At 67.1% G+C, this 42,450-nt stretch carries 38 protein-coding genes and 1 pseudogene (1 of these 39 only partly in view); 14 read left to right on the top strand and 25 right to left on the bottom strand.

Annotated features, from left to right (window positions below; all coding sequences use genetic code 11):
- From RZR99_RS18660 to RZR99_RS18650, 3 genes are all read left to right on the top strand, one after another.
- Window positions 1-542, top strand: a 542-nt coding sequence (locus RZR99_RS18660; protein ID WP_407655472.1) for a DUF3156 family protein, incomplete at its 5' end; no start/stop codon positions are given.
- 37 nt (window positions 543-579) lie between these two features.
- A complete protein-coding gene (locus tag RZR99_RS18655; RefSeq protein ID WP_323121247.1) occupies window positions 580-1,518 on the top strand; it encodes a helix-turn-helix domain-containing protein in 939 nt (312 codons plus the stop codon).
- A gap of 133 nt (window positions 1,519-1,651) precedes the next feature.
- Window positions 1,652-2,854, top strand: coding sequence for a porin (locus tag RZR99_RS18650; protein WP_323121246.1), 1,203 nt, complete (start codon window positions 1,652-1,654; stop codon window positions 2,852-2,854).
- A 411-nt stretch (window positions 2,855-3,265) separates the two neighbouring features.
- On the opposite strand, the pseudogene RZR99_RS18645 reads toward RZR99_RS18650, so the two are convergent.
- A pseudogene (locus RZR99_RS18645) lies at window positions 3,266-3,433 on the bottom strand (alkene reductase); the annotation flags it as partial.
- 30 nt (window positions 3,434-3,463) lie between these two features.
- On the opposite strand from RZR99_RS18645, the gene RZR99_RS18640 reads away from it, so the two are divergent.
- Window positions 3,464-3,691 (top strand): LysR substrate-binding domain-containing protein, encoded by a 228-nt coding sequence (locus tag RZR99_RS18640; RefSeq protein WP_323121245.1) that lies wholly within the window; start codon window positions 3,464-3,466, stop codon window positions 3,689-3,691.
- 4 nt (window positions 3,692-3,695) lie between these two features.
- Here the strand turns inward: RZR99_RS18640 and RZR99_RS18635 are convergent, their stop codons facing one another.
- The 6 genes from RZR99_RS18635 to RZR99_RS18610 form a co-directional block, all read right to left on the bottom strand.
- Window positions 3,696-4,097 (bottom strand): VOC family protein, encoded by a 402-nt coding sequence (locus RZR99_RS18635; RefSeq protein ID WP_323121244.1) that lies wholly within the window; start codon window positions 4,095-4,097, stop codon window positions 3,696-3,698.
- Between the two features lie 107 nt (window positions 4,098-4,204).
- A complete protein-coding gene (locus RZR99_RS18630; RefSeq protein WP_323121243.1) occupies window positions 4,205-4,939 on the bottom strand; it encodes a TetR/AcrR family transcriptional regulator in 735 nt (244 codons plus the stop codon).
- 163 nt (window positions 4,940-5,102) lie between these two features.
- Window positions 5,103-6,026, bottom strand: coding sequence for a hypothetical protein (locus RZR99_RS18625; protein WP_323121242.1), 924 nt, complete (start codon window positions 6,024-6,026; stop codon window positions 5,103-5,105).
- On the bottom strand, window positions 6,023-6,988 hold the full coding sequence (locus tag RZR99_RS18620) for a hypothetical protein (RefSeq protein WP_323121241.1): 966 nt from the start codon (window positions 6,986-6,988) through the stop codon (window positions 6,023-6,025). Before RZR99_RS18620 ends, RZR99_RS18625 begins: the two co-directional genes overlap by 4 nt.
- Window positions 6,989-6,998: 10 nt before the next feature.
- Window positions 6,999-8,690 carry a hypothetical protein gene (locus RZR99_RS18615; protein ID WP_323121240.1) on the bottom strand — a complete coding sequence of 564 codons (1,692 nt, stop codon included), beginning with the start codon at window positions 8,688-8,690 and terminating at the stop codon, window positions 6,999-7,001.
- Window positions 8,691-8,784: 94 nt separating this feature from the next.
- On the bottom strand, window positions 8,785-11,082 hold the full coding sequence (locus RZR99_RS18610; RefSeq protein WP_323121239.1) for a hypothetical protein: 2,298 nt from the start codon (window positions 11,080-11,082) through the stop codon (window positions 8,785-8,787).
- Window positions 11,083-11,762: 680 nt separating this feature from the next.
- Here RZR99_RS18610 and RZR99_RS18605 point away from each other — a divergent pair.
- Entirely contained in the window at window positions 11,763-12,308 is a 546-nt protein-coding gene (locus RZR99_RS18605) for a hemerythrin domain-containing protein (RefSeq protein WP_323121238.1), read from the top strand.
- Between the two features lie 300 nt (window positions 12,309-12,608).
- Here RZR99_RS18605 and RZR99_RS18600 read toward each other — a convergent pair whose 3' ends face one another.
- Window positions 12,609-13,349, bottom strand: coding sequence for a CbtA family protein (locus tag RZR99_RS18600; protein WP_323121237.1), 741 nt, complete (start codon window positions 13,347-13,349; stop codon window positions 12,609-12,611).
- 13 nt (window positions 13,350-13,362) lie between these two features.
- Window positions 13,363-13,575 carry a CbtB domain-containing protein gene (locus RZR99_RS18595; protein WP_323121236.1) on the bottom strand — a complete coding sequence of 71 codons (213 nt, stop codon included), beginning with the start codon at window positions 13,573-13,575 and terminating at the stop codon, window positions 13,363-13,365.
- A gap of 237 nt (window positions 13,576-13,812) precedes the next feature.
- Here RZR99_RS18595 and RZR99_RS18590 point away from each other — a divergent pair, with 237 nt between their 5' ends.
- A complete protein-coding gene (locus RZR99_RS18590; RefSeq protein ID WP_323121235.1) occupies window positions 13,813-14,376 on the top strand; it encodes a histidine phosphatase family protein in 564 nt (187 codons plus the stop codon).
- Window positions 14,377-14,476: 100 nt separating this feature from the next.
- On the opposite strand, the gene RZR99_RS18585 is transcribed toward RZR99_RS18590, so the two are convergent.
- Window positions 14,477-15,088 carry a LysE family translocator gene (locus tag RZR99_RS18585; protein WP_323121234.1) on the bottom strand — a complete coding sequence of 204 codons (612 nt, stop codon included), beginning with the start codon at window positions 15,086-15,088 and terminating at the stop codon, window positions 14,477-14,479.
- A gap of 169 nt (window positions 15,089-15,257) precedes the next feature.
- On the opposite strand from RZR99_RS18585, the gene RZR99_RS18580 reads away from it, so the two are divergent.
- Window positions 15,258-15,773: a GNAT family N-acetyltransferase gene (locus RZR99_RS18580; protein WP_407655475.1), complete on the top strand. Its 516-nt coding sequence runs from the start codon at window positions 15,258-15,260 to the stop codon at window positions 15,771-15,773.
- Between the two features lie 12 nt (window positions 15,774-15,785).
- Here RZR99_RS18580 and RZR99_RS18575 read toward each other — a convergent pair whose 3' ends face one another.
- The 4 genes from RZR99_RS18575 to RZR99_RS18560 all read right to left on the bottom strand — a co-directional run bounded on the left by RZR99_RS18575 (window position 15,786) and on the right by RZR99_RS18560 (window position 21,081).
- Window positions 15,786-16,847, bottom strand: a complete 1,062-nt coding sequence (locus RZR99_RS18575; RefSeq protein WP_323121232.1) for an alkene reductase — start codon at window positions 16,845-16,847, stop codon at window positions 15,786-15,788.
- 32 nt (window positions 16,848-16,879) lie between these two features.
- Window positions 16,880-17,182, bottom strand: coding sequence for an ArsR/SmtB family transcription factor (locus tag RZR99_RS18570; RefSeq protein WP_323121231.1), 303 nt, complete (start codon window positions 17,180-17,182; stop codon window positions 16,880-16,882).
- A 757-nt stretch (window positions 17,183-17,939) separates the two neighbouring features.
- Window positions 17,940-20,141, bottom strand: coding sequence for a glycoside hydrolase family 3 C-terminal domain-containing protein (locus RZR99_RS18565; protein ID WP_323121230.1), 2,202 nt, complete (start codon window positions 20,139-20,141; stop codon window positions 17,940-17,942).
- A gap of 412 nt (window positions 20,142-20,553) precedes the next feature.
- Complete coding sequence (locus RZR99_RS18560; protein WP_323121229.1) at window positions 20,554-21,081, bottom strand: Lrp/AsnC family transcriptional regulator; 528 nt, start codon at window positions 21,079-21,081, stop codon at window positions 20,554-20,556.
- Window positions 21,082-21,230: 149 nt separating this feature from the next.
- Here RZR99_RS18560 and mdeB point away from each other — a divergent pair, with 149 nt between their 5' ends.
- Window positions 21,231-23,975 carry an alpha-ketoglutarate dehydrogenase gene (mdeB, locus tag RZR99_RS18555; protein WP_323121228.1) on the top strand — a complete coding sequence of 915 codons (2,745 nt, stop codon included), beginning with the start codon at window positions 21,231-21,233 and terminating at the stop codon, window positions 23,973-23,975.
- 203 nt (window positions 23,976-24,178) lie between these two features.
- Window positions 24,179-24,649 (top strand): DUF2867 domain-containing protein, encoded by a 471-nt coding sequence (locus tag RZR99_RS18550; RefSeq protein WP_323121227.1) that lies wholly within the window; start codon window positions 24,179-24,181, stop codon window positions 24,647-24,649.
- Window positions 24,650-24,683: 34 nt separating this feature from the next.
- Here the strand turns inward: RZR99_RS18550 and RZR99_RS18545 are convergent, their stop codons facing one another.
- From RZR99_RS18545 to RZR99_RS18510, 8 genes are all read right to left on the bottom strand, one after another.
- Entirely contained in the window at window positions 24,684-25,916 is a 1,233-nt protein-coding gene (locus RZR99_RS18545) for an NAD(P)/FAD-dependent oxidoreductase (RefSeq protein WP_323121226.1), read from the bottom strand.
- A gap of 81 nt (window positions 25,917-25,997) precedes the next feature.
- The gene (locus RZR99_RS18540) at window positions 25,998-26,858 is read right to left on the bottom strand and encodes an MBL fold metallo-hydrolase (RefSeq protein ID WP_323121225.1); all 861 of its coding nucleotides are present in this window, start codon (window positions 26,856-26,858) and stop codon (window positions 25,998-26,000) included.
- A 145-nt stretch (window positions 26,859-27,003) separates the two neighbouring features.
- Complete coding sequence (locus RZR99_RS18535) at window positions 27,004-28,107, bottom strand: porin (RefSeq protein WP_323121224.1); 1,104 nt, start codon at window positions 28,105-28,107, stop codon at window positions 27,004-27,006.
- Between the two features lie 172 nt (window positions 28,108-28,279).
- The gene (locus tag RZR99_RS18530; RefSeq protein WP_323121223.1) at window positions 28,280-29,914 is read right to left on the bottom strand and encodes an HAL/PAL/TAL family ammonia-lyase; all 1,635 of its coding nucleotides are present in this window, start codon (window positions 29,912-29,914) and stop codon (window positions 28,280-28,282) included.
- A 15-nt stretch (window positions 29,915-29,929) separates the two neighbouring features.
- A complete protein-coding gene (locus RZR99_RS18525) occupies window positions 29,930-31,252 on the bottom strand; it encodes an MFS transporter (protein ID WP_323121222.1) in 1,323 nt (440 codons plus the stop codon).
- Window positions 31,253-31,279: 27 nt separating this feature from the next.
- Entirely contained in the window at window positions 31,280-32,920 is a 1,641-nt protein-coding gene (locus RZR99_RS18520; protein ID WP_323121221.1) for a urocanate hydratase, read from the bottom strand.
- A 14-nt stretch (window positions 32,921-32,934) separates the two neighbouring features.
- On the bottom strand, window positions 32,935-34,026 hold the full coding sequence (locus tag RZR99_RS18515; RefSeq protein ID WP_323121220.1) for a DUF917 domain-containing protein: 1,092 nt from the start codon (window positions 34,024-34,026) through the stop codon (window positions 32,935-32,937).
- 177 nt (window positions 34,027-34,203) lie between these two features.
- On the bottom strand, window positions 34,204-35,094 hold the full coding sequence (locus RZR99_RS18510) for a LysR family transcriptional regulator (protein ID WP_323121219.1): 891 nt from the start codon (window positions 35,092-35,094) through the stop codon (window positions 34,204-34,206).
- 99 nt (window positions 35,095-35,193) lie between these two features.
- Here RZR99_RS18510 and RZR99_RS18505 point away from each other — a divergent pair, with 99 nt between their 5' ends.
- Window positions 35,194-36,567, top strand: coding sequence for a dihydroorotase (locus tag RZR99_RS18505; RefSeq protein ID WP_323121218.1), 1,374 nt, complete (start codon window positions 35,194-35,196; stop codon window positions 36,565-36,567).
- On the top strand, window positions 36,564-37,835 hold the full coding sequence (locus RZR99_RS18500; RefSeq protein WP_323121217.1) for a Zn-dependent hydrolase: 1,272 nt from the start codon (window positions 36,564-36,566) through the stop codon (window positions 37,833-37,835). The genes RZR99_RS18505 and RZR99_RS18500 overlap by 4 nt, the downstream gene beginning before the upstream one ends.
- Window positions 37,836-37,883: 48 nt before the next feature.
- Here RZR99_RS18500 and RZR99_RS18495 read toward each other — a convergent pair whose 3' ends face one another.
- On the bottom strand, window positions 37,884-38,306 hold the full coding sequence (locus RZR99_RS18495; protein WP_323121216.1) for a Tat pathway signal protein: 423 nt from the start codon (window positions 38,304-38,306) through the stop codon (window positions 37,884-37,886).
- A gap of 665 nt (window positions 38,307-38,971) precedes the next feature.
- On the opposite strand from RZR99_RS18495, the gene RZR99_RS18490 reads away from it, so the two are divergent.
- Entirely contained in the window at window positions 38,972-40,078 is a 1,107-nt protein-coding gene (locus RZR99_RS18490; RefSeq protein WP_323121215.1) for a porin, read from the top strand.
- 177 nt (window positions 40,079-40,255) lie between these two features.
- Here RZR99_RS18490 and RZR99_RS18485 read toward each other — a convergent pair whose 3' ends face one another.
- Window positions 40,256-40,654: a GreA/GreB family elongation factor gene (locus RZR99_RS18485; protein WP_323121214.1), complete on the bottom strand. Its 399-nt coding sequence runs from the start codon at window positions 40,652-40,654 to the stop codon at window positions 40,256-40,258.
- A 512-nt stretch (window positions 40,655-41,166) separates the two neighbouring features.
- Here RZR99_RS18485 and RZR99_RS18480 point away from each other — a divergent pair.
- On the top strand, window positions 41,167-41,496 hold the full coding sequence (locus tag RZR99_RS18480; RefSeq protein WP_323121213.1) for a DUF4148 domain-containing protein: 330 nt from the start codon (window positions 41,167-41,169) through the stop codon (window positions 41,494-41,496).
- A 184-nt stretch (window positions 41,497-41,680) separates the two neighbouring features.
- On the opposite strand, the gene RZR99_RS18475 is transcribed toward RZR99_RS18480, so the two are convergent.
- A complete protein-coding gene (locus RZR99_RS18475) occupies window positions 41,681-42,145 on the bottom strand; it encodes a CBS domain-containing protein (protein ID WP_323121212.1) in 465 nt (154 codons plus the stop codon).
- 157 nt (window positions 42,146-42,302) lie between these two features.
- On the opposite strand from RZR99_RS18475, the gene ribA reads away from it, so the two are divergent.
- Window positions 42,303-42,450, top strand: partial view of a GTP cyclohydrolase II gene (gene ribA / locus RZR99_RS18470; protein ID WP_407655471.1) — the 5' portion only. It continues 515 nt past the right edge of the window; the window shows 148 of its 663 coding nt (coding positions 1-148); it begins with the start codon at window positions 42,303-42,305; its stop codon lies off the right edge, out of view.

Raw genomic sequence — 42,450 nt, 5'->3', positions numbered from 1 at the left:
GGGCCGCGACGCTCGCCCGGATCGCGCACGACCTGCGCGCCGACGCGAGCGGCCCGCTCGGCAGCGGGGCGGCCGAGCTGCGCGCGGCGATGGGGCTGCCGGGCGGCATGGCGCTGCACGCGCAGGAAACGGTCGACCGGCAATTCCTGATGCATACGGTGCAGGTCCGGCTGACTGCCACCCTGCCGGGACCGCCAGCGCACGGCGCGGCGACGATCGCGCAGCGCGGCTGGCTGCGCCGCACGGATGTCGCGGCGACGCTCGACACGCGCGCCGACGCGCGCTTTGCCCGGCATCTGGCGGCCCTGCTCGCGTGTCCCGCGTGGCGGGCCGCGTTGATGGAACTCGATCTGACATACTGTGCGATCGAAGCGCGCGGCACCCGCTGGACGCTGCGGGTCGTGCCGTTCGGCGGCAGCGAAGTGGTGAATCGCATGCCGTCGTTCCGGCGCTATATTCGCGTGACGGACGCCCAGCGTCATGCGCTGGCAGCGACGTTCGGCGGCTTCGCGGTCCTGCTCGCGCAGTGCGCGGGCGACTAGGCGGGCGGGCCGTATCGGGATTTCACCGGAGACACTCATGCTGTTCCAGTCACGCTCACTCGAAGACGCGCACGATCACGGACTCGCGGTCGCCGGCTGGCGGCAGGTGTATCGGCAGATGACGCCGGGCCGCTTCGTCGGTACGGTCACGCAGGTTCTGTACGACGATTTCCACTTCTTTCGCGAGACCGTCAACCGGCGCGTCGCGCAGACCGGCATGTCGCCCGAGTCGCGCACGTCGCTCGCGGTGCCGTTGCTGGCGCCGCTCGTCGGCACCTTTCAGGGGCAGCAGATCAACGGTTACGCGCTGCTCGCGCTGCGGGCCGGCGAGGATTTCGAATTCCACACGCCGGAGGGCATGCGGCTCGTCGGCATCAGTGCGGCGTCCGACATGGTCGACGCGCTGTGCGAAGCGGAGCTGGGCGGAGGCGAAACCCGGCGGCTGCGGCACGTGCTGCGTCTGACCGACGCACAGGGCGTCGCGCTCGGCGCGCGCCTGTCGTCGTATATCGACGATGCGCAGCGCAATCCGGAGCGGCTCGAATACGCGGCGACCCGCCGGATGTTCCGCGATGCGATGCTCGGGATCTTTCTCGATTTTCTGGCGGGCGGCGCCGGCAATCAGCGGCACGACATCACGCACGCCACCTACAGCGACATCGTGCGGCGTTGCGAAAAGTATCTGCGCGACCGGCCCGAGGAGCCGGTGACGGTGCTCGAGCTGTGCCGCGCGCTGCGTTGCAGCCGTCGCACCCTGCAGACGAGTTTCCAGCGCGTGGCCGACGTCACGCCGGTCACCTACCTGCGCACGATCCGGCTCAACGCGGTGCGTCGTCTGCTGCGGACCTCGGCGCTGGACGAGCTGTGCGTCGGCGAGGCCGCGGCGCGCTGGGGCTTCACGCATCTCGGTTATTTCGCGCGCGAGTATCGCGACCTGTTCGGCGAACTGCCGTCGCAAACGTTGCGCCTGGTCTGAGCGGCACGGCGTCCGATCCGTTTGCCGATTTGGGATAGAGGTTGGTTTTTTTCGCTGGATAGAGTCCCATCACCGCTTCAAAACATCGCCATTGATTTGCAGTGCAAATCAATGGCCATAACAGGGATGGGACATGAACGTCAGAACACTTCTCGCCGCCGGGGTGGCCGGCGCGCTCGTTTCGCCCGCTTACGCGCAGAGCAGCGTGACGCTGTACGGCACGGTGGACACGGGCATCATCTATTCGACCAACCAGCAGACCACGCATGCCGACGGCTCGACGAGCGGCGGCCACGCATGGCAGATGGGCGGCGGCAATCTGGTGCCGTCGCGTTTCGGCTTGCAGGGCAGCGAGGATCTGGGCGGCGGCTGGAAGGCGGCGTTCGCGCTGGAGCAGCAATTCCTGTCGGCGAACGGGCAGGCGCTGCAGGGCGGCACGGCGTTCAGCCGGCAGGCGTGGGTCGGCCTGCGCAATGACGCGATCGGCACGCTGAGCGCGGGGCGGCAATACGATTCGTATACGGATTTTCTCGGTGCCTATGTGTCGAGCAACAACTGGTCGACGCCATACGGATCGCATCTCGGCGACGTCGACAATCTGAACGCCGCGTTCAACTTCAACAACGCGCTCAAGTTCACCAGCGCCGATTATCACGGGCTGACTTTCGGCGGCACCTTCAGCCTCGGCGGACAAGCCGGCAATTTCGCGACGAAGCGCGGCTATTCGATGGCGGCGGCCTACAACCGTGCGCCGTTCTCGCTGAGCGTCGGCTACCTGAATCTCCGCCAGCCGCTCGACGCCGCGCTCGGCGGCGCGGACGGCTATATCGGCGATTTCTCGTGCGGCAATCCGGACGCGATGTATTGCCAGTTGCAGAACGCGGTGTCGATGAAGGCGTTCGGCGTCGGCGGTTCGGTCACGCTGGGCGACGCGATGGTCGCGCTGACCTACACGCACACCCGGCTCGGCGACAGCCAGTTCTTCGCGAGTACCGCGCAGCCTCGGGGCGCGTCGATTTCTTTCGACATTGCCGAATTGAACGCGACCTATGCGTTCACGCCCGCGTTGCGCGGCGGCGTCGCGTACATCTTCAACAACGCGAAAGCCGACAGCCGCGGCACGACACGCTTTCATCAGGTCAACCTCGGCGCGAACTACAGCCTGTCCAAGCGGACCGCGCTGTATGCGGTCGCGATCGGACAGATCGCGTCGGGCAAGGGGCTCGGTACCGATGCGAGCGGCGAGCCGGCGAACTATGCGCAGATACCGGTGTTGAACAACAGCAACTCGAATCGGCAACTGGCGTTGATGGCGGGGGTAAAGGTCGATTTCTGAGCGTGGCGCCGGGGCGGATCGTGCCGCGCGAGCGGCTCGGGTTCGCGCCGAAGGTATCGTCCGGCGTTCGCGGGAATCGTTGAAGTCGCGGAGGCAAGTGCGGACGCGGCGATCCCGGATGTTCTCGGGAAGCGGATCGATCGACGTGCCGCGGGGATGTCGAACCTTGCCCGGGTGCCGTCGCCGCATTCGGGCACGCTCCGTGCCGGATCGATCCCTGGTCCATGCCGATGCGATTCGAGTCGCGTCGTCGGTGGGGGGCCGGTGAAGGGTGGGGGCCGGCGCCACCCGTCACCAGTCACCCGTCACCAGTCACCAGTCACCAGTCACCAGTCACCAGTCGGTACCGGCCCGGCCGGCCCGGCCGGCGTCATCCGGAGGGCTTCGCGGCCGCGCCATGCCGCGCGCGACTCACCGCGCCTGCTCGAGCACCGGATAGTTGATATAGCCGTTCGGCCCGTCCGAATAGAACGTGTCGCGCTGCGGCGCATTGAGCGGCGCATCGGTCGCGAAGCGTCGTACCAGATCGGGATTGGCGAGATACAGGCCGCCGAAGGCGACCGCATCGGCCTGACCTTCCGCGAGGTTGCGACGTTCGCTCGTTTCGCGATGAACAGCGTCGGCTTGAGCCGCGAACTGGCGACGCTGGGCATCGGTATCGTCGGGCTCGACACCGAACTGGCGCGGCGGGAGGTGGCGGCGGGCCGCCGGGTGCGCGTGCTGCCCGAGTGGCGTCTGCCGCCGGTGCAGGTGCACGCGATCACTAAAAGCCGGCTGCTGCCGGCGCGGACACGGCTGTTCATCGATTTCCTGAAGACGCGGCTGCGCGATGCGTAGGCGCTCAGTTGTCGAAGGTGCCGCGATACGGCGCATCGGCGTCCGAGCGCGTATTGATCTCGACCAGGACGCCGCCCGGCACTTCGCAGAAGAATCGCGAACCGCGTTCATGCTTGAACACATCGGTCTTCATCGAGACGCCCGCTGCCGCCATCCGGCCGTGCAGCGCGCGAACGTCGTCGAGGGTCGGCAGTTCCAGTCCGATGTGGAAGTTGTGCGGCCATTCGACCGGATGGTCGCCCGCATCGTCGATCACGATGTCGAAGCCGGGACGCTTCAGAACCCAGTGCGCGCCTCGCATGGCGACGGTGCAGCCGAGATATCGTTCGAAGAACGTGGCGGTGGCGCTCACGTCGGTTGAGGGGAAGCTCAGATGGTTGAGCTTCATGGGGACGATGCCGGTCATGTCGATCTCCGTTTTTGCGGTCCGCGTATTGCGTTCCATACGGAGCATGTTACGAGTAAAAGCTCGCGTTCAATACTCGCGTCGCCGCGCGTCGCGGCGTTCGGCGCTCAGGTCCGTGTCGGCGGGCGTTTCGGCGTGCGCGGTGCGGCTTGGCCGGCGGGTTGCTCGCGTTTGGGTGCTGGTTTCGGCGGCTTGTCGGCGGGCGGCGCGTCCTTCGAGGCGGCGCCTTGCGCCGACATCATCGTCAGGTAGCCCAGCACGGCGGCCTTCACGCGGCGCGTGAGTCCGCTCGTGTCCGGCTCCCGGCGATCGCCGGCGGCGTCGACCAGTCCGCGGACCATCGCCAGCAGATCCTGCGCGGCGACGGCGCTGTCCGGTTGCGGCGGCAAGCCGTCGCGTTCGACGACCTGGATCAGCAGCGCGCGCATCGATCCGGTGCCCGGCAGCGCATCGCGGAATGGCGGCCGGCTTTCCTCGACGTCGAGCAGCCGCGCGAGCGTCGGCCGCGCGAATTGCTGCCGCACGGAGACCTCGATCAGGTAATCGAGCGCGGCGGGTCCGCCGGGCTGGTCGAGCGCGGCCTGCGCGTCCCGGTGGAATCGCTCGCTTTCACGCTGCATCAGCGCGATGGTCAACGCGTCCTTGCCCGGAAAGTACTGGTACAGCGAGCCGACGCTGACGCCGGCCCGCTCCGCGACCGCGTTGGTATTGAAGCCCTCCAGGCCTTTCGTTTCGAGCACCTGGGCCGCTGCTTCGAGCAGCGTGGCGACCATGCGTTCGGAGCGCGGCTGGCTGGGCGCGCGGCGGGGTTTCAGCGGCGAAGGAGCGGTTTGACGGGGCATGCGCAATGATGGGACGAAGTGGCGGAAGGCGGCGCCGGGGCAAGCTTGCCATAAAACCTGATTGAAGTCCGCTGCCTAGCGGTCTGTGTACATTCGATGAAATGTGTTGACATCGTGCCCTTTGCACGAGCCGGCCAAGATGATTCGAGCCGGCGCGGCGAGGTCATTGCGCCGATCGGGCGGTGCGCGGCGAGGTGACGGGGGATCGAATCGAATCGGCTTCCCGCGCCGCCGCGCGCCGGAGCCGGCGCGCTTGTTGTAGCGCGGGCGCGCGCCAGACGATCCGGCCGTCGTCGGACCCGCAGACGGGCGGGTCGCGCGGCCAGTCGTCGGGCGGGCCGAGGAGCGTGCGCAGGGGGCGGCGGCACGGCAGCAAGCCGGTTACGCCGTGATCGATCGCGCGCTCGACCGCGTGCGCGAGTTCGGCCGGATGAGGGTAGTAGGGCGTCAGCAGGAACGCCCGCTGCGGAGAATCGCCCGCCCACGCGAAAGCGGCGAGCGTCATGTCGACGATGGCTGTCAGGCCCGACTCATGATCCAGGCCGGAGCGGTGCAGCAGGCTGGCGATGTTGATGTTGACGCACAGATCGACAGGGTTCGGAAAGCACAGCTCGTCGATCCAGGTCTGGTACACGCCTTCGCGATACCACGGCCTCGGGTTGCCGGCGAGCCAGCGCAGGCGGAACGGTTCGAGCACCTGGCGCGCCGCCTGCGTCAGCCGCGCCGCCGGCCAGCGGCCGCCGTCGACCAGCGCGAGCGTCATGAGCGCGGTGTCGTCGGCGTCGGGAAGCAGCGGGATCGGCATCCAGTCCGGCTGGCCGTCGAGCGGATAGAACGCGAATGCGCCGCGCCGGTCCGGCCGCTCGCAGCGCGCGAGGAAGTCGAGCGCGCGTGCGCGCGCCGCATCCAGCGCCGGCGTGGCGGGCAGTCTCGACAGTTCATGGATGACGAGCGCGGTCACGAAGCCGTTCTCGTCCGCGACGGGGCCGTTCGGCAACGCAACGAACGAGACGAACGCACCACTCGGCATCTGTTCGGCGAGCACTGCGTCGAGTGCGGAATCGAGGGGGGCGGGTTGGGTGCTCAAGCATGCTCCAAGGGCGGCGCGACGCCGAATGTCGCGCTTGGCACAGCGTCGGTGTGTACGGTAATGCCGAACATGGTGTGATGCGTGACCGGATCGTCAAGCTGGTCGAGCGGTTCGGTCAGCGCCGTGTAATAGCGAAGGTCCCAGTCGTGGCGGCGTCCCAGGTCCAGGATGCGCGCGCGGGCGCGGCTATCGCCGCCGAGCAGTGCGCGCGCGTGGGTATAGAGCGTGAAGGCGGTCGGCTCGCCGCGTGCGGATACCGAATAGCTGAAGCCATACAGGTCGCCGGGCAGTTCGCGCCAGATCGGCACGATGCAGCACTCGCTCAGCAGGTCGAGCAGGTCGCGATAGCGCGAGCCGAGATTCACGCGGGCGAGCAGCGCGATCAGGTCGGGCGCGATCAGGCCGCGGATCCGGGAGTAGAACTCCGTGCGGCCGGCCTCGGGGTCTACCCCGATCATTTCGATGTGCTGGGCCTTGTCCGGCAGCGACCTCGGCCGCCCGATCACCCCGGCGGCGAACGTTTCGGCGTCGGCGGCCGCCGCTTCCGGCACCTCGAAGTACAGCTTGACGCGATGCCGGCCCGCGCGGTGACGGCCGCCGAGATAGGCGCCGAAGCGCAGCGCATGACCCTGCTGGAGCCGCCGGACGGCGTCGAGGGTGTCGGCCGGAACGGGGGCCGCGCCGAGCGCCGCGAGCCGTTCGAGCGCGATCTCGACACGCTCGTCGGCCGCGGCGCCGGGCAAGGCCGGGTCGACGGTATAGCGCAGCGCGCGGTCGGCGGTCGAGAACGCGATTTCCACGGGAAAGCCGTTCATGCTGAGCCGGCTGCCCGTATAGTCGTTGTCGCGCATGCGCTGTTCGAGCATGCATTGCAGCTGGGTCCCGGCCTGTTCCACGTCGTCTCCGTGGCAGGCCTGGGCGACGCGCAGCGCGCGCGCCAGTGCGGGGTGCCAGGACATCGCGTCAGCCCTATGCCGAGCCGCGTATCGGCAGAACCAGCACCGTACCGGACTGATGATCGGCGGAGGCGATGCGCGTGGTTCCGTCCCGCAGGGTGTAACGTGCGACGTAGCTGTAGATTGGTGCGATGTCATCGACCGACATCGTGCCCGCATACCCGTAGCCGCTCGCATTCGTGAACGTGACAGGGTGCGGGTCGCTCGCCGAACTGGCGGTGAAGGTGAGCGTCACATCCACGTGATCGTTTTCGCGCCAGTCGACCAGCGACGGATCGATCCTGACCGCGGCGGGCACGGTCGTGGGCGTGATGCTGACGCTGGCGTCGGCGCTGGAAACATCGAACGGAACTTCCCTGTCGTGGATGATCCGCGTGCCCATGAAGTGCGTGGCGGCGGCGTCCGCGTCGACCGCCCAGTATCGATACGAGATCGACGGATGGGCGCGGGTGAGCGTGTGATTGCCGGAAACTATGCTGGTGACCGTCCATTTCCGCTGCGGAATGCCCAGGTTGCCTGTTTCGGTCGTGTCGATCGCCACCTGGACTTCGTCGTCCGCGCCGAGCTGCTGCGCGGTGAGCGTGAACGTTTTCTCGCTCAGCGGCGAGCGCGCCCGGACCGCGGCGGGCGCGGGTGTCGGACCGGACAGGATGACGGAGCCCTGTTCCCGTCCGGTCGAATCGGGCGATGCACCGGCAAGCGTGTACTCCAGCCAATACGAGAACGACCCCGCGGTGTACTGCTGGCCGGCGACGAGGCGCGTGGGCGGTCCGCCGGCGGTGAGCGCGCAGGTCTTTTTCTCGCTCGCTGATTCATAGTGCGCGGTGATGCGCGTAATGACGGCGGGCATCTTGTCCGCGACGAATTCACGCATGCCGACCTCGTCAAGCGTGAACGAGGTTGAGTCCTTGCCGTCGATCTCGCCGGAGTCGAACGGCAGCAAGCCCGCGCTCGGCTTGTAGCTGACGATGTAGCGGTAGCGGCAGTCGGCTTGCCAGGTGACCAGGGAGGTTGGGGTCTGGAAGATGCGGGTCGACCACGGGCCGGTGTGAGCCGGATCGAACAGGGTCTGGCGCGGAAGGCCGCCGGGATTGAGGACCGTCAGCGCGATCGTCGCGACCGGCAGCGTCTCGAAGTCGTCCTCCACCGGCGTGAAGGTCACCGTCTCGACCGGGGGCAGCGCGGCCAGCACCAGCAGCGGCGAGAAGGCGGTTCCGCTCTGCGTCCAGAACGTGTCGTCCGTGAGCGTGTAGGTGGCGCTCCAGGTGTACGAGCCGTTCTGAACGGCGAACCAGCGTGCGTCGGCTTGCTCGGCGGTGAAGCTGAACGGCTGATCGCCGATGGTGCCGTCGACGCGTGCCACCCGGCTCCAGTCGATCAGTACGGGCGTGACCGTGATGGCGAGGCTGGGCTGAACGTCGGCGCCGACGTCGATCGTCGTGTCTTGCGCGACCTCGAGCGGAATGGGCGTGGGTTCACCCGTGAGCGAGAACTGCTCTCCGCGATAGAGGACCACGCCGGATGAACCCGCCGGCGCATCGAACTGCCAGGTGTCGGTGGGTTGCGCGGCGGTGAGTGCGCACCAGTGGCTCGCGCAGTACGCCTGATCCGGGTCGAGGTAAGTGAGATTCAGCACGATCAGGCTGAGCGACGGCGCCGCGCCGTCCAGGCCGCGGCCGACGATACGGTAGGTAGAAGTCGTCATGGGGGTTCCGGAACAGTGGGCGGAGACGGGAAGCGGCAGCGCCGCTTCCCGTCGATGAGGCCGCCGCCCGGCAAGGACCGGGCGGCGGCTCGCGTTACTTCGCGTTGGCCGTCTCGTCAGCCAGATTGACGCCGGCGAACAGGCGCTGGTGCGCGACTTCAAGCGCATGCGCGTGTTTTTCCGCGTCGACGTAAGGCAGTTCGTTGGCCAGCAGCTGCTTGCTGCTCCACGTTCTCGGCAACACCAGCAGGTGCGAGGTCATCTTCGTCTGCGGGATGTTGACTTGCTGGCTCTCCAGCGGGAAATACGCGCCCGTGTAGTACCAGGTCAGGGTGGGATCCTGGCCGTCCAGCATGAACGAATAGAACTGCTTGCCCATGCCCTTGGTGAACTGGAAGGAATGCAGGCTCTTCTGGTTGCCGGCCTGATCGAGCAGATAGATGTCGAGCGTCACCGTGCTGTACAGATTCCATTGGATCAGTGACGGATCGATCGTCACCATGACCGGCGTCTGTATGGCGCTGAGGTTGAGCGGTTGCCGTTGCGGCACGTACCACGGCGTCGGATAGGTGACGATCCGGCCTTTGTAGTCGAATTCCGCCAACGTTACATTGCAATAGGCATTCGGGTTGTCCGGCGCCAGGAACGTCCAGGGGCTGATCTTATCGCCCTTCTTCTCGATCTGCCAGCTCTTGCCCGGCACCGACACGCGGTTGTTCGGATCGACGTAGTACGCCGACACGACGACGTTTTCCATCTCGGCGATCCAGCGCGGGTTCAGGCGCACCTCTTGCTCGACCAGGCTCGGGTAGATCCACACCGTTCCATCGTTGCTCAACTCGGGGGCGGTGACGACCTGCGAGTTGTCGCCCATCACGTAGCGGACCGAATACTGGTAGAAGGTCGTGTAGGGGAGGGCGGTCAGGAACGCCACGTTCCATTTCTCATCGTTCGAGTAGAACACGTAGCTCAGCGTCTTGTTCTCTGCCGGCAGTCCGGGCGGCGCATTGGTGTTGACGAACACGAAGTCGACCTCCACCTGGCGCACCGATTGCGGCTTGGTCCCGTAGTCGACGCCGCTGGTCTGGAACGTGACGGCAAGCGCGGCGAGCGAGCCCGCAGTGAGCGTCACGGTCGCGCCGCCCTCGTTGCCGGCATTGCCCAGGATGACGCCCGACTGGTACGACGTGCCATTCGTGTAGGAGACCAGGTACTGGTACGAGTAATTCAGGTTGGGCGTGCCGTCCGGGTTGGTGACTGCGGGGCGGCTGAAGGGCCAGCTCGTGACATCCTTGTTCAGGGTCTTGGTATCGTTGCCCGACGGTGACTGAACGGTGATCTGCACCGATGAGATGTGGGCGGCAGTCTGTTCGATGTCTTTAAGGTAGAAGGTGACGGTCAACGGGGTGTAGTCGACAGTCTGATAGAGCTGCGCCCACAGCTCTTTCGAGAAGGGTTGCAGCAGCACCGACGACGTGGCGATCCAGTCGACCACCTGGTTCTGCGAGTAGGTGTAGGAGAACGAGCTGACCTGGCTCATGCTGAACGTGTAGTCATCGCCCGACGGATGGTTCGACTGCATCATCGCGATCGCCGAGTTGACCGCGTTGGTGACCGCATTCTGCAGTGTCTGATTCGCCCAGTTGGTGACCACCTGGCCTTGCGGCGACAGAGGATCGATCTTGCCCCAGACGTAATCGATCGAACCGGCCTGCGACTGGCTCAGGTACTGCTGGACCTGGACGGTGCGGCCGGTTTCGGAGCCCCAGACATTCCGGTCGATGTGAACCTTCTGCTCGTAATCGAAGGCGGTGGTCGAGTTGAACCCGACCGTGACGGATACGCCCGGCAGCGTTCCCGGTACATGCATCTGGTACTGGAGTTCGTAGGTGCCGCCGCCGCTGCCCGACGGGCCGAAGGCGGTGATGAAGGCGGAGACGGCCCCCTGGTCAGGCAGCGAGATCGAGAACGAGGCAAGCGCGCTGGCCTGGCCGATATCGCTGGTCGTCGGCGCGAGCGAGGGCCACGCTAGTGCCGAGTGGCTGCTCAACTGCCCTTTTTCGTCGGGATACTGATAGTTGAACCATGTCATGCCGCTCGTCCAGTCCCAGCCGCCGATGCGGATGTCCTGGCCGAACTTGTTCCGCACTGCTTCGATGGAACCGGGCGGCGTTTGCAGCACGGTCTGGAAATTGCATTGCCCGGACACGGAATTGGAATTCTTGAACTGGCGCAGCGAGAATTCCGGCAGGCCGTTTGCGGCGACCGCGAATTGCGGTTGAGGAACGATGTAGTACTTCTTGTTGTCCTGGTTGTCCCGATAGATCTGAATCGTGTATGCCCGGCCGCCAAAATCATAACGTAAGGTATCCGAAGTAGCGATGTCCAACATATGCCTTCTCCCGTAGCGTGCTGCGACGTAGTGTGAGCGCCATGCTGTGAACGGAAGAGATACCCAAGGTTGCGCGCGGGCGTCGACAGTACGCCGGCGCGCTTGTGTCGCATGCCGACTGGTGTCGCGGAACGGAAATGCGTTCTATTCGGGCGCATCGACAATCCGCGTGGTCTCTCTCGTGTTCTATTTCGTTAGGGCGCGCCATGCCGGAACACTCGACCGAGTGCTCACATTTTTGTGGGCACCGTCGATCATTGTTGATGCGGCCGTGTGTGCGACGACATCATCATTTGTAAATTTGTGAATCTCGGCAACGACCAGAAATGGTAGGTGGGGTGATGAGGGCCAGCGTGGGAGATGTGCTTTGCCAAGCGTGAGTGGCTGATTCGGGATGGTCAATGGCGCGGTCGCGCAGCATGGCGAACAGAACGTTGCAGGGCGAATTCAACCGGTCGCCGCAACGGGTTGTAAGGGACGCGACGATGGATGATCTGCCAGCGCTTTGAGCGACATTCTCAATAAAACGCATTTCATCGAATGAAAACGGACCCTAAAGTTTTTCGGAAAAACGGCCGTCATACACGATTGCCGGACAGGATTGGAGCGAGGCGCGACGCAAGCAGCGCGGCCGGTCCGGTGAATGTTGCGCCGCCCGCGGAATGCCCGGTGCGCGGGCAGTGCTTTCCGCCGTGTCCGGTGTCGCGCATTCGCCGCCGGAACGCCGCCGTCGCGCGCCCGTCGCCCGGCCCGGGCTTGTTCCGCCGTACCCAGGCATGCATTCCCCACGCAGCGCTGGACGAGGAGACAAAGGCATGAATATCGACAAGTTCAAGCATCAGCACCTCGAGATCATGGAAGCCGTGGCCGAACTGCGCAATCTGGTGAAGACGGGAGTGGCCGATCACGCCGCGCAGATCGCCGCGAAACTCGTCTCGATGAGCGCCACCATCAAACTGCATCTGTCGGTCGAGGACAGCGTCCTGTATCCGGCGCTGCGCAAATCCCACGATCCCGCCCAGGTGGCATTGGGAAACCGGTACCAAGCGGAGATGGATGGATTGGCCGCCGCCTATACGAAATTCGCGGGGAAATGGCTGTCAGCCAGGCAGATCGCCGACGATGTCGACGGCTTCAAGGCCGACGCGAACCTCGTGTTCAAGGCGCTTCACGATCGGATCCAGAAAGAGAACGCCGAACTGTACCCGGCGCTCGAACGGATATGAGCGGCGAGGCGCTTGGCAACGTACGTCGCGGGTGCCGGCGTCGGTTCGCGACGCGCTCGGGAAACCGAACGCGACACGTCCCGGCGCGGATGCGGGATTGTCGCGCATGTCCGGGCCGTGAAGCCGGTGCGATGCGCATCGTGTTGCGCCGGCAGCATAACCGCCCGAAGCGGTGCCGCATGACCTCGACGACACGAGCCGCACGCTCGCGACAGGCGCGGCCTTCGCGGAGAGCCGCGAAGGCCGGCGAGGCATTCCGCTGCGGCGGCGCAACCGCTCAGTGCGCGCGCCGCTTCGGCATCACGCGGACTTGCCAACGATCCGCCCCGACGCCGCCGCGCGCTGGCAACGCTCGGCGAGCGCGCCGAACAGCAGGCCGATCGTGGTCCACATGATCACCTGCATGCCGATCGCGGCGACCCGGAATTTCCACAGCAGCACGGCCGGAAATGCCGCGGGCACTTCGTTGATCACCGGCAGGCCCGCCTGCACGGCGGCGATGATCGCAACGAACACGATGCCCGCGACGATCGACGCGTTCCATTGACCGAAGCGCGCGATGGCGTGCTTGCGTACCTTGAGCGAGAACACCATGGCGGCGATCGAAATCGCGATCATCAGAAAGAACAGTCCGGTTCTCATGCCGATCGTTTCGGGGTCGCCGACCGACGGTGGATTGGCGGGGTACTTGATGTTCGGCACGATCACGAGCGTGACGAAGGCGGCGAGCGCGAGCCAGGCGGACAACGGCCGCGCGCCGAGCTTGTTCACCCGGCCGAATGCGTAGGCGAACGTCAGCGCGAACAGGCCGCCGACAGCGGCGCCGAACGTCACCACGCCGGTCAGAAGGCCCACGCCCGCCTGCGTGTGCCGGCTCACGATCTCCGGCTCGGGCGCTTCGCCCTTGGCCGCATCGGCCTTTTCCTCGAACGAGATCGCCTGGTCCACCTGGGGTTCGCCCGCCACCTTGGCGAAGCCGAACGTGAGAAGTCCCGCGGCGATGCCCGCGAGCATGCCGCGCACCAACAATTTGCCGACCATGTTCAGCTCCGCGTCAGTGGCAGGGGAAACCGAGGAGGTGGCGGCCGTCGTGCACGAATTCGTGCACGTACATGCCGGGAATCAGCGATGTCGCGCCTTCTTCCGCGCCGACGAAGTAGATGGCGAGCAGCAGGATCAGGCCGCCGAAGACGACCCACGGCAGCAGTTCGCGAAGCGGAATGGCGGCCGGCTCGGCGGCGGCCGGATTGAATACGGCGTCGGTCATGATGGACTTGCTCCAGGGGTTGCGCGCCCCGATAGTCGATTGGGAAAGGATGGCAAGAAGCGCAGGTCTGGCTTTCGGATCGTGGCGAACCGATTTACAGTGGCGCGACCGCGCCGGGATTGCACCGGCTTCCGCGCTTCGAGCAGCCGTATTCTACGCGCCGGATACCGGGGCAAAGGCAAAATACACACGGATCCGCGCCGCGAGGCGGCACGGCGCTTACCGACAGGAAACGGGATGCGTACTCGATTGATGCTCATCAGCCATGCGGCGACGCCCGCGATGCGCGAGGGCCGGTTCCCGGCGGACGACGCGCTCGACGCGCGCGGCGCGGCGGATGCCGGGGCGTGGCCGCACCGGATGTCGATCGGCGCCGATGCGCCGGTGTTCTGCAGCCCGGCCGCCGCCGCGCTCGACACGGCACGTGCGCTCGGCTTCGCGGTGCGCATCGCGAGCGAACTCGCCGATGCGGACTACGGCGAGTGGCGCGGGCGGCGGCTGGCGGACGTGGCGGGCGACGCTCGCTCCGAAGTGGAGGCGTGGAGCCGCGATCCGCATGCGGCGCCGCCTCGCGGAGAGTCGTTCGAGCAGGTTCGCGCCCGAGTCGGCGGTTGGCTCGAACAGCTGGACGACGCGGGCGATATCGTGGCGCTCACGCATGCCGCCGTCATGCGCGCGGCGGTCGTTCACGCGCTGAATGCGCCATCCTCGTCGTTCGCACGGATCGAAATCGCGCCGCTCTCGGTGCTCGAGTTGCGGCGATCGGCGCGCGGGTGGACATGGTGGCCGGCTCGGCTCTGACGGCGCGCGTTGTCGATGCGGCGAGCCATGTCGCCCGATGTGCCGGGTCTATCCCGACGGGTGCCGGGCTTGCGCGGATTCGCGGGCCGGGGTGCCCGCGCTAGCGGGTGGCGATCGCGACCGCCGCGCCGGCCATTGCGCTCGCGCTCGCGCGGTTGGCGATCTGCATCGCCTTGCGGCTCGTCAGCAGGCGGCGCGCCCGCACCGCGAGGAACGCCCAGCTGAAATCGATCGCGACCAGCACGACGAGCATCGTGGCGGTGAGTTCGAGCCACGCGACGGTGCCGATGCGGTTCAGATCGATCAGCGTCGGCAGCAGCGCGAGATAGAACACCATGATTTTCGGGTTGCCGAAGGTCACCAGCAGTCCGGCGGTAAACATCCGCCACGGCGAACGGGCGCTCGGCAGCGACGCGCTCGGCGCCTCGGCCGGCGCGCGCCACATCTTCCACGCGAGATACAGCAGGTAACCGGCGCCCGCGAACTTGAGCACGATGAAGAAGGTGCCGAAGGTGTGCGCGACGACGGCGAGGCCGCCGACCGCGCAGGCGAGCCACACGATCTCGCCGAGCCACATCGCGGCGAGGAACGGCAGCACGTCGCGCAGCCCGTTGGTGAGCACGCGCGCGACCAGCGCGGCGACGCTCGGACCGGGCGTGCCCGCGGCGACCAGCAGGGCGAGGGAGAAGACGGCAAGCGCGGAGAACGACATGGGAGCTCCTGAATGCGGGTGCAAGCGAAATGAAATTTCCGCGAGGAATTGATTATAGTGCTGGCGGTCCCTTTCGACGTGGCAGGCCTTCTCCGTGAACACATCCCTTTCCGCCTCTCCGCAGGCCGCCGTCCAGATCCGCGCGGCGCGCGCCGACGAAGCCGCCGCGATGGCCGCCGTCGAGGCCGCCGCCGCGTTGCGTTTCAATGAAATCGGCATGACGCACATTGCGTCGAGTCCGCCGACCGCGCTCGACGATCTGCTCGAACGCGTCGTCGCCGGCCGGGCGCTCGTGGCCGTCGACACGGCCGGCGCGATCGCGGGCTTCGCGATCTACCGGATGCTCGACGCGCAGCGGCTGTATCTGGAAGAAGTGGACGTATCGCCGGCGTGCGCCGGGCAGCGCATCGGCGCGGCGCTGATCGAGGCGGTCGCCGCGCGCGGCCGCGCGGCGGGCGCGACGCAGATCGTTCTGTCGACGTTCCGGCAGGCGCCGTGGAATGCGCCGTATTACCGCCGGCTCGGGTTCGCCGACCTCGGCGGCGACGCGCTCGACCCAGTGCTCGCCGGGGTGCGCGCGATGCACGTCGAGCGCGGGCTCGATGAAACGCAGCGCGTGTTCATGAGCCGCGCGCTCGATCGCGGCGTGGACGGCACGCCCGCCGTCCACGCCGGCGGCCGCTGAACGCGGCGCGCGTTACGCGGCGTTGCTGAGCGCCGGGTAGTCCGTGTAGCCCGTTTCGCCTTCCGCGTAGAAGGTCGACGGGTTCGGCTCGTTGAGCGTTGCGTTCAGTTCGAAGCGGCGCGGCAGATCGGGGTTCGCGATGAACAACTTGCCCCAGGCGACGGCATCCGCGTCGCCGTTCGCGAGCGCTTGTTGGGCGGTGTCCAGCGTGAAGTTCTCGTTCGCGATGAACGGACCGCCGAACGCCTGCTTCAGCTGCGGCGTGATGTGATCGTCGCCGAACGACTCGCGGGCGAACAGGAAAGCGACTTTGCGGCGACCGAGTTCGCGGGCCACGTAGCCGAAGGTCGCGAGCGGATCGGAGTCGCCCATCGTGTGCGCGTCGCCGCGCGGCGAGAGGTGGACGCCGACGCGCTGCGCGCCCCATACGTCGATCGCCGCATCGACCGCTTCGAGCAGCAGACGCGCGCGGTTTTCGATCGGACCGCCGTACGCGTCGGTGCGGTGGTTCGTGCTGTCCTGCAGGAACTGGTCGAGCAGGTAGCCGTTCGCGCCGTGGATCTCGACGCCGTCGAAACCGGCGATCTTCGCGTTTTCCGCGCCCTTGCGGTATGCGGCGACGATGCCGGGGATCTCATCGAGTTCGAGCGCGCGCGGCGTCACGTACGCGCGCTGCGGACGCACCAGGCTCAAGTGGCCTGCGGGCGCGATCGCGCTCGGCGCGACCGGCAAGTCGCCGTTCAGGAACATCGGATGCGACACGCGGCCGACATGCCACAGCTGCAGGAAGATCCGGCCGCCCGCCGCATGCACGGCGCCGGTCACGAGCTTCCAGCCTTCGACCTGCTCGTCCGACCAGATGCCGGGGGTGTCGGCGTAGCCGACGCCCTGCGGCGTCACCGACGTCGCTTCGCTGATGATGAGGCCCGCCGACGCGCGTTCGGCGTAGTAGCGCGCCATCAATGCGTTGGGCAGGCGCGCCTCGCCGGCGCGGGCGCGGGTGAGCGGGGCCATCACGATGCGGTTCGGCAGCGTGAGGTCGCCGATGGTCAGGGGATCGAACAGGGTAGGCATAACGAAAACCTCATCAAGGTGGCAGGCAGCCGTTACAGGCCGCTGTGCAGTTCATCGAGAAACGCCTGAATCACTTCCTCGTTGCGTTTGAATAAAGTCCATTGGCCGACGCGGGTCGACGAGATCAGTCCGGCGCGCTGCAACGTGGCCAGATGCGCGGACACCGTCGATTGCGACAGACCGCAGCGCGCATCGATCTGGCCCGCGCAGACGCCGTGCAGCGCCGGGTGCGACGGATCCGCGAAATGCCGCTCCGGCTCCTTGAGCCAGGTGAGGATTTCACGGCGGACCGGATTGGCCAGCGCCTTGTGGATGGCGTCGATGTCGATCGTCATGGATTTCAGGGTCAAAAGCTCAAACAAACAAGTGAATCGTCGTTTTCCGAATCTTATATCGGAATATCGCGATATAACGAAAAGAAACTACTGCCAGTAGGGTTGAGGCGGCCGGAACGAAAGCGCGCATTGGTTTGCCGCGCTCGACCGGCCCCCGAGCTTGCTGATCGGGCAGGCTCAGGATTCGTGCGAAGGGTCGATTCTAAGAGATGCATCCGCGGTTCGGGCGGCAGATTGTTGTCGCGGGCGCCGGAGTGACGCTTGATACGTGAAGGAAGGATCCTTATCTTGACTCGATGTGGAAATACTCCCGCTTGCCCTTGGCGGGAAAGGCTCGGGCGCAATGGGGGCGGCGCTCGTTCGGGATGTGATCGTTGGTTTGACCGGGTGCCTGGATCTCAGCCGGCGATATGGCGCATGACAGAGTCGGCGAGCCGGCCTGGAGTACGCGAATAATCGGCTACGCGAGAATGTATTGAATGGCACGGGTATCCGGTGCCAATGCCGTGACGCGGCGCGTTTGAAAGGGGCCGGGATGCAGCCTGGGCCGGGCTCCCGTCCGGGGAGATCCGTCGATGATTTCGCGGCAACGCATCGCGCTACCGCGAGCACGGCGGCTTGCCTCGGAGGTCGCGAACTCGCGCTCCGCTGCGCGTCGGGCGGCGGCGGGTTCCCGGAATCCGAGGTCCGGCCGCACGCCGCCGCCGCCGGCGGGCGTGCCGGCTGGCCGGCCCTCCCGCCTCGGCGACACGCGAGCCTATTTTCCCTGCAACCGGATGTCGCGCGACGACGCTCCGACATACACGGTACCGCCCGGCACATACCGCCAGCCGTTGCGCGCGGTATCCCACACGCTTTGCATCCGCGGCGAGACGGTGATCCGCACGCGGCGCGCTTCGCCCGGATTCAGGCCGACCTTTTCCCAGCCCACCAGCCGGCGCGGCGGTTCATCCTTGTACGGCACGCCGAGATACACCTGCGGCACGTCGGCCCCCGCGACCCGCCCGTCGTTGCGCACCGTGAACGACACGTCGATCGCGCCGTCCGGCCCGCGCCGCACCGACAGGCCCGAGTAGGCGAAGTGCGTGTACGACAATCCGTACCCGAACTCGAACATCGGCCGGATGTTCTTCGCGTCATACCAGCGGTAGCCCATGTTCAGCTTCTCGGCGTACACCGGATCGTTCTCGAACGCGCCGTTCTGCCCCCACGTCGGGGTGTCCTGGTCGCGCACCGGGAAGGTGACCGGCAGCCGGCCCGACGGATTGACCTTGCCGAACAGCACGTTCGCGATGGCCTTGCCGCCGGCTTCGCCCGGGTACCACGCCTCGACGATGGCCGCGACCTGGTCCTTCCACGGCATCAGCACCGGGTTGCCGCTCTGGACCACGACGATCGTGCGCGGATTCGCCTGCGCGACCGCTTCGACGAGCGCATCCTGATTGGTCGGGTTCGCGAGGCCGAGGCTCTGCAGATCGCCGAAATCCTCGCCGGCCGGCTGCGCGACGACGACGATCGCGACATCGGAGCCGCGCGCGAGCGTGGCCGCCTGGCTGATTTCCTGCTGCGTGTAGGCGCGGAACGGCGACTGCTGATCGCTGTTGCCGGCGAACGTCACCTGCGCGGCGGGCGCGAGCGCCTGGATCGCCGCGACAATCGGCACGTCGACCTTCAGCCACGGATTGCGCCACCAGCTGCAGCCCGTCGAGGTGCCGAACGTCAAGCCGCCGCAACCCGCGAACGACCCGCTGACCGGATCGCGCGTGTTGCCCGATCCGCCGCCCGACAGCACGGCCGCGTCGGCGTGGCCGCCGATCACCGCGATCCGCTTGAGCGCGGCCGAAGCCAGCGGCAGCTGGTTGCCGTCGTTCTTCAGCAGCACGATCGATTGTTCGGCCACCGACTGCGAGAACGCATTCGCGCCCGCGAAATCGATCGCGCCGCCGCCCTTGGGCGGATCGTCCATCACGCCGATGCGGATCATCACGTACAGCTTGCGGCGCACCATGTCGTCGAGCCGCGCGGTCGACACCGAATGATTCGCGATCGCCTGGCGCACCGCCTGCGGCGTCAGGTAGACCGTCGGGCCGACATCCTCTTCCTCGTCGAGCCCGGCGTTGATCGCCTTCGCGGTGCTATGCGTCGCACCCCAGTCCGACTGGACCTGGCCTTCGAATCCCCAGTCGTTCTTCAGGACGTCGTTGAGCAGGTGCGCGTTCTCGCACGCATAGTCGCCGTTGAGCCGGTTGTAGCTGCACATCACGCTGCCCGGCCGCGCGCGTTTCGCGGCGATCTCGAACGGCAGCAGATACAGTTCGCGCAGCGTGCGCTCGTCGATCTGGCTGTTGCCGCCCATCCGGCCGTGCTCCTGCTCGTTGCCCGCGAAATGCTTGATGGTCGCGATCACCTTCTGGCGCTGCGTGCCGTCGGTGCGCTCGGCGAGCAGGTCGCCGGCGAGCAGCGGATCCTCGCCGAGATATTCGAACAGGCGGCCGCCGCGCGGCTCGCGCGCGAGGTTGGTGCCGCCGCCGAGCCCCATCGCGAAACCCTGCGCGCGCAGCTGCACGGCGACCTGCTTGCCGTATGCGTACGACAGCCGGCGATCCCAGCTTGCCGCCAGTGCGAGCGTGGCCGGGAAGGTCGTGCTGGCCTGCGACGTACTGCCGGAGCCGGTCGCGGAATCGACCATGTTCAGATCGGGGATGCCGAGTCGCGGCACGCCCTGGATGTAGCCCGCGCCGCCGCCGGGCACGTCGCTCATCTGATATTGCGAATGAATGAACTGCAGTTTTTCGTCGAGCGTCATCTTCCGGACCAGCGCATCGGCGCGCCAGTGCGCGGCGGACGACGCGAAACCGTCCGAAGCGGCGGCAGGGGATGGGACATCGAGCGCGCCCGCGTGGGCGCTGGCGAACACGGCTGCCGTCAATGCGGCGGCCGGCCAAAGTTTGACCTGCATATCTCTCTCCAAGGATCTGATTCTGTTTATGCGAGTGATGCGGGGTCTTGCTGACGCCCGGGGCACGACGGAAACGGGCCGGGCGACATGCTGCTGGCGATGCGGCGCAGCGGCGGGATGCGCCGTGCGGGGTGGAGGGATAGCGCGGCCGGATATGAATGTAGCTAAGCTCCACCGCCATTTACGGTAGCGATGTAGTCCGACTACAGCATCGGTGTTTTCCCTTGGTTTGCGCCAGTGCATGTGAAGGGATTCTCTTCATCGCCGCTTGGCGAGTAAGCCTTTCCTGAGCAAGCAGGGAGATGCCGTAAGAACTGCTCGACGCAGCGCAGCATGCGGGGGCCGCGCGGGTTGCGGACGCGTGACGGGCGCGCCGGCGCAACGCGCGATGGATGGGTGAGCGCCGGCGGCGTCAGCGCCAGTCGGTCGCGACGTCGTCGGGATCGACCAGCGTCAGCCCCGACGCGGGCAGCGGCAGCGCCGTCTTGTAGCGCACCTGCTTCAACGCGAAGCTGGAACGGATGTTCGACACGCCGGGGATTTTCGTGAGGTGCTCGACGATGAAGCGTTCGAGCGTCTGCATGTCCGGCATGACGACGCGCAGCAGGTAATCGGCATCGCCCGACATCAGGTAGCACTCCATCACCTCCGGACGCGCGGAGATCGCCTGCTCGAAGCGCTGCAGCGCATCCTCGACCTGTTTTTCCAGGCTGACCTGGATGAAGACGTTGATCCGCAGCCCGAGCGGTTCGGGATTCAGCAAGGTCACCTGCTGCTTGAAGAGGCCGAGCTTCTCGAGCGCGCGGACGCGGTTGAAGCATGGAGTCGGCGACAGGTTGACCGAGCGCGCCAGCTCGGCATTGGTGATGCGGGCGTCCTGCTGCAACTGGCTGAGGATGCCGATGTCGATCCGGTCGAGACGCTTCGGGGCAGCAGGCATGGATAAAATATTCCTTGGATCGATAAAAAACAGGAATAACTACACTACAGGATCGGCAAATCGCAAGCAAATGAGACGCTTATTTTGCGGATGAGCCGCTACCATGATCCATTCGTCGGGTAACCGAACCCCCTGTCAGGAGTCGAGCGATGACCGATTTGTCGAGCGGCAGCAAGCAGGTGCAATCGATCGCGCCGGATGATGCCGGCCACGACAGCGATCCGCAGGAAACGGCCGAATGGCTGGAAGCGCTCGACGCGGTGATCGCGCATGTCGGTCCGGCGCGTGCGCAATATCTGCTGGAGCGGGTCACGGGGCATGCGCGAACGCGTGGGCTCGACGCGCGGGCCGGCCGCGTGACGCCGTACCTGAACACGATTCCCGAAAGCGCACAGCCGGACTATCCGGGCGACCTCGCGCTCGAAGCGCGGCTCGCCGCCGCGATGCGCTGGAATGCGCTCGCGATGGTCGTGCGCGCGAACCGCGCGTATGGCGAGCTGGGCGGCCATATCGCGAGCTACGCGTCGGCGGCCGACCTGTTCGAAGTCGGTTTCAATCATTTCTTCCATGCGTCGCGCGGCGCGGGCGCGGACGGCGATCTCGTGTATTTCCAGCCGCACTCGGCGCCGGGCGTCTATGCGCGCGCGTATCTCGAAGGCTTTCTCGACGAAGGACGGCTGGAGCACTATCGGCGGGAAATCGCCGGGCCCGGCCTGTGTTCGTACCCGCATCCGTGGCTGATGCCCGATTTCTGGCAGTTCCCGACCGGCTCGATGGGAATCGGGCCGATCAATGCGATCTACCAGGCGCGCTTCATGCGGTATCTGCACAATCGCGGGCTCGCGCGCACCGACGGCCGCAAGGTGTGGGGCTTCTTCGGCGACGGCGAGATGGACGAGCCGGAATCGATCGGCGCGCTGTCGCTGGCGGCGCGCGAAGGGCTCGACAATCTGGTGTTCGTGATCAACTGCAATCTGCAGCGGCTCGACGGTCCGGTGCGCAGCAACGGGCGCATCGTCGACGAGCTGGAGGCGCAGTTCGCCGGCGCGGGCTGGAACGTGATCAAGGTGCTGTGGGGCTCCGATTGGGATCCGCTGTTCGCGCGCGATCATGCCGGCGCATTGGCGCGCGCGTTCGCGCAGACGGTCGACGGCCAGTTCCAGACGTTCTCCGCGAACGACGGCGCGTACAATCGCGCGCGTTTTTTCGGTCAGCATCCGGATCTGGCCGCGCTCGCCGCGACGCTCAGCGACGACGAGATCGACCGGCTGCATCGCGGCGGCCACGATGCGCGCAAGCTGCACGCGGCCTATGCGCGGGCGCTCGCGCACCGGGGGCAGCCGACCGTCGTGCTCGCGAAGACGATGAAGGGGTTCGGGATGGGCGCGGCGGGGCAGGGCCGGATGACCACCCATCAGCAGAAGAAGCTCGACACCGACGACCTGAAGGCGTTCCGCGACCGGTTCCGCCTGCCGCTGTCGGACGACGACGTCGAGCAGCTGAAGTTTTACCAGCCAGCGGCACACAGCCCGGAGATGCAGTATCTGCATGCGCGCCGGGCTGCCCTGGGAGGCTATCTGCCCAGAAGGCGGAGCGCGGCGACGCAGGGGCTGACCGTCCCGGCGTTGCGGGCCTGGGGGCAATTCGCGCTGGAAGCGGGCGGGCGCGAGATGTCGACGACGATGGCGCTGGTGCGCATGCTGACCGCGCTGCTCAAGGACGGGGAGCTGGGCGGCCGGATCGTGCCGATCGTCGCCGACGAGGCGCGCACGTTCGGCATGGCGAACATGTTCCGGCAGGTCGGGATCTATTCGCCGCTCGGCCAACTGTACGAGCCGGAGGATCTCGGCTCGATGCTTTACTACCGCGAGGCGACCGGCGGGCAGATTCTGGAGGAAGGCATTTCCGAGGCGGGCGCGGTGTCGTCGTGGATCGCCGCCGCGACGTCGTACAGCGTGCACGACCTGCCGATGCTGCCGTTCTACATCTACTACTCGATGTTCGGCTTTCAGCGCATCGGCGACCTGATCTGGGCGGCCGCCGACCAGCGGGCGCGCGGTTTCCTGATCGGCGCGACCGCCGGCAAGACGACGCTCGGCGGCGAAGGGCTGCAACACCAGGACGGCAGCAGTCATCTGGCGGCGTCGACGATTCCGAACTGCCGCGCGTACGATCCGGCATTCGCGTACGAGCTGGCGGCGATCGTCGACGAGGGCATGCGCGAGATGGTCGAGCGGCAGCGCGACGTGTTCTATTACGTCACGGCGATGAACGAGAGCTATGCGCAGCCGTCCATGCCGGCCGGCGATCCGGCCGCGCGGCGCGCCGGCATTCTGCGCGGGCTCCACCGCTTGCCGGACGACGACGACAACAACCACGCCGGCGGCGAGGGTTCGGCGGCGCGCGTGCAACTGCTGGGCGCGGGCGCGATTCTCGGCGAGGTGCTGGCGGCGCGGCGGCTGCTGCACGCGGACTGGGGCGTGGAGGCGGACGTGTGGAGCGTGACGAGCTTCACCGAGCTGCAGCGCGACGGCATCGCGGCGGAGCGGCTGGCCCGGCTCGGCGAAGCGTCGATCGAGCCCTACGTGACGGGGCAGCTCGGCGCGACGTCCGGCCCGGTGATCGCCGCGACCGATTACGTGCGCGCGGTGCCCGAACTGATCCGCGCCTACGTGCCGCGGCGCTACGTGACGCTCGGCACCGACGGATTCGGGCGCAGCGATACGCGGGCGGCGTTGCGCGCGTTCTTCGAGGTCGACCGGGCGTCAATCGTGATCGCGGCGTTGAAGGCGCTCGAGGACGACGGCGCGATCGGCGCGGGCGTGAGCGCTCGCGCGCTGCGACACTATGGCAAGGGCGGGGCGTCGTCGCACGGGGCACCCTGGATGCGCTAGAACGGGGCCGCGGCGCACCTCGGGCAGCGGATGCCGAGGGCATCGGGCCGGATACGCCGCGCCCGATCTTGGTCATGCAGTCGTCGCGCCACGCGCGCTTGCCTCGAGTCGGACGGCGCGCATATAGTCGAAGCCGTTGCGCTTGCCGACGACACGTCGCCTATCCGCCCGCGCGTGGAAAACACAGAGACAGGAGCTTCGCCATGAAAGCCCGACCGGTCACGCCCGACATCGATTGCGCGAGCATCCTGCCGGGTTTCGATTTTGCCGATGCGTACCGGGTGGAAGTGCCGCCCGGGATCGATGCGATCCGCGCGGCCGGCGGCATGCTATCGACCATGCCGCACTGGATTCGCATGCTGCTGCGAATCCGTGACCGGCTGGGGATGCTCGTCGCGCTGAAGCCGGCGCCGCCGGGCGGGTTTCCGGTCATCCGGCAGTCGCCCGGCGAAGTGCTGATGGGTTTCGACGACCGGCACCTGGATTTCCGCGTCGCCGTCGTCGTGGCGGAGGGCAACGCCACCCTCACCACCATCGTGCGCAGCCACAACGTGTGGGGGCGCGGCTACCTCGCGGCCATCATGCCGTTTCACCGGATCATCGCGGCGCGCGCCGTCTTGAACATCGCGGCGCTGGCGGGCGCCGGCAACGGTCCCGCTCAACCGCGAGCGTGACGCCGCCGGCCGGTCCGGCTCAGCACAGTTCAGTTCAGTCGACCTTCGTCAGCCATTCGCGTCCTTTCAGCATGCCGTTCCAGTAAAGCCAGGGCAGCACGGTCGTCTTCAGGTGCCAGGCCGAGCGGCGCGGGATCAGCGGATCGAGCGGGAAGGTCGGCAGCAGCTTGCCGCCGTAGCCGAATTCGGCAAGCACGATGCGGCCTTTCTCGACCGTCAGCGGACACGCGCCGTAGCCGTCGTAGCGTGCCGCCAGCGGAGCGCCGTCGCGGGCCGCGAGCAGGTTGCGCGCGACGATCACGATCTGCTTGCGCGCGGCGGCGGCGGTCTTCGCGTTGGGCGCCGAGCAGACGTCGCCGAGCGCGAAGATGTTCGGATAGCGCGGATGCTGCAGCGTGACCTGATCCACCTCGCACCAGCCGTCGGCGTTGGCGAGCGGGCTGGCGCGCACGAAGTCCGGCGCGATTTGCGGCGGCACGACGTGCAGCAGGTCGAACGGCTTGTCGACGCGGGCGACGCTGCCGTCCGCCTCCTTCACGTCGAATGTCGCGGTCCGGTTCGGACCGTCGACCGCGACGAGGTTCGAATTGAACGCCAGCTTCGCGCGATAGCGTTCGACATAGCGCATCAGCGGCGGCACGAACGCGGCGACGCCGAACAGCGCGCCGCCAGCGTTGTCGAATTCCACCGCGATCCGGTCGAGCGCGCCGCTGCGCCGCCAGTGATCGCAGGCCAGATACATCGCCTTCTGCGGCGCGCCCGCGCATTTGATCGGCATGGCCGGCTGCGTGAAGATCGCCTGGCCGCTTTTGAGCGCGCGCACCAGTTCCCACGTGTACGGCGCGAGATCGAAGCGGTAGTTCGACGTCACGCCGTTGCGGCCGAGCGTCGCCTCGAGTCCGGCGATGCGATCCCACGCGAGCTGCAGGCCGGGGCAGACGATCAGATGCCGGTATTCGAGCGTTGCGCCGTCGTCCAGCACGACGCGGCCGTGCTCGGGCTCGAAGCCCGCGACGCGGCCGCACACCCATTGCGCGCCGTGCGGGATCAGCGACGCGGTGGGGCGTACGGTCTTGCCGATGTCGTACGCGCCGCCGCCCACCAGTGTCCATGCCGGCTGGTAGTAGTGCTGCTCGCTGGGTTCGACGATCGCGATCTTCAGGTCGGCGCGCCGCTTGAGCAGGCTCGCGGTCACGCCGATGCCGGCCGCGCCGCCGCCCACCACGACGATGTCGAAGGAGCGGGAAGTCAGGGTTGAGGATGTCATGGGCATAGAGAAATCGAAAGTGGGCGGGTTTCGCCGTCGCGCGGGGCGGGCCGGGTCGCCCGCCTGCCGCCGCGAGGCCGGCTACAGCACGTTCAACGGAATTTTCAGGTAGCGGGTGCCGTTGCTGTCCGGCTCGGGCAGCCTGCCTGCGCGGATATTCAGCTGAATCGACGGGATGATCAGCGTCGGCATTCCGAGCGTCCGGTCGCGCGCGGTGCGCATCGCGATGAAGTCCGCCTCGGCGATCGTCCCGCCGACATGGATGTTGGCCGCGCGCTGCTCGGCCACCGTCGTGTGCCAGCGCAGCCCGCGGCCGTCCGGCGGATAGTCGTGGCACATGTACAGCTGCGTGTCGCCGGGCAGCGACAGCAGGCGGCGAATCGACTGGTAGAGCGTATGCGCGTCGCCGCCGGGGAAATCGCAGCGCGCGGTGCCGACGTCCGGCATGAACAGCGTGTCGCCGACGAACGCGACGCCGTCGAAGCAATAGGCGACATCGGCGGGCGTATGGCCCGGCACGTGCATGACCGTCGCCTGCAGTTCGCCGACGCCGAACCGGTCGCCTTCGCCGAACAGATGATCGAACTGCGAGCCGTCCGGAAGGAACGCCGGTTCGAGATTGAACACCGGACCGAAGATCCGCTGCACCGCGCGGATTCGTTCGCCGATCGCGATCCGGCCGCCGAGCTGTTCGCGCAGATAGGGCGCGGCCGAGACGTGATCGGCGTGCGCGTGCGTTTCGAGCAGCCAGTCGACCCGCAGGCGCGTGTCGCGCACGTACTCGACGATCCGGTCCGCGCAACGGGTCGACGTATGACCCGCGTGCGGTTCGTAGTCGAGCACGGAATCGACGATCGCGCAGTCGGTGCCCGGGCCGGCGTGCACGACGTAGCTGAGGGTCGAGGTGACGGGGTCGTGAAAGGCTTCGATGATGGGTTTCATGAGGGAAGAGGGTCGCTCAATTGGACGGATCGCGCAACAGGCGGCGGCGCCGAAATCCGCTCGGAACCGGTTTTGTCCGGGCCGTCGTTCGCGCGGCGCCGCCGCCCGCGCGTGAGGGTGTGCAGCCGGGCTCGCCCGCGTCTCGTCAAAAGACGCTTCTCACGCCGGCGCGTCCGACCGCCTGCTTCTGGTTGCTCGACGGATTGAAGCCGGCGATCTGCGCGACCGGGGCGTCGCCGGCGGCTTTCTGGTACGCGCCCATCAGGTAGACCGAGGTCCGCTTCGACAACGCGTACTCGACACTCAGATTGAACTGGTTGTACTTGGGTTCCGCATGCGTCGCATGGTCGCAGCCGGTGGTGTAGGTGTAGCCCGCGGCAAGCGTGACACCCGGCGCCGGCGTGACGACGGTCGACAGTTCGTAGTTCTGGAACGTCGCGTCGTGTCCGGCGCTGCCTTGCTGGAAGCTGGTATTGGTGAAATCGGCCAGCAGCTTGACCGACGTCAGCACCCGGTACGACACGCCCGCGCCGAACACTTTCTGCGCGCGCGCGGCCGCCAGATAGTTGCCGTAGATCGCGTTGGTGAAGCCGGGATAGTTCTGGTAGCCCTGCGTCGACACGCCGGGGTTGTTGATCCGCAGATAGCCGACCCCCGCGCCGAACGGGCCGGCCGCATAGCTGGCGCCGGCGCTGAACACGGCGTTGTTCGAGAACTGGCCCGCGATGCCGCCGAACGCGTAGAGCCCGCCGAACGTGAAGCCGCCGAGCGTCGGACTGCGGTACTTGAGCGCGTTCGAGATCGGGAAGCCGTTGTCGGTGTTGTCCATGTCGTTCGGATGCGCGAAATAATAGCCGCCGACGTTGCCGTTCAGCGTAAACGGTTCCACGTAGTCGACGATCGAATCCCATTGCCTGCCGAGCGTGACGGTGCCGAAACGCGTGCTCTGCAGGCCCGCGTATGCGTTGCGCGAAAACGCGAGGCCGCTGCCGAGCCGGCCGGAATTCAGATCGAAGCCGCTTTCGAGCCGGAAGATCGCCGCGAGCCCGCCGCCGAGATCCTCGGCGCCGCGCAGGCCCCAGCGGCTGCCCGCGGTGACCCCGGACGCGAGCTGGGTCAGGTGCGTGCCCTGTACGTTGCTGACGAAATCCACACCGTCTTCGACGATACCGTACAGCGTGACGCTGCTCTGCGCGTGCGCGCCGGCGGACAGGCCGAACAGCGCGGCGAAGGTGACGAGCTTTTTCATGATGGCGATCGGATCGGTTGACGGGGTGAGGAGGGGCGTAACAGAACGGCGTTCGATGACGGCGCATCGAACGCGCGGCGTGTACGGCGTGTACGGCGTGTACGGCGATGCGGCGTTCGCCGGGTAGCGAGCGCGGCGTGCTCGGTGGGTGCCGCGCGGCGCTCGCTCGCGTCTAGTCGCGGTAATCCTTCAGCAGCTTCGCCGCGGCGCGGAAGTCCGGCGTCAGCGGGCGGTCCTGTTCGAGAAAGGCGACCTGGCCGCGCAGCGCGTGATACAGCGGAGCGGTCGCCGGCGCGAGCGCGAAGTCCGCCTGCTTGCGCCGGCGCAGATCGATCGCCTGGGCCGCCTGGATCAGCTCGATGCCGAGCAGCGCATAGCTGTTGTCGATCTGCTGCTGCACCCGCTCGACGACTTCGGGCGCGTTGGTTGCGATGTCCTCGATACCGCCCGCGACGGGCAGATAGTCGAGCGACACGGGCATCGCGAGCGCCTTGTTCGCCATCGCGAGCGCGGTCGGCGGTTTTTCCATGGCGCCGAACGCATGCACCGTCTGGTCGGTGCCGAGGAACCGGCTCAGGCCGGTCAGATGCGGATCGTTCAGCTTCACGACCCGCTGCGCGGACGCGAGCGCATTGTGGGCGAGCGCAAGGCCGAGCTCCTCGAAGGCGAGCACCCATGGCAGCGGCTCGAAATTCGCGCTCGGCAGCACCGCGCCGCCGCCGTCGACATAGCCGGCCGCATCCTGCGCGCGAGCCGATTTCGGCGTGACGCCGACGGCGACGCCCGGATTGTCGTCGCTCGAATTCAGCTGGATCGCGATCAGCGCGCGCGCCGCATCGAGCGTGCGATCCTCCTCGCCGAGCAGATAGACCCCCGAACGGAAGCTCAGCGGGTCCTGCAGCGGCCGGTCCGGGTCGCGATTCCACAGGCTGCTGCCCGCCAGCAGCGCGCGCAGCGCGGCGCCCGCGCGCTGCGTGTACGGGAACGGCCGCAGCGCAAGCGTGTCCTCGCGCAACGGCGAGACATTGCCGTTCAGACCTTGAAGACTCAGTGCGAAGACCTGCTTCGATACCCGGGCGAGCTGCGCCATGTCGTGCAGCGCGAGCGCCGCCATGCCCGCCGAGTAGGCGTTGGAACTGAGGATCGCGAGCGCATCCTTGCCGAACGGCCGGATCGGCGCGATGCCGGCCGCCTTCAGCGCGTCGGCGGCCGGCAGCTTGCGGCCCCGGTAGTACGCGTCGCCTTCGCCGAGCATCGCGAGGCCGACATGGCTGAGGATCGTGATGTCCGCCTCGCCGATCGAGCCGTCGGCCGGCATCGCGGGCGTGACGCCGCGATTGAGGCACTGCGCATAGGCGTCGACGATCGCGGGCTGCACGCCCGCGCCGCCGTCGAGCATGGCGTTGAGGCGCGCGGCCATCGCCGCGCGCGCCACGCGCACGCTCATGTCCGGCCCGACGCTGCCCGAGTGCGCGCGGATCAGGCCCAGGTTGAACCGCGTCGACGCGTCGATCACCTCGTCGGTCAGCTTGCCGTGCGCGTCGACCATCTTGCGGTCCTTGTTGAGTCCGACGCCGACCGTCAGTCCGTAGATCTGCTGGCCGGCGGCCGCCGCCTCGAGCAGCACGTCGTGCGCGGCCGTCACGCGCTGCCGCGCGGCGGGGGCGATCGACACGGCTTCGCCGTCCGCGATGCGCGCAATCAGGTCCGGGGTAGCGGAGTGTCCGTCGAGCATGACGTCGGCGAAGGCCGGCGCGGCGGCGAGCAGCATGAGCGCGGCGGCGCCGCGAACGATCAGACGTTGCATGAGAGGAGTCCGGAGTTAGGCGTGACGGGAAGCGGCGGGCAGCGCGGCAATCGACGCGAGCGCGACGATGCAGGCGGCCATGACGTACCAGGCCGGCGCGAACAGATGGCCGCCGTGCTGCGTGAACCCCGTGAGGATCGCGGGGGCGAAGCCGCCGAAGATCGTCGCGGCCAGGTTGTAGGACAGCGACATGCCGGTCGAACGGACCCGGGTTGGAAACAGCTCCGACAGCGCGGCGGGCGCGACGCCGGTGAACACCGCGACCAGCACGCAGAACGCGCTCTGCACGACGATCAGCGTCGATGCCGAATGCGCGGCGTGCAGCCAATAGAGGAGCGGATAGACCGATACGAGCATCAGCGTCGCGCCCGCCGCCAGCACCGTGCGCCGGCCGAAACGATCCGACCACGCGCCGGCGCACACGCAGACGACGGCCATCAGGCAGTTGCCGACCAGCGCGGCGACGAACGCCTCGTGGCCTTCGTAGTGCAGCGTGCGTTGCGCATAGGTCGGCATGAAGATCACCAGCGTGTAGACGCAGACGGCCCAGAGCACGGAAAACCCGGTGCCGATCGTCAGTTCGCGCGGAAAATCGCGGACGATCTGCAGCAGCGGCGCTTTCTGCGCGGCCCGTTCGCGATGGATGCGGTCCATTTCCGCCTGGAAATGCGGCGTTTCGTCGAGCGTCTTGCGCAGCCAGAAGCCGACCGGCGCGATCGCGAGACCGAGGATGAACGGAATGCGCCAGCCCCAGTCGCCGATCTGCTCGCGGCTCAGCGTCAAGGTCACGGCGGTGGCGACCAGCGCGCCGAGGATGTTCGACAGCGCCATGCTCGCCTGCAGCCACGACGCGTACTTGCCTTTCTTCTCGGCCGGCGCGTGCTCGATCAGGAACGCCGCCGCGCCGCCGACCTCGCCGCCGGCGGAAAAACCCTGCAGCAGACGCCCGCAGACCACCAGCAGCGGCGCGCCGATGCCGATCGCCTGGTAGGGCGGCGCGAACGCGATGATCCCGGTGCCCGCCGCCATCACGAGGATCGTCAGCGTGAGCGCCGCCTTGCGCCCGGCGCGGTCGCCGTAGATGCCGATCGCGAGCGCGCCGAGCGGACGCGCGACGAAACCGATGCCGAACGCCATGAAGGCTTCGAGCAGCTGGGTGCCCGGGTCGGCCTGATGGAAGAAGTTCTGCGCGATGTACACCGCGAAGAACGCATAGACCGAAAAGTCGTACCACTCCAGCGCATTGCCGATCGACGCGGCCGCGACCGCGCGGCGGCCGTGGTGGATCGGCGAGGACACGGACGGGGCCGTGTCGAGGGGAACCGCGACATGCTTCACGACGATCTCCTGTTGAATGCGGTTCGCCTACAGCCGGATATGCGGCACCTGCTTGCGGGCGGCTTCGTCGAGCGCGTCGTCGTAGCCGGCGTCCGCATAGCGGATCACGCCCATCGCGGTATCGTTGGTCATGGACAGCGAGAGACGTCGGTCGGCTTCCGGCGAGCCGTCCGCGACGACCGTCACGCCCGCGCTCGTCATGTAGCCGCTGTAGCCGCCGCCGCCCGAATGGATCGCAACGAGGTCGGCCATCGACGCGCAGTTCACGAGCGCGTTCAGGAGCGGCCAGTCGGCGATCGCATCCGATCCGTCGCGCAGGTTCTCGGTCATGATGTTCGGGTGCGCCATCGCGCCCGCGTCCAGATGGTCCCGGGTGAAGGCGACGGGGCCGGCCAGCCACCCGTCGCGGACCATCCCGTTGACCGCCAGCGCGAGCTGCGTGCGCTCGCCGTGGCCGAGCCACGCGATGCGCGCGGGCAGCCCCTCGAACGGCACGTGCTCGCGTGCGAGGCGGATCCAGTTCGACACGATCGGGTTGCCGGAGAACTGCGCGAGCAGGTAGTCGTCGATGATCCGGATGTCGCCGGGGTCGTTCGACAGCGCGATCCAGCGGAACGGCCCGATCGCCCGGCAGAACAGCGGACGCAGGAATGCCTCGGTGAAGACGGGGATCTCGAACGCGCGCGCGACGCCGCCTTCTTCGGCATGCGTGCGGATCAGGTTGCCGTTGTCGAACACGATCGCGCCGCGATCCTTGAAACCCAGCATCGCCTCGACGTGCCGGACGATCGACGCGCGGCTCGCGTTCATCAGCGTCGCGAGATCGCCGCCGCGCAGCGCGCGCGCCTCGGCGAGCGTGTAGCCCGACGGCACGTAGCCGTAGACCAGATCGTGCGCGGCGGTCTGATCGGTGACGATGTCGGGAATCACGCCGCGCGCGAGGATCGCCGGATAGACGTCGGCCGCGTTGCCGAGCAGGCCGACCGAGATCGGCGCGCGGCGCGCCTGCGCATCGCGGATCAACGCGAGCGCGTCGTCGAGATCGCGGGCCTGGCGTTCGAGGAAGCCGATCTGCAGGCGCTTGTCGATGCGCTCCTGATCGACTTCCACCGTGAGGATCGCCGCGTTGGCCATCCGGCCCGCGAGCGGCTGCGCGCCGCCCATGCCGCCGAGCCCGGCGGTCAGGATGAAGCGGCCGCGCAGGTCGCCGTCGAAATGGCGTTCGGCGATGCGCGAGAAGATCTCGTAGGTGCCCTGGATCACGCCCTGCGAACCGATGTACTGCCAGTCTCCGGCGGTCAGCCCGCCCCAGCAGATCAGGTTGCGTTTTTCCCATTCGTAGAAGTGTTCCGCCTTCGCCCACTGGCCGACGATGTTGCAGTTCGCCATGATCACGAGCGGGGCCTGCGCATGCGTGCGCAGCAGGCCGACCGGCTTGCCCGACTGCACGACGAGTGTCTGGTCCTCGTCCATGGTTTTCAGCGCGCGGACGATCGCGTCGTGCGACGGCCAGTCGCGCGCCGCGCGGCCGAGCGCCGCGTAGACGATCAGTTGCTCGGGATTCTCGCCGACGGCGAGCACGTTCTCGAGCAGGCGCAGCAATGCTTCCTGCCGCCAGCCCTTGCAGCGCAGCGTCGTGCCGGAGGTCACCTGGAATGCGTGAGTCATCGTGTCGGCTCCGGTCAGCGGCCGAGCGCGTAATCGGCGATCGAGATGCCGAGCGCCTTCTCGACGGGCGGGTACACCGCCGGGTCGCGCACCGAGGACGACAGCGGAAGCAGCGTCTTCGCCACCCGCAGCACGTGGATCTCCATGCCTTCCCGAAGCTGGCCGGCGCTCACCGGACGGCCTTGCGCGTCGAGCGTCGTGATCACGTCGGGGTAGGTCGCGATCCGTTCGCCGTGCGCGTTGTCGACCGCCATGTGCTCGTTCATCACGTGGATCACGGTGCGCGTGGCGCCGGCGCCGAGATACACGAGGCCGACGTCGAAGGCTTCGGGGGTGTACTCGAGCGTGTTGCGCTCGATCTTGCCGCTGGCGATGATGTCGCCCTGCGTCGCGCGGCAGATCGCATCGATCACCGCGCCGCCCGAGCGTTTTTCCGCGTCGATGATCGCCTCGCCGAGCGCGAGCGCGCGGCCGATGCCGCCGAGCGCCGCGTGCTCGCGCACATAAGACGCGCGCACCGGATTGCGGCAGCTCGCGATGAAGCCGCCCGCCATGTCCGCCGCCTTGCGCAGGACCGGCGAGACCTTGGCGGTCGCGCCGCGCACCACCAGTTCGAGATACGCATGTTGCGCGCGGTTGCCGCCGGCGGCGGCCTGGATCATCGGCGCGGGGCTCGACGCGAGGCCGAGCGAACCCATGTCGCCCGTCGGATGCGCGCGGATGTCGCCGACCGCGTCGACGACCTTGGTGCCCAGCAGCGCCGACGGGAGCCAGCCGTTCAGCGTGCTCGACATGCCGTTCTGGCCGATGATGAGGCCCGCGAGCGGCGCGCCGAGCGCGTCCTGCACGAGCTGCACGGCTTTCACGTAGTCGCCGCCGAGCATTTCCCAATCGGTGAGGCCGCCGGGCGCGCCGATCGCGGCGGCGGTGGCGACCCACGCATCGGCGGGCAGCTCGTCGATCGACACCAGCTCGGGCCGGCCGATCGTCACCGCGAGCATGCCGAGCTCGCGGCCGTGGTCGGCCCAGCCGCCTCCGCCGCACGCGAATACCGAGCCGCCTTTCACGGCGGCTTCAACATCGTTCGATCCCAGAATGCGTCCCATGCGTCGTTTGTCCAGAGAAGAAAAGGAGCGCTGCGTGCGGCGCGCAATCCGTGGCGCGGCAGCAGGTGTCAAACGATTCTAGGGATGCCGAATATTGAGCGTTATTGCTTTTTTATGGAAACTTCATAACGCGAGGTTAAGGCTAGGGTTATCCCTCCGATGCCGCGGCAGCGCGTTTCATGCCGGGGCGGACAACGTCTGCAACGTACCGATGAATTCGTGCGCGAGCCGCGACAGCGGCGCAAGCACCGGGTGCATCACGCTCACGGGCGCGGCGAGGGTCGGCAGGATCGGCTTCACGACGATGTGCGGCCAGACCGGGCCGTTGACGGTCAGCTCGTCGATCAGCGCGATGCCCGTGCCGGCCTGCACCAGCGCGCAGGCGACATGCGCCTGCTGCACCTCGACCTTCACCTGCGGCACGAGCCCTTCGTCGTGGAACAGCCGGCGCATCAGCTGGCCCAGCGGAATGTCGCTGCCGTAGCCGATCAGCGGCGTATCGGCGAGATCGCGGATCGCGAGCGTGTCGCGCGCGGCGAACGGATGCGCGGCGGGCACGGCCGCGACCATCCGGTTCTCGTAGAGCGGAATGCTCTCGACGTTCGGATGACTGTCTTCGAGAAACGCGATGCCGAGTTCGACCTGTTGGGTGAGCACCGCCTGCAGCAGTACGCCGGGAATCATCGTGTGCAGGATGATCCGCACGTCCGGGAAACGTTCGTAGAAGCGCGCGATCGCCAGCGGCAGCAGCGACTGCCCGAGGTTCGGGCTGCAGGCGATCCGCAGGTGGCCCATCCGGTTCTCGATCAGATCCTCGGCGACCTCGTTGACGCGCTGGACGCCCTGGTACACCGCGTTGACTTCGACGAACAGGCGCTGCGCTTCCGGCGTCGGATAGAGCCGGCCCTTGATGCGCTCGAACAGCGCGAGGCCGAGCCGCTGTTCCGCATACGAGATGAGCCGCGACACGGCCGGCTGCGAGACGTGCAGCAGCTTGGCGGCGCCGCTGATCGAGCCGGTCAGCATGATCGCGCGGAACACTTCGATTTGCCGAAGATTGAGTCGCACTGCCTTAACTCCGTGTTATGTGGGGGTGATAAATCGGCATGGGACATTCTGGCAGAGCGATGCCTAAACTGCTCGTGGACAAAAAAGCCGGAGACGGACATGAGTGATTTCGAGCGGGTGGTGCGCGGCCGGCTGGTCGACGCGCGGCGGATCGACGACGACGGCTGGCTCGCGCTGCGGGACGGCAGGATCGCGGCGCGCGGGACGGGATCGCCGCCGTCCGCGCGCGAGGTGGTCGATGCGCGCGGGCAGTGGGTGCTGCCGGGCGTGATCGACGGCCAGGTCCATGCGGGCAGTCAGGCCAATCAGGAAGGGCTCGGCCATGCGTCGCGCGCGGCGGCGGCAGGCGGCGTGACGGTGATGGTCGACATGCCGTACGACGACCCCGAACCCGTTGCGTCGAGCGCGCAGCTGATGCGCAAGATCGCCGAGGTCGAGCGGGATTGCCATGTCGACGTCGCGCTGTACGGCACGCTCAATGCGCAGCACGGGCTGGACGCGGCCGCCGGCCTGATCGACGGCGGCGCATGCGCGTTCAAGTTCTCCACGTTCGAGGCGACGCCGGGCCGCTTTCCGCGCGTCGACGAGGACGATCTTTACGAAGCCTTCCGGCGGATCGCGCCGTCGGGGCTCGCGTGCGGCGTACACAACCAGATGCAGGAGCTGACGCGCAAGAACATCGCGCGGATGACCGAGGCGGGCGATACCGGCTGGGATGCGTTCCTGCGTGCGCATCCGCCGTTGATCGAGAACCTGGCGACCGCGCTGATCTACGAGATCGGCGCGGAGACGGGGGCGCGCGCGCATGCGGTGCACGTCTCGACGTCGCGGGGCTTCGCGCTGTGCGACATGTACCGGCGCGCCGGCCATCGCGCGAGCATCGAGACCTGCGTCCAGTACCTGATGCTCGATCACGAAACGCATACGCGGCGCTTCGGTGCGAAGACCAAGCACTACCCGCCGATCCGGCCGAAAGCCGAGACCGAGCTGCTGTGGACGCACGTGGCGCGCGGCGAATGCACGTTCGTATCGTCGGATCACGTGAGCTGGGGGCTGGAGCGCAAGGGCAATCCGAACGTGTTCAGGAACGCATCGGGAGGGCCGGGGCTGGAGACGCTGCTGCCCGCGTTCTGGACCGGCTGCGAGCAGCATGGGATCGCGCCGACGCGCGTCGCGGAACTGCTCGCGCTGAATCCCGCGCGGCATTTTCTGCTGGACGACCGCAAGGGCACGCTCGACGTCGGCGCGGATGCGGATCTGGTGATCGTCGCGCCGGATCGTCATCGCTTCGATCCGGCGCACAGCCTCGCGGCCGTGCAGTGGAGCGCGTTCGAGGGGATGGAATTCGCGGTCCGCGTCGCGGCGACCTACTGCCGAGGCGAGCTGGTGTTCGACGGCGCGCGGATCGTCAACCGGGCGGGCGACGGGCGCTTTCTGCGTCCGCGCCCGTCGTCCCCGGAGAATCGCGCATGAACCGGATCGCTTATCCGCCGCTGAACGCGGATCGCCTGCAGGCCCGCGTCGAACGGCTCGCGCAGTTCACGCTGCCCGGCACGCCCTGGACGCGCCGCGCGTTCTCGCCGCTGTTCGCCGACGCGCGCGCATGGCTTGCCGAACAGTTCTCGGCGGCAGGGCTCGAGGTCTCGCAGGATGCGGGCGGCAACCTGATCGGGCGACGGCCCGGCAGCGGCCGATGCGCGAAGCCGCTGATCACGGGTTCGCATTGCGACACGGTGGTCGGCGGCGGGCGCTTCGACGGCATCATCGGCGTGCTGGCGGCGATCGAGGTCGCGCATACGCTGAACGAGCAGGGCATCGTGCTCGACCATCCGCTCGAAGTCATCGACTTCCTGTCGGAAGAACCGAGCGATTACGGGATTTCCTGCGTCGGCAGCCGCGCGTTCTCGGGCGTGCTCGACGCGGGGATGCTACGGGCCGCGAACGCGTCGGGCGAGACGCTTGCCGACGGCTTGCGGCGGATCGGCGGCACGCCGGAAGCGCTCGCCGCGCCGCTGCGCGCGCCGGGCAGCACGGCCGCGTTCGTTGAGCTGCATATCGAGCAGGGGCCGGTGCTGGAGACGCGCGGATTGCCGATCGGCGTCGTGACGAACATCGTCGGCATCCGGCGCGTGCTGATCACCGTGACGGGGCAGCCCGACCACGCGGGCACCACGCCGATGGAGATTCGCCGCGATGCGCTGGTCGGCGCGGCCTGCCTGATCGAAACGGCGCATGCGCTCGCGAGCAGCCGGTCGGGGCGGCCGCATTACGTCGTCGCGACCGTCGGCCGGATCGCGATGACGCCGAACGTGCCGAACGCCGTGCCGGGCCGGGTGGAGATGATGCTGGAAGTCCGCAGCGACAGCGACGCGGTGCTCGATGGCTTCCCGGAGGACGTGCTGGCCGCAGCGGCCGCGCGCCTCGATGCGCTGCGGGTGTCGGCGCGTGCCGAACACGTGAGCCGCGCGCGTCCGACCGACTGTCAGCCGCTCGTGATGGACGCGGTGGAGCTGGCGGCCGGACAGCTCGGTTACCCGAGCATGCGGCTGCCGAGCGGCGCGGGGCACGATGCGGTGTATGTCGCGCCGACCGGGCCGATCGGGATGATCTTCATCCCCTGCCTGAACGGCCGCAGCCATTGCCCCGAGGAGTGGATCGAGCCGCGGCAGCTGCTCGACGGCACCCGCGTGCTGTACCAGACGCTCGTGGCGCTCGACCGCGCGCTCGCCGGCCGAGATTGAGGTGCGCCGCCGGCCCGGGTCCTTCCGGGCCGGCGGGCCGCTCGCCGATCAGCGCCAGCGGCCGTCGACGAAGATCCAGACCTGCCCCTGCTGCCGCCAGTAGCCGGGCACCCACCGATGGCCCGGGCGCTGGGCGATCCAGCGTCCGGGCATCCATATATAGCGGCCGTCGTGCCAACTCCAGTAGCCGTCCACCCAAACGTAGCCGCGCCGGTACGGAGGAGGAGGCCGCCTGTCATGCCGTCGCGGCGGCGGCGGGCGATGCGGCGAACCCGGATAAGACGGCCGGCCGGGTTGCGGGCGCATCGGCGGGCGCTCGCCCGGCGTCGGTCCGGGTGGCGGCCGGGACGGTGGCGCGGAGGGTGGGCCGCCCGGCGCCGGTTGTTGCGCGCGCGCATCGGCGAAGCCTGCGCCACCCGCCAGGGCCATCGCAGTCAAGGACAGCGTGCGAAGAAAGTGACGTCGATTCATGGCGATTCCCGGAACGGATACTGGAGCGGCGCGCGCGAACGGCGGCGCCGTCGGGTTCAACCATAGTCCGGAGGCCGGGGACGCGGGGTGACGCTGGCGGCAACGGCTGTTACGGGATATTCCGCCGTTCGAGGGGCCGGCATCGGGGGCGGGCCTTGCCGCGGGCGGATGCGCTCCGGGCGGGTCGATCGGCGCGGCGGGAGCGGTTTGTCCGGCCGCGCCCCCCGCCATAATGGCGGCCGGCGCCTTCGGAGCGGCCGTTCAGGCCGGCACGCATGCTCGATCGGCCAGCAAAAAGTACCGAAATCGCTGCTTCGCGGGGTTGGGCTTGTTGTTTATATGCAACCGTCAAGTCGCTGACACAGAAGAATGCTGGTTGTAAACCCGCCAAAACAACCCCGTCAAGAGGCCAAAAAGTAGCGTTAAAACAAATACTTATAGCAGGCTAGCATTTCTATTATTTCTTGTTCTGGAAAAGCTTATTTCTTTATTTGCGAATGGGCGGCCCTAGGGTACACCCCTAAACTCACGGTTCCCATAACGGGCAACCATCCGGGCGCAGCCATAGCGCAGTAGAGCAGTAGATATGGCGCTTCCGGGCGGTTGCTGACCGTTGATCGAAACAAGGTCGCAAGGCCTGCCTTTTTTTAAAGGGAGCTCCACGAATGAACAAGACTCTGATCGTTGCAGCAGCTGCAGCATCGTTCGCTACCGTTGCACACGCACAAAGCAGCGTCACGCTGTACGGTGTGCTCGACGCAGGCATCACGTACCAAAGCAATGTGCAGCCGGCTCCGGGCGCTGCTGGCAAGTCGCTGTGGTCGATGGGCAGCGGCGTTGACCAAAGCCGTTTCGGCCTGCGTGGTTCGGAAGACCTGGGTGGCGGTCTGAAGGCAATCTTCACGTTGGAAAGCGGTTTCAACCTTGGTAACGGCAAGTTCCAGAACAACGGCGGCATGTTCAACCGTCAAGCGTTCGTCGGCCTGTCGAGCCAGTACGGTACGGTCACGCTGGGTCGCCAGTACGACTCCGTGCAAGACTACCTGGCTCCGCTGACCGCAACGGGCAGCTGGGGTGGTACGTACTTCGCTCACCCGTTCAACAACGACAACCTGAACACGAACGGCGGCTACGCGGCTAACAACTCGATCAAGTACACGAGCGCCAACTACGCTGGCCTGGTGTTCGGCGGCACGTACTCGTTCTCGAACAGCTCGCAATTCGCGAACAACCGTGCCTACAGCGCAGGTGCTTCGTATCAGTTCCAAGGCCTGAAGCTGGGTGCAGCTTACTCGCAAGCGAACAACCCGGGCGTGACCGGCGGCGCGATCGAAAACGGTTCGAGCATCCTGCTGAACGGCCAAGGTCGTCTGCGTACGTACGGCGCGGCTGCTGGCTACGCGTTCGGCCCGGCGCAAGTTGGCGCAGCCTGGACCCAAGCACGTGTTGACAACGTGCCGGGCCAGTCGACGTTCCGTGCTGACAACTACGAAGTCAACGCCAAGTACAACCTGACGCCGGCTCTGGGTCTGGGTGCTGCTTACACGTACACGAGCGCGAAGGTTGCGGGCGAAAGCCAACACTGGAACCAATTCGGTCTCCAGGCTGACTACTCGCTGTCGAAGCGCACCGACGTGTACGCACAAGCTGTGTACCAACGTGCTTCGAAGAACGCAGGCGGCGCATCGATCTACAACGGCGACAACACCACGCTGCCGAGCTCGTCGATCAACCAAACCGCAGCAACGGTTGGTCTGCGTCACCGCTTCTAAGCATGACGAAGGCCGGGAAGTTCATCCGGTCTTGAAAAAGGCGCCTTCGGGCGCCTTTTTTATTGCGCGGCGCCGAGATGGTGCGGCCGATGAAAAAAAGCGAGGCGCTTGAGCGGCCTCGCTTCTTTCATGGTCGGCACGCGGGCGCGTGCGTCGGCAATGCTCGAACCGGCGCGCTCAGCGCGTATAGTCGCCGTTCGCTTCCGGCTGGAATACGATGTCCGCCACTTTCATCATCTTGCCGGCGCCATTCGGCAGCGTGATCTTCACGAGTTCGCCGCGTTGGGCGCCCAGCAATGCCATTCCGACAGGCGAGAACACGTTGAGGCGCCCTTGTTCGAGGTTGGCTGCGTCAGGATAGACGATCGTCCAGGTCATGCTGTCCTGGGTCGTCTCGTCGATCAGCGTGACCTGCGAGTTCATCGTCACGACCGTCGCCTTGATGGCGCTCGGCTGGACGATGTCGGCGCGTTCGAGCAGCGTGTCCAGCATTTCCTGGAAGCGGGGCTGATGTTCCGCGTGCTTTTCAAGGCGCGCGACGTCGAGTTCGGTAAGTTGATAGAGGCGTTTTTTCATGACAGTTCTCCAAATGATCGGCATAGGCAGGCGTGACTCACCTGTGGGATCGCCCGGAGCCTGACCGCAGCGGCTCCAGGCTGGAGGGGGCTGTCAGGTCAAGCGCCGGGCGGCGGCGAGCGGTGCCGGAGCCGTGCTTCGAAAGCGGGGGGGCGCCACCGGGGGGACGTGCGGGCGCGCTCCGGCCGAACGGAGCGGCGAAAGAGCGAGGGCAGTCGGGAGGCGCATGGATGGATTGGTCGGATAACGGACAAATAAACCTTTCAACTATACAACAAACCGGGCTACCTCAGGCCGATGACTCCTTCAGCTCGATGTCAGCTATTGTTGCCGCCATGGGGCTATTGGGATATCACTGCCCCCAGTATGGATATCGATATTTGTCATTTTTGCAACGGTGTATGTCCAAACTAGGGGTTTGCCCTTGGTCTCGTGGTGACTAGACTGGAATCAATCGCTTCAGACAGAGATGCCCGGGGCGACGTAAATACAACATTCCGGAGGTCATTATCATGAAGACGATCGTCTACGCCGCAGTTGCCGCTTCCATCCTGGCCGCTCCGCTGGCCGCATTTGCGCAATCCAGCCAGCAGCCGCTCACGCGTGCCGAAGTGCGCTCCGAACTGGTCCAGCTCGAACAGAACGGTTACAAGCCCGAAGCCAGTGACGCGCAGTATCCGAACAACATTCAGGCGGCCGCACAGCGTGCCCAGCCGGCGCAGCAAACCCTGACTCATGCCGATACGAGCGGTTACGGCGTGCAGCCCGTCGGCGCGACGGAGTCGGGCGGGCGCGTGGTCGTTGCGCCGAGCTCGCCGAACTCGGTCTACTTCGGTCATTAAGCGGGATCTCGCCTGACGTGCTCGTCGGCCGGGTGGCGGACGGCAGCGTCGGCCCGGCACAAGGCGGCCCGCGCGCAACGCGCATCGGGCCGCCGACAAGAACGGAACCTCCGTCGCCGCAGTCCGGCGGCTTTGCCCAGACGCACGGCGTTTGGGCATTTTTTGCTGGATGCGGCGGCCGGCGCTATTCGATCTGCGAGGTGGCGGGCGTTCCGTGGATGTAGTGTTCGAGCTGGGTGATCGTGAACTGCTGGTCGGCGATGACGCTTTTCACGAGGTCGCCGATCGACACCAGGCCAACCAGTTTGCCTTGGTCGATGACCGGGAGATGGCGCATCCGGTGCTCGGTCATCAGCGCCATGCACTCGTCGGTGGTTTGCGACGGTTCCACGTAGCGCACCTTGGCCGTCATGATGTCCCCGACCTGGGTCGCTTTCGACGAGCGGTCGAGGAGCACCACCTTGCGCGCGTAGTCGCGCTCGGTCACGATGCCGGCGATGTCGGCGCCTTCCGTGACGAGCAGCGCGCCGATACCCTTTTCCGCCATCAGCTTGATCGCGTCATAGACGGAGTCGGTTTTCGCGATGGTGTGGATCGTGCGGCCGGACTCGGGCTTGGATTTGAGAATCTGTGCGACGGTGGTGCTCATACACGGTCTCCCTTGGCTGGGCGGCGTACGTTGCGTACCCCGCTTCGACAGATCCAGTATAGATCGGTGCACGGCGCGAGGCTCGGCCGAGTTCGTAGATTAGCGTTAAACTCCGATCGCTCGCCATTCAGAACACACCTTAATTCTTTCTCGTTCGATGCATTCCATGAAGTCTCCGCATTCCCCATCGGCCTCCTCGGAAAACGATCGTGCCGGCGAATGCGTGGCGCTCGTCGCCACGGCGACGCTGCCCACGCGCTACGGCACGTTCACGTCGTATGCGTTTCGCGTCGCGGGCGGCGATA

The sequence above is a fragment of the Burkholderia alba genome (assembly GCF_034721475.1).
Lineage (GTDB): Bacteria > Pseudomonadota > Gammaproteobacteria > Burkholderiales > Burkholderiaceae > Burkholderia > Burkholderia alba.
Note: the sequence above shows the minus strand (reverse complement) of the source record. Positions and strands in the feature narration are given on the sequence as shown.

What these genes read in the sequence shown, in the direction of transcription:
- RZR99_RS18620 (WP_323121241.1), bottom strand. Translation starts at nt 6,988, where the DNA reads ATGTCCTGGCACCCCGCACTGGCGCGCGCGCTGCGCGTCGCCCAGGCC.
- RZR99_RS18520 (WP_323121221.1), bottom strand. Translation starts at nt 32,920, where the DNA reads ATGACTCACGCATTCCAGGTGACCTCCGGCACGACGCTGCGCTGCAAG.
- RZR99_RS18610 (WP_323121239.1), bottom strand. Translation starts at nt 11,082, where the DNA reads ATGTTGGACATCGCTACTTCGGATACCTTACGTTATGATTTTGGCGGC.
- RZR99_RS18550 (WP_323121227.1), top strand. Translation starts at nt 24,179, where the DNA reads ATGAAAGCCCGACCGGTCACGCCCGACATCGATTGCGCGAGCATCCTG.
- RZR99_RS18590 (WP_323121235.1), top strand. Translation starts at nt 13,813, where the DNA reads ATGCGTACTCGATTGATGCTCATCAGCCATGCGGCGACGCCCGCGATG.
- RZR99_RS18530 (WP_323121223.1), bottom strand. Translation starts at nt 29,914, where the DNA reads ATGCAACGTCTGATCGTTCGCGGCGCCGCCGCGCTCATGCTGCTCGCC.
- RZR99_RS18485 (WP_323121214.1), bottom strand. Translation starts at nt 40,654, where the DNA reads ATGAAAAAACGCCTCTATCAACTTACCGAACTCGACGTCGCGCGCCTT.
- RZR99_RS18655 (WP_323121247.1), top strand. Translation starts at nt 580, where the DNA reads ATGCTGTTCCAGTCACGCTCACTCGAAGACGCGCACGATCACGGACTC.
- RZR99_RS18635 (WP_323121244.1), bottom strand. Translation starts at nt 4,097, where the DNA reads ATGACCGGCATCGTCCCCATGAAGCTCAACCATCTGAGCTTCCCCTCA.
- RZR99_RS18565 (WP_323121230.1), bottom strand. Translation starts at nt 20,141, where the DNA reads ATGCAGGTCAAACTTTGGCCGGCCGCCGCATTGACGGCAGCCGTGTTC.
- RZR99_RS18490 (WP_323121215.1), top strand. Translation starts at nt 38,972, where the DNA reads ATGAACAAGACTCTGATCGTTGCAGCAGCTGCAGCATCGTTCGCTACC.
- RZR99_RS18575 (WP_323121232.1), bottom strand. Translation starts at nt 16,847, where the DNA reads ATGCCTACCCTGTTCGATCCCCTGACCATCGGCGACCTCACGCTGCCG.
- RZR99_RS18495 (WP_323121216.1), bottom strand. Translation starts at nt 38,306, where the DNA reads ATGAATCGACGTCACTTTCTTCGCACGCTGTCCTTGACTGCGATGGCC.
- RZR99_RS18600 (WP_323121237.1), bottom strand. Translation starts at nt 13,349, where the DNA reads ATGGTCGGCAAATTGTTGGTGCGCGGCATGCTCGCGGGCATCGCCGCG.
- RZR99_RS18540 (WP_323121225.1), bottom strand. Translation starts at nt 26,858, where the DNA reads ATGAAACCCATCATCGAAGCCTTTCACGACCCCGTCACCTCGACCCTC.
- RZR99_RS18570 (WP_323121231.1), bottom strand. Translation starts at nt 17,182, where the DNA reads ATGACGATCGACATCGACGCCATCCACAAGGCGCTGGCCAATCCGGTC.
- mdeB (WP_323121228.1), top strand. Translation starts at nt 21,231, where the DNA reads ATGACCGATTTGTCGAGCGGCAGCAAGCAGGTGCAATCGATCGCGCCG.
- RZR99_RS18505 (WP_323121218.1), top strand. Translation starts at nt 35,194, where the DNA reads ATGAGTGATTTCGAGCGGGTGGTGCGCGGCCGGCTGGTCGACGCGCGG.
- RZR99_RS18615 (WP_323121240.1), bottom strand. Translation starts at nt 8,690, where the DNA reads ATGACGACTTCTACCTACCGTATCGTCGGCCGCGGCCTGGACGGCGCG.
- RZR99_RS18640 (WP_323121245.1), top strand. Translation starts at nt 3,464, where the DNA reads ATGAACAGCGTCGGCTTGAGCCGCGAACTGGCGACGCTGGGCATCGGT.
- RZR99_RS18475 (WP_323121212.1), bottom strand. Translation starts at nt 42,145, where the DNA reads ATGAGCACCACCGTCGCACAGATTCTCAAATCCAAGCCCGAGTCCGGC.
- RZR99_RS18585 (WP_323121234.1), bottom strand. Translation starts at nt 15,088, where the DNA reads ATGTCGTTCTCCGCGCTTGCCGTCTTCTCCCTCGCCCTGCTGGTCGCC.
- RZR99_RS18560 (WP_323121229.1), bottom strand. Translation starts at nt 21,081, where the DNA reads ATGCCTGCTGCCCCGAAGCGTCTCGACCGGATCGACATCGGCATCCTC.
- RZR99_RS18595 (WP_323121236.1), bottom strand. Translation starts at nt 13,575, where the DNA reads ATGACCGACGCCGTATTCAATCCGGCCGCCGCCGAGCCGGCCGCCATT.
- RZR99_RS18650 (WP_323121246.1), top strand. Translation starts at nt 1,652, where the DNA reads ATGAACGTCAGAACACTTCTCGCCGCCGGGGTGGCCGGCGCGCTCGTT.
- RZR99_RS18515 (WP_323121220.1), bottom strand. Translation starts at nt 34,026, where the DNA reads ATGGGACGCATTCTGGGATCGAACGATGTTGAAGCCGCCGTGAAAGGC.
- RZR99_RS18580 (WP_407655475.1), top strand. Translation starts at nt 15,258, where the DNA reads ATGGCCGCCGTCGAGGCCGCCGCCGCGTTGCGTTTCAATGAAATCGGC.
- RZR99_RS18545 (WP_323121226.1), bottom strand. Translation starts at nt 25,916, where the DNA reads ATGACATCCTCAACCCTGACTTCCCGCTCCTTCGACATCGTCGTGGTG.
- RZR99_RS18480 (WP_323121213.1), top strand. Translation starts at nt 41,167, where the DNA reads ATGAAGACGATCGTCTACGCCGCAGTTGCCGCTTCCATCCTGGCCGCT.
- RZR99_RS18630 (WP_323121243.1), bottom strand. Translation starts at nt 4,939, where the DNA reads ATGCCCCGTCAAACCGCTCCTTCGCCGCTGAAACCCCGCCGCGCGCCC.
- RZR99_RS18535 (WP_323121224.1), bottom strand. Translation starts at nt 28,107, where the DNA reads ATGAAAAAGCTCGTCACCTTCGCCGCGCTGTTCGGCCTGTCCGCCGGC.
- RZR99_RS18500 (WP_323121217.1), top strand. Translation starts at nt 36,564, where the DNA reads ATGAACCGGATCGCTTATCCGCCGCTGAACGCGGATCGCCTGCAGGCC.